Annotated in this window: 35 protein-coding genes and 1 pseudogene (1 of these 36 running past the window's edge); 22 read left to right on the top strand and 14 right to left on the bottom strand. The window is 70.3% G+C overall.

Translation table 11 applies throughout. The features are described 5' to 3' along the window. The 5 genes from AC067N_RS16435 to AC067N_RS16415 form a co-directional block, all read left to right on the top strand. Nucleotides 1–5775, top strand: the final stretch of a protein-coding gene (locus AC067N_RS16435) for an SDR family NAD(P)-dependent oxidoreductase (RefSeq protein WP_478679566.1). Its footprint begins 18519 nt before the window's first position; the window shows 5775 of its 24294 coding nt (coding positions 18520–24294); its start codon lies off the left edge, out of view; its stop codon occupies nucleotides 5773–5775. Further along, nucleotides 5772–11762, top strand: coding sequence for an SDR family NAD(P)-dependent oxidoreductase (locus AC067N_RS16430; protein ID WP_478679565.1), 5991 nt, complete (start codon nucleotides 5772–5774; stop codon nucleotides 11760–11762). The genes AC067N_RS16435 and AC067N_RS16430 overlap by 4 nt, the downstream gene beginning before the upstream one ends. A 1-nt stretch (nucleotide 11763) precedes the next feature. Continuing rightward, the gene (gene fabD, locus AC067N_RS16425) at nucleotides 11764–13977 is read left to right on the top strand and encodes an ACP S-malonyltransferase (protein ID WP_478679564.1); all 2214 of its coding nucleotides are present in this window, start codon (nucleotides 11764–11766) and stop codon (nucleotides 13975–13977) included. A 70-nt stretch (nucleotides 13978–14047) separates the two neighbouring features. Further along, on the top strand, nucleotides 14048–14227 hold the full coding sequence (locus tag AC067N_RS16420; protein WP_478679563.1) for a hypothetical protein: 180 nt from the start codon (nucleotides 14048–14050) through the stop codon (nucleotides 14225–14227). 100 nt (nucleotides 14228–14327) lie between these two features. Next, nucleotides 14328–14825, top strand: a complete 498-nt coding sequence (locus AC067N_RS16415) for a hypothetical protein (RefSeq protein ID WP_478679562.1) — start codon at nucleotides 14328–14330, stop codon at nucleotides 14823–14825. On the opposite strand, the gene AC067N_RS16410 is transcribed toward AC067N_RS16415, so the two are convergent. Next, on the bottom strand, nucleotides 14802–15398 hold the full coding sequence (locus AC067N_RS16410) for a TlpA family protein disulfide reductase (protein WP_478679561.1): 597 nt from the start codon (nucleotides 15396–15398) through the stop codon (nucleotides 14802–14804). The two genes, AC067N_RS16415 and AC067N_RS16410, sit on opposite strands and share 24 nt — an antisense overlap. A gap of 517 nt (nucleotides 15399–15915) precedes the next feature. Here AC067N_RS16410 and AC067N_RS16405 point away from each other — a divergent pair. After that, the gene (locus AC067N_RS16405) at nucleotides 15916–16440 is read left to right on the top strand and encodes a DUF3515 family protein (RefSeq protein ID WP_478679560.1); all 525 of its coding nucleotides are present in this window, start codon (nucleotides 15916–15918) and stop codon (nucleotides 16438–16440) included. 124 nt (nucleotides 16441–16564) lie between these two features. On the opposite strand, the gene AC067N_RS16400 is transcribed toward AC067N_RS16405, so the two are convergent. The 3 genes from AC067N_RS16400 to AC067N_RS16390 form a co-directional block, all read right to left on the bottom strand. Continuing rightward, complete coding sequence (locus tag AC067N_RS16400; RefSeq protein ID WP_478679559.1) at nucleotides 16565–18094, bottom strand: helix-turn-helix domain-containing protein; 1530 nt, start codon at nucleotides 18092–18094, stop codon at nucleotides 16565–16567. A 115-nt stretch (nucleotides 18095–18209) separates the two neighbouring features. Next, nucleotides 18210–18407: a DUF4236 domain-containing protein gene (locus tag AC067N_RS16395; RefSeq protein WP_099968011.1), complete on the bottom strand. Its 198-nt coding sequence runs from the start codon at nucleotides 18405–18407 to the stop codon at nucleotides 18210–18212. A 181-nt stretch (nucleotides 18408–18588) separates the two neighbouring features. Beyond that, complete coding sequence (locus AC067N_RS16390; protein ID WP_478679558.1) at nucleotides 18589–18774, bottom strand: hypothetical protein; 186 nt, start codon at nucleotides 18772–18774, stop codon at nucleotides 18589–18591. A gap of 619 nt (nucleotides 18775–19393) precedes the next feature. Between AC067N_RS16390 and acnA the strand changes: the two genes are divergently transcribed. Continuing rightward, nucleotides 19394–22108 (top strand): aconitate hydratase AcnA, encoded by a 2715-nt coding sequence (gene acnA / locus AC067N_RS16385; protein WP_478679557.1) that lies wholly within the window; start codon nucleotides 19394–19396, stop codon nucleotides 22106–22108. A gap of 267 nt (nucleotides 22109–22375) precedes the next feature. Further along, nucleotides 22376–23449 (top strand): lytic polysaccharide monooxygenase auxiliary activity family 9 protein, encoded by a 1074-nt coding sequence (locus tag AC067N_RS16380; protein ID WP_478679556.1) that lies wholly within the window; start codon nucleotides 22376–22378, stop codon nucleotides 23447–23449. Nucleotides 23450–23655: 206 nt separating this feature from the next. Here AC067N_RS16380 and AC067N_RS16375 read toward each other — a convergent pair. Together AC067N_RS16375 and AC067N_RS16370 are read right to left on the bottom strand one after the other, a co-directional pair. Further along, a pseudogene (locus AC067N_RS16375) lies at nucleotides 23656–23766 on the bottom strand (helix-turn-helix transcriptional regulator); the annotation flags it as partial. A gap of 552 nt (nucleotides 23767–24318) precedes the next feature. Further along, nucleotides 24319–28116, bottom strand: coding sequence for a GH92 family glycosyl hydrolase (locus tag AC067N_RS16370; protein ID WP_478679555.1), 3798 nt, complete (start codon nucleotides 28114–28116; stop codon nucleotides 24319–24321). Between the two features lie 482 nt (nucleotides 28117–28598). On the opposite strand from AC067N_RS16370, the gene ngcE reads away from it, so the two are divergent. The 9 genes from ngcE to AC067N_RS16325 all read left to right on the top strand — a co-directional run bounded on the left by ngcE (nucleotide 28599) and on the right by AC067N_RS16325 (nucleotide 41038). Beyond that, nucleotides 28599–30068, top strand: a complete 1470-nt coding sequence (gene ngcE / locus AC067N_RS16365) for an N-acetylglucosamine/diacetylchitobiose ABC transporter substrate-binding protein (protein ID WP_478679554.1) — start codon at nucleotides 28599–28601, stop codon at nucleotides 30066–30068. 136 nt (nucleotides 30069–30204) lie between these two features. Next, nucleotides 30205–31134, top strand: a complete 930-nt coding sequence (locus AC067N_RS16360) for a carbohydrate ABC transporter permease (protein WP_478679553.1) — start codon at nucleotides 30205–30207, stop codon at nucleotides 31132–31134. A gap of 20 nt (nucleotides 31135–31154) precedes the next feature. Then, nucleotides 31155–32087, top strand: coding sequence for a carbohydrate ABC transporter permease (locus AC067N_RS16355; protein WP_478679805.1), 933 nt, complete (start codon nucleotides 31155–31157; stop codon nucleotides 32085–32087). Nucleotides 32088–32295: 208 nt separating this feature from the next. Beyond that, nucleotides 32296–33495 carry an ROK family transcriptional regulator gene (locus tag AC067N_RS16350; protein WP_478679552.1) on the top strand — a complete coding sequence of 400 codons (1200 nt, stop codon included), beginning with the start codon at nucleotides 32296–32298 and terminating at the stop codon, nucleotides 33493–33495. A gap of 136 nt (nucleotides 33496–33631) precedes the next feature. Further along, a complete protein-coding gene (locus AC067N_RS16345) occupies nucleotides 33632–34717 on the top strand; it encodes a sugar ABC transporter substrate-binding protein (RefSeq protein ID WP_478679551.1) in 1086 nt (361 codons plus the stop codon). Nucleotides 34718–34987: 270 nt separating this feature from the next. Then, complete coding sequence (locus AC067N_RS16340) at nucleotides 34988–35779, top strand: ATP-binding cassette domain-containing protein (protein ID WP_079054987.1); 792 nt, start codon at nucleotides 34988–34990, stop codon at nucleotides 35777–35779. Beyond that, the gene (locus AC067N_RS16335) at nucleotides 35776–37122 is read left to right on the top strand and encodes a sugar ABC transporter permease (RefSeq protein WP_478679550.1); all 1347 of its coding nucleotides are present in this window, start codon (nucleotides 35776–35778) and stop codon (nucleotides 37120–37122) included. The genes AC067N_RS16340 and AC067N_RS16335 overlap by 4 nt, the downstream gene beginning before the upstream one ends. A gap of 285 nt (nucleotides 37123–37407) precedes the next feature. Further along, on the top strand, nucleotides 37408–39327 hold the full coding sequence (dxs, locus tag AC067N_RS16330) for a 1-deoxy-D-xylulose-5-phosphate synthase (RefSeq protein WP_478679549.1): 1920 nt from the start codon (nucleotides 37408–37410) through the stop codon (nucleotides 39325–39327). A 187-nt stretch (nucleotides 39328–39514) separates the two neighbouring features. Beyond that, entirely contained in the window at nucleotides 39515–41038 is a 1524-nt protein-coding gene (locus tag AC067N_RS16325; RefSeq protein WP_478679548.1) for an amino acid permease, read from the top strand. A gap of 176 nt (nucleotides 41039–41214) precedes the next feature. Here AC067N_RS16325 and AC067N_RS16320 read toward each other — a convergent pair whose 3' ends face one another. Next, the gene (locus AC067N_RS16320; protein ID WP_478679547.1) at nucleotides 41215–41583 is read right to left on the bottom strand and encodes a PIN domain-containing protein; all 369 of its coding nucleotides are present in this window, start codon (nucleotides 41581–41583) and stop codon (nucleotides 41215–41217) included. A gap of 65 nt (nucleotides 41584–41648) precedes the next feature. Between AC067N_RS16320 and galE the strand changes: the two genes are divergently transcribed. Next, nucleotides 41649–42641 carry a UDP-glucose 4-epimerase GalE gene (gene galE / locus AC067N_RS16315; protein WP_478679546.1) on the top strand — a complete coding sequence of 331 codons (993 nt, stop codon included), beginning with the start codon at nucleotides 41649–41651 and terminating at the stop codon, nucleotides 42639–42641. 114 nt (nucleotides 42642–42755) lie between these two features. On the opposite strand, the gene AC067N_RS16310 is transcribed toward galE, so the two are convergent. The 4 genes from AC067N_RS16310 to AC067N_RS16295 all read right to left on the bottom strand — a co-directional run bounded on the left by AC067N_RS16310 (nucleotide 42756) and on the right by AC067N_RS16295 (nucleotide 49743). Continuing rightward, a complete protein-coding gene (locus AC067N_RS16310) occupies nucleotides 42756–44885 on the bottom strand; it encodes a 3-hydroxyacyl-CoA dehydrogenase NAD-binding domain-containing protein (RefSeq protein WP_478679545.1) in 2130 nt (709 codons plus the stop codon). After that, nucleotides 44882–46099 (bottom strand): thiolase family protein, encoded by a 1218-nt coding sequence (locus AC067N_RS16305; RefSeq protein WP_478679544.1) that lies wholly within the window; start codon nucleotides 46097–46099, stop codon nucleotides 44882–44884. The genes AC067N_RS16310 and AC067N_RS16305 overlap by 4 nt, the downstream gene beginning before the upstream one ends. A gap of 225 nt (nucleotides 46100–46324) precedes the next feature. Continuing rightward, nucleotides 46325–47350: a LacI family DNA-binding transcriptional regulator gene (locus AC067N_RS16300; RefSeq protein WP_478679543.1), complete on the bottom strand. Its 1026-nt coding sequence runs from the start codon at nucleotides 47348–47350 to the stop codon at nucleotides 46325–46327. After that, entirely contained in the window at nucleotides 47347–49743 is a 2397-nt protein-coding gene (locus tag AC067N_RS16295) for a glycoside hydrolase family 2 protein (protein WP_478679542.1), read from the bottom strand. Before AC067N_RS16295 ends, AC067N_RS16300 begins: the two co-directional genes overlap by 4 nt. Nucleotides 49744–49902: 159 nt before the next feature. Between AC067N_RS16295 and AC067N_RS16290 the strand changes: the two genes are divergently transcribed. Genes AC067N_RS16290 through AC067N_RS16280 form a run of 3 tightly spaced genes read left to right on the top strand, consistent with a single transcriptional unit; the run spans nucleotide 49903 to nucleotide 53023 of the window. Then, nucleotides 49903–51219, top strand: a complete 1317-nt coding sequence (locus AC067N_RS16290) for an ABC transporter substrate-binding protein (protein ID WP_478679541.1) — start codon at nucleotides 49903–49905, stop codon at nucleotides 51217–51219. A 14-nt stretch (nucleotides 51220–51233) separates the two neighbouring features. Continuing rightward, complete coding sequence (locus AC067N_RS16285) at nucleotides 51234–52172, top strand: carbohydrate ABC transporter permease (RefSeq protein ID WP_478679540.1); 939 nt, start codon at nucleotides 51234–51236, stop codon at nucleotides 52170–52172. Next, nucleotides 52169–53023: a carbohydrate ABC transporter permease gene (locus tag AC067N_RS16280; protein ID WP_478679539.1), complete on the top strand. Its 855-nt coding sequence runs from the start codon at nucleotides 52169–52171 to the stop codon at nucleotides 53021–53023. Before AC067N_RS16285 ends, AC067N_RS16280 begins: the two co-directional genes overlap by 4 nt. A gap of 172 nt (nucleotides 53024–53195) precedes the next feature. Here the strand turns inward: AC067N_RS16280 and AC067N_RS16275 are convergent, their stop codons facing one another. From AC067N_RS16275 to AC067N_RS16265, 3 genes are all read right to left on the bottom strand, one after another. Next, nucleotides 53196–54491 (bottom strand): HRDC domain-containing protein, encoded by a 1296-nt coding sequence (locus tag AC067N_RS16275; RefSeq protein WP_478679538.1) that lies wholly within the window; start codon nucleotides 54489–54491, stop codon nucleotides 53196–53198. 176 nt (nucleotides 54492–54667) lie between these two features. Continuing rightward, nucleotides 54668–55327 carry a helix-turn-helix transcriptional regulator gene (locus AC067N_RS16270; RefSeq protein WP_478679537.1) on the bottom strand — a complete coding sequence of 220 codons (660 nt, stop codon included), beginning with the start codon at nucleotides 55325–55327 and terminating at the stop codon, nucleotides 54668–54670. A gap of 320 nt (nucleotides 55328–55647) precedes the next feature. Next, on the bottom strand, nucleotides 55648–56277 hold the full coding sequence (locus AC067N_RS16265) for a DUF3000 domain-containing protein (protein ID WP_478679536.1): 630 nt from the start codon (nucleotides 56275–56277) through the stop codon (nucleotides 55648–55650). A 228-nt stretch (nucleotides 56278–56505) separates the two neighbouring features. Between AC067N_RS16265 and hemE the strand changes: the two genes are divergently transcribed. After that, nucleotides 56506–57573, top strand: a complete 1068-nt coding sequence (hemE, locus tag AC067N_RS16260; protein WP_478679535.1) for a uroporphyrinogen decarboxylase — start codon at nucleotides 56506–56508, stop codon at nucleotides 57571–57573. The last annotated feature ends 98 nt before the right edge of the window (nucleotides 57574–57671 follow it).

Genomic DNA, 57671 nt, shown 5'->3' with positions numbered 1-57671 from the left:
CCCGCCGGAACCGGGCAGTCCCGCTTCGTGGCGGAGGTGACCGGTGACGAGTTCTTCCTCGACGACCACAGGGTGCGGAACGTACCGGTGCTGCCCGGCGTGGCCTACCTGGAACTGGCGTACGCGGCGGCCCGCGCCGAGGGGCACCTGCCCACCTCCGTGCGCCTGCGGGACGTCGTCTGGACACGGCCCGCGCGGATCAGCGGCCCGACCCTGATCGAAACCGTCCTGCGGCCGGGCACCGGCGACGATCTCACCTACCGGATCACCACGAGGGCCGACGACGGCGAACCCCTCCCGCACGGGCAGGGCCGCATCGAGACATACGCGTCGCCCGCACCCGAGCACCTGGACATCGAGGCGCTGCTGGCCCGGTGCTCGGTGCGGTCGCTGGAGCACGAGGACTGCTACCGGATCTTCGACCGCATGGGCATCGGCTACGGGCCCGCGCTGCGCGCCGTGCGGCGGCTCGACATCGGTGAGCGGCTCGCCGTCGCCCGGCTCACGCTGCCCCCGGCGGCGCGGGACGGCGGTGCCTGGACCCTGCACCCGTCGATGCTCGACGCCGCGGTGCAGACCACCGTGGGTCTGTCGCTGACCGACGGCACCGACACGGTGGCCCCGGCGCTCCCGTTCTCCCTCCGGGAGGTGCGGGTGCACGCGCCGGTCCCGGACACCGGATGGGCCGTCGCGCGGCCCGCGGCGGACGACACCGGCGGCACCCTGCGCCGTGTCGACGTGGACATGTGCGACGACAGCGGCGCGGTGTGCGTACGCCTGCTCGGCCTCACCGCCCGTGTCCTCCCGGCCACAGACGCGGACGCGGACGCGTACGCCGCGGCCGCCGACGCGGCCGCCGTGCCGTCCGGGTCGGAGAGCACCGCACCCGACCGTACGTCCGACGGAGCGTCCCTCACCCTCATGCGGGCCGGCTGGCGTCCCGCCGAACCCGCCCGCGCACCGCGCTCCTGGGCCGCCCACGAGGTTCTGCTCGCCGGGCTCGACGGGGTCGACCCGGCCCGGATCGAGGCGGACCTCGGGGTGCCGTGCGCCGCGCTGCCCGCGTCGGACGACGACCTGCCGACACGCTTCGCCCGGCAGGCCGAAGCCCTGCTCGCACGGCTGAGGAAGGCCATCCCGGAGACCGGGAAGGGCCGGGTCCTGGTGCAGGTCGTCGTGCCCGCCGACGGCGCCGGCCACCCGCTCGCCGGGCTGGGCGGCCTGCTGCGCACCGCCCGGATGGAACACCCCGCCCTGGTGACCCAGCTCATCGAGACGGAGACCCCCGCCGACCCCGCGGACCTGTGCCGTCGGCTGCGCGAGGACGCCGAGAGCCCCGACGACGTGGCCGTGCGCCACGCCGACGGCCGACGCCAGGTGCCCCAGTGGACCGCCGTCGAGGACGCCCCGCCGGTCCGGCCCTGGAAGCCCGGCGGTGTCTATCTCGTCACCGGAGGCGCCGGCGGTCTCGGCGCGCTGTTCAGCCGGGAGATCGCCCGGCAGGCGCCCGGTGCGGTACTCGTGCTGTGCGGGCGGTCCCCCGTGGGCCGGACGCAGCGCGAACTGCTGCGCGAGCTGCGCGACCTGGGCGCCCGTGCGACGTACCGCGTGCTGGACGTCACCCGCCGCGACGCCGTCGCCGCGTGCGTGACCGAGACCGTCGCCGAACACGGGCGCCTGGACGGGGTCCTGCACCTGGCGGCGCTGGTCCGGGACAGCTACCTGGCCCGCAAGGACGTGGCGGACCTGAGGGAGGTACTGGCCGCCAAGGCCGCCGGCTTCGTCCACCTCGACGAGGCCACCGCCGGCCTCGACCTGGACTTCTTCATCGGCTTCTCCTCCCTGTCGGCCTTCGGCAACCAGGGCCAGGGGGACTACGCGGCCGCCAACGCCTTCATGGACGCGTACGCCCTGCGCCGCCACGAACTCGTGGCCAGGGGCGAACGGCACGGTCACACCCTGGTGATCGGCTGGCCCCTGTGGGCGGACGGCGGCATGACGGTCGACGCCGCGACCGAACGGCGCCTGCGGGAGAGCGTCGGCATGGTGCCGATGCGCGCCCCCCAGGGCGTCGAGGCCCTTCTGCGCGCCTACGGAAGCGGCCGGCCGCACGTCCTCGCGGTCTACGGGGACCGTGCCCGCGTCGACGCCACACTCCTGGCCGCCCCCCGGTCCCACGACGCCGAGCCCGGTGACCGCGACGCCGCGCCGCGCACCCCCGCCGTCGAGACCGGCACCGGCGCCGGCGGCGAACGGCTCGGCACGCCCGTCCCGCACTCCGCGGTACTGAACGGCCTGATCACGCACATATCGGCCGTGCTGGGCGTGCCCGCGGACGAACTGGACGGTGGCGTGGAGCTGGGCGAGTACGGACTCGACCCGGTCGCGCTCACCGCGATCGCCCGCCGGCTGGCCGCCGAGTACGGACTCTCCCCGACACCGAAGTCGTTCCCCGAACACCTCACCCTGGAAGAGGCAGTGGACCACCTCCTCGACACCCGACCCGACCCCACGGGGACGGCCGCACCGGACACCGGGACCACGCCCGGCGACCGGGAGGCCCGGCGCACAGCGCTCCTGAGGCACCTGATCGCCCGCGTCTCGGTCCTGCTGGACATCCCCGCAGAGCGGATCAACGGCACGGCGGAGCTGAGCCGGTACGGCTTCGACTCCCTGTCCCTGGTCAGCTTCGCCGACGAACTCAACGCGGCCTTCGGACTCTCCCTGGCGCCGACGCTGTTCTTCGAGAACCCCACGCTGGACGGCGTGGTCGACCACCTTCTGGAGCACCACGCCGACCGTGTCGCCGTGCGGCTGCCGCACGACGCCCGGGAAGAAGCGGCCCCCGACACACCGGCCGCACCGGCGGCTTCGGAGCGGCGCGCCGCACCGGCGCCCACCGCTCCCGACGACGAGCCGATCGCCGTGATCGGCATGAGCGGCCGCTTCCCCATGGCCGACGACCTCGACGCGTACTGGAGGAACCTCAGCGAGGGACGCGACTGCGTCCAGGAGATCCCCGCCGACCGGTGGGACTGGCGCGCCTACTACGGCGACCCGGTCAAGGACCCCAACACCTCCAACGTCACCTCGGGCGGATTCATCGACGGTGTCGGGGATTTCGACCCGCTGTTCTTCGACATCTCCCCCAGGGAAGCCGAGCTGATGGACCCCCAGCAGCGGCTCCTGATGCTCTATGTGTGGAAGGCGCTGGAGGACGCCGGCTACTCGGCGAGCGACGTCGCGGGCACCGACACCGCCCTGATCGTCGGCACCACCAGCACCGGCTACAGCACGCTCGTCACCCGCTACTCGCCGGTGATCGAGGGATACGACATCACCGGGGCGTCCCCCTGCATGGGCCCGAACCGGATGAGCTACTTCCTCGGCCTGCACGGACCGAGCGAGCCGGTCGACACGGCCTGCTCCAGCGCGCTGGTCGCCCTGCACCGGGCCATCCAGGTCATCCGCGAGGGCCAGTCCGACATGGCGATCGTCGGCGGGGTCAACACCATCGTCAGCGTCGACGGGCACATCAGCATCTCCAAGGCGGGGATGCTGAGCCCGGAGGGGCGCTGCAAGACGTTCTCCGACCGTGCGGACGGTTACGCGCGGGGTGAGGGCGTGGGCATGCTGGTGCTCAAGCGGCTCTCGGCGGCCGAGCGCGACGGCGACCACATCCACGGTCTGATCCGCGCCACGGCCGTGAACCACGGCGGCCGGGGCAACTCACTGACCGCGCCCAACCCCAAGGCCCAGGCGGCCCTGCTGCGCGAGGCGTACACCAAGGCGGGCGTCGACCCGCGGACGGTGGGGTACGTCGAGGCGCACGGTACGGGGACGAAGCTGGGTGATCCGGTTGAGATCAACGGGTTGAAGGCGGCGTTCGGCGCGTTGTACGCGGAGCGGGGCGCTGAGGTGACGGAGGCTCACTGCGGGATCGGTTCGGTGAAGACGAACATCGGGCATCTGGAGCTCGCCGCGGGTGTGGCCGGTGTGATCAAGGTGTTGTTGCAGATGCGGCACCGGACGCTGGTGGGGAGTCTGCACTGCGAGACGGTGAATCCCTACATCGATCTGGCGGGCAGTCCGTTCCGGCTGGTGCGTGAGCGTGAGGAGTGGGTCGCGCCGCGTGACGCGGAGGGTCGTGAGCTGCCGCGTCGGGCGGGGGTGAGTTCCTTCGGCTTCGGCGGCGTCAACGCCCACGTCGTCCTGGAGGAATACGTACCCGCGCACGCGGCCGAGCCCGACCGGGCCCCCGTACGACCGCTCCCGTTCGTCCTGTCGGCCGGCCACCCGGAGGTCCTGAGCGAGCTCGCCACCCGCTGGGTGGAGGCGCTGGGCCGCGGCGACTACGCCGACACCGACCTCCCGGCCATCGCCCATACCCTGCAGACGGGACGCGTGCACATGTCCGAGCGCCTCGCCTGCCAGGTCCGCACGGTCGACGAGCTGACGCGGGCCCTGGAATCCTGGCTCCACGGTGAGCCCGGCGACGAGGTCTTCAGCGGCCGGGTCCCCCGGGGCGCCGAACTCCCCGAGGTCCCCGCCGGGTTCGGGCCCGACGACCACCCGGCCGGCACGGGCCCGCGGGACTGGGCACCGCTGCTCCGGGCCTGGGTGGACGGCGCCGACGTCGATTGGGGCCGGTGGTACACGGGGCGTCGCCCGCGCCGTATCCCGCTGCCCACCTACCCGTTCCGGCTGCGCCGGCACTGGGTCGACACCAGCCGCCCCGCGCAGCACGCGGCGCCCGCCGTCGCGCACCCGTTGGTGCACACGAACACCTCTAACCTGGACGAACACCGGTACACCTCGCGCTTCACCGGCCGGGAGTTCTTCCTCGACGCCCACCGCGTGCGGGATCTGACGGCGGGCGGAGAGAACACCGCGCGCGCCGTACCCGTACTGCCCGCCGTGGCACAGCTCGAGATGGCGCGGGCCGCCGCGGTCCTGACGGCGGGCGGTGACGAGCGGGCCTGGTCGATCAGACTGGCGGCATGGCCGCGCCCCCTCCCGGTGGAGAAGGCCACCGACGTCCACGTCGGCCTCTCCCGCCGCGACGACGGGGACCTGGCGTACGAGGTGTTCACGGCGGACAGTGACGGTGAGCGGCTCGTCCTCGGCCAGGGCCGACTGCGCCGTGGCGCCCCCGAGCCGGCCGAGCGGCTCGACCTGGAGGAGCTGCGCGACCGGTGCGACGGACCGGTGCTGGACGCCGACACCTGCTACGCGCGCCTCGCCGCCGGCGGCATGGTGTACGGCCCGGCGCTACGCGCGATCGAGCGCCTGCACACCGGCTCCCGCCAGGCCGTGGCACGGCTGAGGCTTCCGGCCCACCTCGCCGGTGCGGCCGGGGAGAGCGGCGCGGAGAGCGGCTTCGTACTGCACCCGAGCCTGCTCGACGCGGCTCTGCAGACCGCGGCCGGGCTGTTCGCCGATGACGGCGGCGCTCCCGGCGGAGCACTGCCCTTCGCCCTGCGGGAGCTCCAGGTATGGGGCGCCACCCCGAGCACGGGCTGGGCGGTCGTCCGATTCGCCCCGGACGACCGGCCCGGCACCGTCCGCCATCTCGACATCGACCTGTGCGACGACCACGGCGACGTGCGGGTACGCCTGCGCGGCTACAGCGTCCGGGGGCCCGCCGACGGGACCCCCGCCGAGCGGACCACGCCGCCCGTGTCCACGGCCGACGAGGCGTACCTGCTGGAGCTGGTCGAAGCCATTGCCAAGCGCGAACTGAGCGCGGACGACTTCAAGAGGAGCCTGCTGTGAGCATCCGTTTCGAATCCCTGGACGAGCTGCACTCGCTGATCAGCGAAGGGCGGCTGGGACGGGACGAAGCGCTCCGTGCCCTGCGCGACTGGCAGCGGACGCGGGCCCAGGACCCGGCAGGCAGTGCCGGGACCGCCGCTCCCGCCAGGGCCGATGACGTCATCGAGGCAGTGGCGGAGCGGATCTGCGCCGTGCTGGTGGAGAAGGTCTGCGGACTGCTGAAGGTGACCGCGGACGACCTGGACGTGGACGTCGACCTGAGCGAGTACGGGCTGGATTCGATCGTCATCACCCAGCTCGTGCACCTGGTCAACGAGTCCCTGGGACTGGAGCTGGCGCCCACGGCGCTCTTCGAGCACCCGACGATCAGGGCGTTCGGCACGCATCTGGCCCAGGAGCACGGCCCGCGGCTGGCCGCCCGGCTGGGAGTGCGCACGCCCGCGGAACCGACCGCGCCCGCCGCTCCCGTGGCGGTCGGTCCCGTCACCGTGCCGCCCCCCGAGCCGCCCGCATCGCCGACGCCCGCGTCCGCTCCGCATCCCGGCCCCGGCCCCTCACCCGACCGGGCGGACCGGCGGGACACCGACCCCATCGCGGTGATCGGTGTCAGCGGCCGCTTCCCGATGGCGCGGGACCTCGACACGTACTGGAAGAACCTGGTGGAAGGGCGCGACTGCGTCACGGAGGTGCCCGCCGACCGGTGGGACTGGCAGGCCCTGTTCGGTGACCCGCTCAGGGAGCCCGGCCGCACCGACGTGAAGTGGGGCGGCTTCATGGACGGTGTCGCCGACTTCGATCCGCAGTTCTTCGGGATCGCGCCGAAGGACGCCCTGCACATGGACCCCCAGCAGCGGTTGCTGATGCTGTACGTGTGGAAGGCGCTGGAGGACGCCGGCTACGCCGCCGACGCGCTGGCCGGCGGAAACCTCGGCCTGTTCGTGGGCACGCACGACACCGGCTACGGACTGCTGGCCGAGCGCGGCGGTGCCCGCGACGGGAACGTCGCCCCCACCGGCGGCGTCCCCTCCATCGGCCCCAACCGGATGAGCTACTTCCTCGACGTCCACGGGCCGAGCGAGCCGGTCGAGACCGCCTGCTCCAGCGCGCTGGTCGCCCTGCACCGGGCCGTCGCGGCACTGGAACGGGGCGAGAGCGACATGGCGGTCGCCGGCGCCGTCAACACCATCATCGTCCCCGACGGGCACATCGCCTTCAGCAAGGCGGGGATGCTGAGCCCGGAGGGGCGCTGCAAGACGTTCTCCGACCGTGCGGACGGTTACGCGCGGGGTGAGGGCGTGGGCATGCTGGTGCTCAAGCGGCTCTCGGCGGCCGAGCGCGACGGCGACCACATCCACGGTCTGATCCGCGCCACGGCCGTGAACCACGGCGGCCGCGCCAAGTCCCTGACCGCGCCCAACCCGACCGCCCAGGCCATGCTCATCGAGCAGGCGTACCGCAGGGCCGGGATCGATCCGCGGACGGTGGGGTACGTCGAGGCGCACGGTACGGGGACGAAGCTGGGTGATCCGGTTGAGATCAACGGGTTGAAGGCGGCGTTCGGCGCGTTGTACGCGGAGCGGGGCGCTGAGGTGACGGAGGCTCACTGCGGGATCGGTTCGGTGAAGACGAACATCGGTCATCTGGAGCTCGCCGCGGGTGTGGCCGGTGTGATCAAGGTGTTGTTGCAGATGCGGCACCGGACGCTGGTGGGGAGTCTGCACTGCGAGACGGTGAATCCCTACATCGATCTGGCGGGCAGTCCGTTCCGGCTGGTGCGTGAGCGTGAGGAGTGGGTCGCGCCGCGTGACGCGGAGGGTCGTGAGCTGCCGCGTCGGGCGGGGGTGAGTTCCTTCGGCTTCGGCGGCGTCAACGCCCACGTCGTCCTGGAGGAGTACGTACCCCCGGCGGGGCGGCCGCGAGGCGGCGCACCGCGCCCCGTGGCCGTCGTGCTGTCGGCGGCGGAGCCCGAGACACTGCGTGCCCGGGCCCGGCAGCTCGCCGACTGGATCGACGAGGGGAGGGCGACCGAGGCCGAACTGCCCGACGTGGCCTACACCCTGCAGACCGGACGGGTCGCGATGGAGGAGCGCCTCGCCTTCCTCGCGGAGTCCGTCGCCGAACTGCGCGAGCGGCTCAGGGCGTTCCTCGACGGGGACGGCACCGCACACGGGGTGCACACAGGCCGGGCGCAGCGCCGGGGACCGTGGAGCGAACTGGTCGGGGACGAGGACATCGCCCAGGCCATCGACGGCTGGATCGCCAAGGGCAAACTGGAACGCCTGCTCAAACTCTGGGTCACCGGCTTCGACTTCGACTGGCGGCGTCTGTACACCGGCCGCCCCATGCGGCGCGTCCCGCTCCCGGCCTACCCCTTCCGGCTGAGCCGCTACTGGATCGCCGACACCCCTTCCCCAACCCCGCACGGCGTCGAACCGGAGGCCGGGCGTGCCGAGCGGCCCCGGACCACGGACGGCGGCGGCCTCGGCGAGGTCGGCACCACCGCACCGGCAGCGGCCCCAGCGCCCGCCCAGCGCGAGCTGACCGGCACCGAGTTCTACCTGCGCGACCACAAGGTGGGCCACGTGCCCACCCTGCCCGGCGCCGCGTACATCGAGTTCGTACGGGACGCGGTCGTCCGGGCCACCCCCGGCGCCGAGCCCACCGGCGTAAGGCTGCACGACGTCGCCTGGCTGCGGCCCCTGGAGGCGACGGCACCACACGCGATGGACATCCAACTCGACGCCGGCGACGGGGTGTTCGAGGTTTCCACACTCCACGAGGGCCGACGCGTGCCGCACGCGCGGGGAACGGCGCGCATCGACAGCTCCCTGCTCGCGGCGGACGACCGGCACGACATCGAGACGCTGCGGGCGACATGCCCGTCCGTCTCCTCCGGCGCGGAGTGCTACGCGCTGTTCGACCGCCTGGGCATGGGGTACGGCCCCGCGTTCCGGGTCATCGAGGAACTGCACCGCGGCCCGGACCTGTCCGTGGCCCGCCTGCGCCTGCCGGAGACGGCGGCATCGTCGATGACGCTCAACCCGGCCATGCTCGACGCCGCCCTGCAGACCGTTCTCGGGCTGGTGCCCGCCGAGCGGGACGGCGCCCCGGCCGACCCCGCGCTGCCGTTCCTCGTCCGCGAGGTCCATATCCTCTCCGCCACTCCGGCCGAGGGCTGGGCCGTGGCACGCCCCGCCGACGAGGGGCGCCCGGACGCGGGCATCCGCCGCGTGGACGTCGACCTCTGCGACGCGCGGGGCAGGGTCTGCGTACGCCTGCTGGGACTCGGACTGCGCGCCAGGCGCGGTGCGCGCACCGGCAAGGCCGAAACCGGTCCGACCGCCCTGCTCGTCCACGCGGACTGGCGCCTGGACGACGCCCCTCAGGACGAGGGGCCGGAGATGAGCCGGCACGTGGTGCTGTGCGAGTTGCCCGGCGTGGACGCGACCGCGCTGAGCGAGGCCCTGGACGGCACGTGCGACAGCTGGCAGGCCGCCGGCCGGATCGAGGACCGCTGCACCGAGTACGCCGAGCACCTTCTGGAACTGCTGCGGAACGAGGTCCGTGAAGAGTCCCGCCCACAGCGGCTCATCCAGGTCGTCACCCCCGCGGACACGCCCTGGCTGGCCGGCCTGAGCGGAATGCTGCGCACCGCGCGCATGGAGCACCCCAAGCTGCTGACGCAGTGGATCGAGGTCGACACGGCACTTCCGGTGTCCGAACTGGCCGCCCGGCTGCGGCAGGACGGTGCCGAGGCCTTCGGACAGGAGGCGGTCCGCCATCGCGGCGCGCGCCGGCAGGTCTCCCACTGGCGTGAAGTGCCGCCGCCGGCACCTCGGTCGCCCTGGCGGGACGGCGGGGTCTATCTGCTGACCGGCGGAGCCGGCGGGCTCGGCGCCCTGTTCGCCGAGGACATCGCCCGGCGGGTGAAGTCACCCGTCCTGGTCCTCGGCGGCCGCAGTCCGGCCGGACCGGCGCAGGAGGAGCTGATCGCCTCGCTGCGCGCCCTCGGAGCCGAGGCCCACTACCGCGTCATGGATGTGGCCGACCGCGCCGAGGTGTTCCGGGCCGTGCACGAGATCACGGCCGAGCACGGCGCCCTGCACGGCGTCGTCCACGCGGCGGGTGTGCTCCGGGACGGGTTCATCGCCCGCAAGAGCGCGGCGGACCTGCGGGACGTGTTCGCGGCCAAGGTCAGCGGGCTGTGCCATCTGGACGAGGCATGCGCGGACGTACCGCTCGACTGCTTCATCGGTTTCTCCTCGATGGCGGCCTTCGGCAATGTCGGCCAGGCCGACTACGCCGCCGGCAACGCCTTCATGGACGCCTACGCCGCCCACCGCGCCGCGCTGGCCGCGAGGGGCCTGCGCTCGGGCCGGACCCTGATGGTCAACTGGCCGCTGTGGGAGAAGGGCGGCATGGGCGCCGGCCCGTCGACAGTGAGCCTCCTGGAGTCCGTGGGCATGCGGCCGATGCGTACCTCCGTGGGCCTGGACGCCCTGTACCGGGCCTGGGCGACCGGGCTCCCGAGCGTCATCGCGCTGGACGGCGACCACTCGCTGATGCGGGAACGGTTCCTGCCCTCCGTTCCCACCCCGCCCGTTCCGGTCCCACCGGCGGAACTCACCCCTGCACGGGCAGCGGAACAAGCGCCCGGACAAGCGCCGGAACAAGCATCGGAGCAAGCACCGGACCCGCAGCCGGGGGAGCCGTCCGAAGCGGGCGGCGCGATCGCCGACCTCATCGCGTCCCTGCTCGGTGTCGACGCCGCGTCCCTGCGGTGGGACAAGCCCCTGCACCTGTACGGCTTCGACTCGATCTTCATGATGCAGTTCCTCTCACAGGCGCAGGCGCGGATCGACGCGGGCCTCACTCTCGACGTCATAGCCGACTGCGAGACGGTGCAGGACGTCGTCGACGCGATCAACGGCCGGGCCGGCGCCCCGCAGCCGCCCCGATCACCGCGGCGCAGGGCGTCACAGGAGACTCCCCGGCCCCGCACGGCCCGGCCCGCGACACCCGACACCTTCCCCGAACTGGTCCGTATGAACGGAGTGACCGACGGCAGGCCCGTCTTCTGGGTGCACCACGGCAACGGCGGAGTGGAGTCCTACGCCCCGCTGGCCGCACGATGCCGGCGCCCCTTCTACGGCATCCAGCCGAAGGGGTGGGTCGACTCCACCGAACTCCTCACCGGCCAGGTCGCCATGGCCGAGCACTACGCGTTTGTCATCCGCGCCGTCCAGCCCGAAGGCCCGTACGACATCGGCGGGTTCTCCCTGGGCGGTCTGTTCGCCTACGAGGTCGTACGGCAGCTCCAGCTGAGCGGGGCGGACGTCGACACCCTCGTCATGCTCGACACACTGGACGCCGAGTCGACCAACAAGGCCAACGCGCTGATGGTCGGCGGCAGGTTCGAGCCGGACACGGTCAGCAAGGTCAGCGCGTTCCGCTCCGTCAACCTGATCCTCGGCAACGACCGCTTCGACGCGCATGACGGCGCCACCCCCATCCTGCGCCGCGACGACGTCGACGCCACCCTGGACACCGACGAGTTCCTCGACTCCCTGATCGAGGCCGCCCTCGCGCGCGGTGTCAGCAAGACCGAGGCACAACTGCGGGCACGGGTCGCGCAACTCGCGCGCTACTTCGAGGCCATGCAGGGCGAGACGTACGCCGTGCGTCCGCTGCCGCGTCCCGACGGGGTGCGCTGCTACTACCTGCGCAACGCCGGCGGCCGGTTCTTCGGCGCCTTCGAGGAGCACATGGTGCTCTTCCCGAACCCCGAACTGCCGACCGTGGACGGCACCGAGTACTGGAAGGAGTGGTCCGAGCACATCGACGACTTCTTCACCATCGACGTGGACACCTCCATGCACGCGGAGGTCATGACCGCCCCGCAGTCGCTCGACAAGCTGATGCGCCTCTGCGACCGGCTCTACGCGCCCGAGGGCACCGCCGCCGACTCCGCGAAGGGAGACAACTGACATGAGGGCCGTGGTGTTTCCGGGACAGGGCGCGCAGCGGCGCGGCATGGGACGGGAACTGTTCGACGCCTACCCCGGTCTCGTCGAGGAGGCATCCGACGTCCTCGGATACTCGATCCGCCAGCTGTGCCTGGACGACCCGCACCAGCGGCTGGGGCGCACCGAGTACACGCAGCCCGCGCTGTTCGTGACGGGCACGCTCGCCTACCGGCGGTGGCGGGAGGAGAACGACGAGCCCGCCTTCCTCGCCGGGCACAGCCTGGGGGAGTACTGCGCGCTGCACGCGGCCGGGGCGTTCGACTTCCCGACCGGCCTGCGTCTCGTCCAGCGGCGGGGCGAGCTCATGGCGCGGGCGCGTGGCGGAGGCATGGCGGCGGTGGTCGGCATGGACGAGGAGCGCCTGCGGGAGATCATGGAGGAGGGCGGCTTCTCCGCACTCACCATCGCCAACGACAACTCGCCCCAGCAGAAGGTCGTCTCCGGCGGAGTCGAGAGCATCGGCGAGCTGGTGACGTACCTCGAATCACGGGGCGCCCGGTGCGTGAGGCTCAATGTGTCCGGAGCCTTCCACTCACCCCTCATGCGCCCGGCGCAGCGGGACTTCGCGGAGTTCGTCGACGGCTGCTCCGTCGGCGACCCGAGAACACCGGTGATCTCCAACGTGACGGCACGCCCGTACGCGGCGGGGGAGATCCCGCGCCTGTTGGTCGAACAGATCGTGCGGCCCGTGCGCTGGACCGAGAGCGTGCGCCATCTGCTGGAGCGGGGCGTCACCGAGTTCGTCGAACTCGGCGGCCCGATGCTCGGCAGGCTGATCGACCAGATCCGCTCGGCTCCGCTCCCGGCGCCCCCGCCCGAGAGCCCGGCCACCGAGATGGGCAGCGCCGTGTTCCGCCGGCGCCTGGGCACGCGGTACGCCTACGTCGTCGGCGGCATGTACCGGGGCATCACCTCCGCCGAGATGATCGTCAAGCTCGGCCGCAGCGGCATGCTCGGTTTCCTGGGCACGGGAGGTCTCTCCCTCGCGCAGATCGAGCGGGCGGTCCGGACCGTGCAACAGGACCTGACCGAGGGACAGCCCTACGGCGTCAACCTGCTCGCCGACCTCGACGACCCGGCGGCCGAGCGCGAGCGGGTCGAGTTGCTCATGCGTCTCGGGGTACAGGTCGTCGAGGCGTCGGCCTTCATGGAGATGACCCCGGCGCTCGTTCTGTACCGGGCACGCGGGCTCCGCCGCGGCTCCGACGGCGCGCCGGTGTGCGGCCACCGCGTCGTGGCCAAGGTGTCGCGCCCCGAGGTCGCCGAACAGTTCCTGGCGCCGCCTCCCGAGGCGGTGCTGGACGCCCTGCACAGGGCGGGGGCGCTGACCGACGAACAGGCGGAGCTCGCCCGGACGGTCCCCATGAGCCACGACATCACGGTCGAGGCCGACTCCGGGGGCCACACGGACGGCGGTGTCGCCACGGCTCTGATGCCGGTGATGCTCGCCCTGCGTGATGCGGCACAGAAACGGTACGGATACGCCGAACCGATCTGCATGGGTCTCGCCGGCGGCCTCGGTACCCCCTCGGCGATGGCGGCGGCCTTCACCCTCGGCGCCGACTACGTCGTCACCGGGTCCGTCAACCAGTGCACGGTGGAGTCCGGAGCGAGCAGCACGGTCAAGGACATGCTTCAGGACATCGGCGTCACCGACACCGCCTACGCTCCCGCCGGCGACCTCTTCGAGCTGGGAGCCAAGGTGCAGGTGCTGCGCAAGGGCGTCTTCTTCCCCGTGCGGGCCAACAAGCTGTTCTCGCTGTACTCGCACTACGACAGCCTCGACGAGATACCGCACAAGACCCGCGCGCTGCTGGAGAGGACCTACTTCAAACGGAGCCTCGACCAGGTGTGGGACGAGGTGTGCTCCTACCTTCGGTCCCGCGGCCGGGACGCGGAGATCGCGCAGGCGGAACGGCACCCCAAGCAGAAGATGGCCCTCGTCTTCCGCTGGTACTTCTACTACGCCACGAGCCTGTCCATGGAGGGAGACGGCGGCGACCGCACGAACTACCAGGTCCACACGGGGCCCGCGCTGGGCGCCTTCAACCAGTGGGTGCAGGGAACCGAACTCGAGTCCTGGCGGCACCGTCACGTGGACCGTATCGGCCTCATGCTGCTGCGCGGCGCGGCCGACCTGAGGCGGGCCGAATTCGCCCTGCCGCACCGGCACTGACAGAGCCCCGGAACGACGCCCCGGAACAACGCCCCGGCAACGCCGTCACATGACTGGAGGAGACCGTCCCATGTCCGCTACGCATCCCGCTCGACCCGCCGTCCGCACTCCCCAGACCACCGGCCCGCTCCGCGACCGGCTCACCGACATCCTGGCCGCCCGGCTCGGCCTTCCCCAGGGCCACCGGGCGTCCCGCATCTGCCTCCCCGCACTGAGCCCCGCGCCGGGGGCCGGACACGACCCGTTCTGATCCAGCGTGAAGGTGACCCCGCCTCCGCCCGCCGGTAGGGGCGGTGGGACGATACAGGGGCGGTCTCCCGCAGCGGGAGACCGCCCCTGGAGGGAAGATCATGAAAGCCGCATTCGGCAACGCCCAGTTCGGCAGAGCCACTCTGGGAAGTGCCCTCTTCTACGCCGTGAACGTCACCGTCAGCTCATCGCTGATCGGCCTGGTCGTCGACCGGGCCTGGGCCTCCTTCGCAGACGGTCCCTGGGACCCGCTGCTCTACGGCGCGAGCAGCTATCTGCTTTTCCCCGCTGCCTGCATCCTCGTGCTGACGGCGGCCCGCCTCATCCTGCCCCCGGCGCCACGCTGGAAGGCGATCCTCGTCGACAGCTCCCTCTACCTGCTGACGTTCCTGATCTGCCACGGCGCGGGCTTCCTGGCGGACGGCGAGGGCGTCGGCACCGCCTTCGACGGGGCTTTCTTCGTCGCGCTCCTGTCCCTGTTCACGCTCCAGCTCCCCGCCGCCTGGGCTCTGATCGCCTGGGCCACCGGCCACCTCACCCCCACCGCGCCCCGCGGCGAGCAGAGCCCGGCCTCGTCACCGGCCGGCAGTCTTCTTTGACGGTTTCACCGCCCAGGAGGTCATCTCCTCCAGCATCTCGCGGTTGATCGCCCCCGACAACGAGGCGGCGATCTTGTGCCGGGAGTCGATGACGAAGGTGAAGGGCACCCCCTGGGACTGGATGACGCCCTCGGGCATGTCCAGGGTGGACTTCCCCGAGGGATCATGCAGGTTCGGGTAGGGGACGTCGAACTCCTCGATGAACGCCTTGGACGCGGCGATGCCGCTCCCGTGGTTGATGCCGACCACGACCACGCCCTTGCGCTTCATCGACTTCTCGTAGTCGACGAGCATGGGCATCTCCAGACGGCACGGCCCGCACCAATACGCCCACGCGTTGACCACGACCGTCTTGCCCCGGTAGTCCGACAGCCGAAACGGCTTCCCGTCGACCGTCGTCCCCTTGAGGTCCGGGGCATCGGGACGGCTCTTCACGTCGATGGTCAGAACCCCGCTGTCGGACACGCGGTATCCGGTGCGCTCGGAGCCGTCCATCGACGTGACGGCAAGGATGCCGCCACCCCCGACGACGACGGCGGCGGCCACGGCAATGGAGACGGTGGAACGCTTCACAGGTCAAATCCTCGCTCGGTCGCGGATATGCCTGCCATCCTCCCAACGCCCAGGGAACATCCTGGCGTTGGGGTACTGCCCTTGGGGGCAGTGCCCAAAGAGCCACTACCGCCCACCTGTTCGAGCCGCGCGGCATGAAGGGACACTTCCCCGCAGTGGGGGAGGGCGGGGAACGGAGTGCTGCTGTGCAGGTAGGAAAAGCCGCCATCTCGGTCGCGATAGCGGCCAGTGTGCCGGGCGCAGGCGCCACCACCGCCACGGCCGCGCCGGCCCCCAGGGGCGGCATCGCCGCGAAGTGCGACTACGAGCGACGGCCCGGCGGCGGCTGGCTGTACTGCTGGAAGACGGAGAAGGGCACGCAGAAAAGCGCGTCCGCAACACCACAGGTCCGCTCCCACAACATGCTCGCGGTCCCTGCGGCCCGAGCCCGCCCGAGCCTGCGCACGACGATCACCGGGCGGTATTGGCCCGGGGGCAGCGCACTTGAGGGCAATACCCCGCCTCCTACAGTTGCCTCATGCCCAAGCCCTCCCGCACCCTGCCCATCCTCGCCGGCGTCCTGAGCCTGGCCGGCGCCGCCCTGCTGGCCGTCCAGTTCCTGCCCGCCGACGCACCATCGGCCGAAGGCGCCCCCCAGGCCAAAAGCGCCATCTGCCGCGACCTGGCCGAGGGCTACCCCGACAAGATCGGCGGACACGAGAAGACCGCCACCTCCCCCGGCGCCGCCGTCTACGGCGACAACGTGATCACCCTGCGCTGCGGACTGCCCCAGATGCTGCCCACCACCGACATGTGCGTCACCGTCAACGGGGTGGACTGGGTACTGAAGAACAGCGGACAGGGCGAGGGCGACAAGACCATCACCACCTTCGGACGCAAGCCGGCCGCCGAAGCCGTCATCGACCCCGAAGTGCCCTCCGACGTAGCCCTGGTCGAGCTCGCCGCAGCGGTGAAGAACCTCCCCCGCAACGGCCACAAGTGCATCGACCAGGACGACGCCGCACACCCCAGCCCGACCGGCAGCACGCACCACACCCCCTGACAGCACGAAGGCCCGCACCCGGTCGGCGCTTTCTAGGGGTCTTCGTCTACGGGGACGCCCTGCGGGCCTCCTCCACGCCCCCCGGTTCCTCGGGCAGGCGGGTGGAGACAAGCGGTACCCGCAATCAGATGTCCCGGAAGATCTCGATCTGCGCCCCCACCGAGTTCAGGCGCTCCGCGAGGTCCTCGTAGCCGCGGTTGATGACATACACGTTGCGCAGCACGGACGTGCCGTCGGCGGCCATCATCGCGAGGAGGACGACGACGGCGGGGCGGAGGGCCGGCGGGCACATCATCTCGGCGGCGCGCCAGCGGGTCGGACCCTCGACGAGCACCCGGTGCGGGTCGAGGAGCTGGAGGCGGCCGCCGAGGCGGTTGAGGTCGGTGAGGTAGATCGCCCGGTTGTCGTAGACCCAGTCGTGGATGAGGGTCTTGCCCTGGGCGACGGCGGCGATGGCCGCGAAGAACGGGACGTTGTCGATGTTCAGGCCGGGGAACGGCATGGGGTGGATCTTGTCGATCGGCGCCTGGAGCTTGGAGGGCCGGACGGTCAGGTCCACCAGGCGCGTACGGCCGTTGTCGGCGAAGTACTCGGGTGAGCGGTCGTGGTCGAGGCCCATCTCCTCCAGGACCGCCAGCTCGATCTCCAGGAACTCGATCGGCACCCGGCGCACCGTCATCTCCGACTCGGTGACCACCGCCGCGGCGAGCAGGCTCATCGCCTCGACCGGGTCCTCGGAGGGCGAGTAGTCGACGTCCACGTCGATGTGCGGCACACCGTGCACCGTGAGCGTGGTCGTGCCGATGCCCTCGACCCGGACGCCGAGCGCCTCCAGGAAGAAGCACAGGTCCTGGACCATGTAGTTGGACGAGGCGTTGCGGATGACGGTCACGCCGTCGTGGCGGGCGGCGGCGAGCAGCGCGTTCTCGGTCACCGTGTCGCCGCGCTCGGTCAGCACGATCGGGCGGCCCGGGGTCACGGTGCGGTCCACCTCCGCGTGGTACAGCCCCTCGGTCGCGGTGATGTCCAGGCCGAACCGGCGCAGCGCGATCATGTGCGGCTCGATGGTCCGCGTACCGAGGTCGCACCCACCCGCGTACGGCAGTTTGAAGTGGTCCACGCGATGCAGCAGCGGGCCGAGGAACATGATGATCGACCGGGTGCGGCGGGCCGCCTGCGCGTCCATCGCCGCCAGGTCCAGCTCGGCCGACGGCACGATCTCCAGGTCGACGCCGTCGTTGATCCACCGGGCGCGGACGCCGATGGAGCCGAGCACCTCCAGCAGGCGGTACACCTCCTCGATCCGGGCCACCCGGCGAAGTACCGTGCGCCCCTTGTTCAACAGGGAGGCGCACAGCAGTGCGACGCACGCGTTCTTGCTGGTCTTCACATCGATCGAACCGGAGAGCCGGCGCCCGCCGACGACCCGCAGATGCATCGGACCCGCGTACCCCAGCGAGACGATCTCGCTGTCCAGGGCTTCACCGATTCGAGCGATCATCTCAAGGCTGATGTTTTGATTACCGCGCTCGATACGGTTCACCGCGCTCTGGCTCGTGCCGAGGGCCTCCGCCAACTGCGACTGTGTCCAGCCACGGTGCTGTCGCGCGTCACGGATGAGCCTGCCGATGCGTACGAGGTAGTCGTCTCCCATGAGGGTGAGGCTATCTCACATATGAGATGGCGCCTCTTGTGGGGGCTGTTGGGGTGAAGTGGCTGGGCCGTTCAGGCGACGGGCCGTCAGCCGCTCGGCGGGTCACCGGCGCTGCTCAGTGACGCCTCGCGCTGCGCGTGCGGCGCCAGCCGAAGGGGCCGGGCAGGTCCATCGACGTCGTACGGCGTCCCGTACTGCTGTGGGTGTGCCGCGGGCCGTTGCTGCCGCCGGTCGTGATGGACCAGGAGCGCTTGTTGATGTTGAGACGCACGCCCGGCAGGATCCGGAAACTCTTGCGGAACGTGAGCGGCATGGTTGCCTCCTTCCGATGTCCAAGTCGGGTACCCCGCTTGCGGATTCGCATGCGGGTGCGAGTGGCCGCGGCCGCGGACGGGTGGCGGCCCGGCCTCCGCCGGGGCTCCGCCCGCCTCGGTGCGCATTCGGCCGGCGGTGTTCTGCGGGGCAGCCGCCGCGGCGGCGTGCTCACCGGGTGCTCACGCCGGTCCGGCGGGACGAGACGGCTGTACTCGGTGGGCGCGATCCGCTCGAAGCGTGGCGGCCATCGCGGTGCGCAGGAGCCGCACCCCGATGTCCCTGGGCTCGGAGTCCGGCGCGTCGGGCTCGGAGTCCGGCGCGTCGTCATCGATGTCGAGGACGTCCAGGGCGAGCGGTGTGTCCATTCCGGGCGTCGGCGGCCGACGGCGAGGTCGTCCGCCGGTTCCCCGTTGAGGGCGTAGGGCGGTCGGGAGAAGAGGTCGGGTTCTCGCGCCCGCTGAGAGGGCGCATGGGCAGGCCCTTCTCCTTCATGGTTCAGGCACGCTCCGGTGGGGGCGGGCGTCACGCCTGTCCAACCGCCGTACCGGGGTAAACGGTTTTCGATCACCCTGCGTGCGGCCACGCCGGCAAACGGAGCAGCTCGAAACCCGCCGACGCCGCCAGGTGCCTCGGCAGCACCACTGCGGCCTGCTGGGCGTCGTCGGCCGGCCGCACGCGCGATCCGGCCAGGGCCGGGGCGTGAGGCGCCGAACCGCTTGTCCGAGAGAGACTGGGAAACAGCCCCTGATGCTCCGGAAAGGCCGGGACTGCCCCGGTTGTGCCCAGGCAGGACGACACCCGCCCGGGCATGACCCGCCCGCGCCCATGTACTAGAGTTATCTCGACATCGAGATATCTGCCGAGGCGCACTGCGGCCGCCACCCCGGTAAGGGGTGCCTAACTTAGCCTTACCTTAGCGGATCGGCCAAGGGGGCGTGGCGGCAGGATGCGGTGGTACGCGCACATGGAATGAAGGAGACTGTCGTGTCGGCGAACAGCTTCGACGCCCGCAGCACGCTGCAGGTGGGCGACGAGTCGTACGAGATCTTCCGGCTGGACAAGGTGGAGGGCTCGGCTCGCCTGCCCTACAGCCTCAAGGTCCTGCTGGAGAACCTGCTCCGCACGGAGGACGGCGCGAACATCACCGCCGATCACATCCGTGCCCTCGGCAACTGGGACTCCCAGGCTCAGCCCAGCCAGGAGATCCAGTTCACGCCGGCCCGCGTGATCATGCAGGACTTCACCGGTGTTCCCTGTGTCGTGGACCTCGCCACCATGCGTGAGGCCGTCGCGGCGCTCGGCGGCGACCCGGCGAAGATCAACCCGCTCTCCCCGGCCGAGATGGTCATCGACCACTCCGTCATCGCCGACAAGTTCGGCACCAACGACGCCTTCAAGCAGAACGTCGACCTGGAGTACGGCCGCAACAAGGAGCGCTACCAGTTCCTGCGCTGGGGCCAGACCGCGTTCGACGACTTCAAGGTCGTCCCCCCGGGCACCGGCATCGTCCACCAGGTGAACATCGAGCACCTGGCCCGCACCGTCATGGTCCGCAACGGCCAGGCGTACCCGGACACCCTCGTCGGTACCGACTCGCACACCACCATGGTCAACGGCCTCGGCGTCCTCGGCTGGGGCGTCGGCGGCATCGAGGCCGAGGCCGCGATGCTCGGCCAGCCGGTCTCCATGCTCATCCCGCGCGTCGTCGGCTTCAAGCTCACCGGTGAGCTGCCGGCCGGCACCACCGCCACCGACCTGGTGCTCACCATCACCGAGATGCTGCGCAAGCACGGTGTCGTCGGCAAGTTCGTCGAGTTCTACGGCGAGGGCGTGGCCGCCACCTCGCTGGCGAACCGCGCCACCATCGGCAACATGTCGCCCGAGTTCGGCTCCACCGCCGCGATCTTCCCGATCGACGGTGAGACCCTGAACTACCTCAAGCTCACCGGCCGCTCCGAGCAGCAGGTCGCGCTCGTCGAGGCGTACGCCAAGGAGCAGGGCCTCTGGCTGGACCCGGCCGCCGAGCCGGACTTCTCCGAGAAGCTGGAGCTGGACCTCTCCACGGTCGTCCCCTCCATCGCCGGCCCGAAGCGTCCGCAGGACCGCATCGTCCTCGCGAACGCCGCCGAGCAGTTCAAGCAGGACGTGCGCAACTACGTCGACATGGTCGACGAGGCGGGCCAGGAGTCCTTCCCGGCCTCCGACGCCCCCGCCGTCACCAACGGCGTGCCGTCCAACCCGGTCCCCGTCACCGCCCCCGACGGCACCACCTACGAGCTGGACCACGGCGCCGTCACCGTCGCCGCGATCACCTCCTGCACCAACACCTCGAACCCGTACGTCATGGTCGCCGCCGCGCTCGTCGCGAAGAAGGCCGTGGAGAAGGGCCTGACCCGCAAGCCGTGGGTCAAGACCACCCTCGCCCCGGGCTCCAAGGTCGTCACCGACTACTTCGACAAGGCGGGCCTGACCCCGTACCTCGACAAGGTCGGCTTCAACCTCGTCGGCTACGGCTGCACCACCTGCATCGGCAACTCCGGCCCGCTGCCGGAGGAGGTCTCCAAGGCCGTCAACGACCACGACCTCGCGGTCACCTCGGTCCTCTCCGGCAACCGGAACTTCGAGGGCCGGATCAACCCCGACGTCAAGATGAACTACCTGGCGTCCCCGCCGCTGGTCGTCGCGTACGCCATCGCGGGCTCCATGAAGGTGGACATCACCAAGGACGCCCTCGGCACCGACCAGGACGGCAAGCCGGTCTACCTGTCCGACATCTGGCCGACCGAGGCCGAGGTCAACGACGTCGTGGCGAACGCCATCGGCGAGGACATGTTCTCCAAGTCCTACCAGGACGTCTTCGCGGGCGACGCCCAGTGGCAGGCCCTGTCGATCCCGACCGGCAACACCTTCGAGTGGGACCCGGAGTCGACCTACGTCCGCAAGCCCCCGTACTTCGAGGGCATGACGATGGAGACCACCCCGGTCTCCGACATCGCCGGCGCCCGGGTCCTCGCCAAGCTCGGCGACTCGGTCACCACCGACCACATCTCCCCGGCCGGCGCCATCAAGGCCGACACCCCGGCGGGCAAGTACCTCACCGAGCACGGTGTCGAGCGCCGCGACTTCAACTCGTACGGCTCCCGCCGAGGCAACCACGAGGTCATGATCCGCGGCACGTTCGCCAACATCCGCCTGCGCAACCAGATCGCGCCGGGCACCGAGGGCGGCTACACCCGTGACTTCACGCAGGACGGCGGCCCGGTCTCCTTCATCTACGACGCCTCGCGCAACTACATCGAGCAGGGCATCCCGCTGGTCATCCTGGCCGGCAAGGAGTACGGCTCCGGCTCGTCCCGCGACTGGGCGGCCAAGGGCACCGCGCTCCTCGGCGTCAAGGCCGTCATCGCCGAGTCGTACGAGCGCATCCACCGCTCGAACCTCATCGGCATGGGCGTGCTGCCGCTCCAGTTCCCGGAGGGCCAGTCCGCCGGGTCCCTCGGTCTGACCGGTGAGGAGACGTTCTCCGTCACGGGCGTCGAGGAGCTCAACAACGGCACCACGCCGCGCACCGTCAAGGTCACCACCGACACCGGTGTCGAGTTCGACGCGGTCGTCCGCATCGACACCCCCGGTGAGGCCGACTACTACCGCAACGGCGGCATCATGCAGTACGTGCTGCGCAACCTGATCCGCAACTGAGTGATCCGGTAGGGCAGTTGAGGGCCGCATCCCCGGCGACGGGGGTGCGGCCCTCCGCCGTGTCCGCCCCGCCCGCCCTGCGCCAACCGTTTACAACCGAACCACTCCGCGCTAGCTTCCGAAGCAGGTGGGGGTGGGAGCGCTCCCATTCCGCGCGGCGGACCGGAACCCGCCCCGGGGGCTCGCTCCCACCCCGCACCACTCATCCGTACGCACACAGGTACACGCGCACGTTCCTCAAGGCCGTACACCCAAGGAGCGTTTGTCATGCACGTGACAACCTTACGACTGGGGTTGCCCAGGCGCCACCGCGCGCTGCTGCTCGTCCTCCTGGCCCTCGTCACGACGATCCCGGCACTCGGTCTGGTCGTCACCGCCGGCAGCGGCAAGGCGGAGGCGCACGGCACGCCGATGAAGCCCGGCAGCCGCACCTTCCTGTGCTGGCAGGACGGGCTGACCGACGCCGGTGAGATCAAACCGGTCAACCCGGCCTGCCGCGCCGCGCAGCAGACGAGCGGGACGACCCCGTTCTACAACTGGTTCTCGGTGCTCCGCTCGGACGGCGCCGGCCGCACCCGGGGCTTCGTCCCGGACGGCCAGCTCTGCAGCGGCGGCAACCCCAACTTCACCGGGTTCGACACGCCCAGCCGGGACTGGCCGCTGACCCACCTCACCGCGGGGGCGAACGTCGACTTCTCGTACAACGCGTGGGCGGCGCACCCGGGCTGGTTCTACGTGTACATCACCAAGGACGGCTTCGACCCGACGAAGACGCTCACCTGGAACGACATCGAGGACCGGCCGTTCCTGAGCGTCGACCACCCGCCGCTGAACGGCAGCCCGGGCACCGTCGAGGCCAACTACTCCTGGCGGGGCCAGCTCCCCGCGAACAAGTCGGGCCGCCACATCATCTACATGGTCTGGCAGCGCTCCGACAGCCAGGAGACCTTCTACTCCTGCTCCGACGTCGTCTTCGACGGCGGCAACGGCGAGGTGACCGGCATCAAGGAGCCGGGCAACCCCACCGAGCCCGTACCGGGCCAGTGCTCCGCGACCCGCCGTACGACGGGCACCTGGAACGGCGGCTACCAGTCCGAGGTCGTCGTCAAGAACACCGGGGACGTGCCGATGCTCGGCTGGATGGTCAACTGGACCCTGCCGAGCGGCCAGCGGGTCGACAGCCTCTGGAGCGGCAGCGCCACCTACACCGGACAGGACGTGATGGTCCACAACAGCAACTGGAACGGTTCGTTGGCTCCAGGCGCGACGGCGACCTTCGGGTACGTCGTCCAGGGGCCGGGAGGTGATTCCAGTACGACGCTGCCCTGCCGGGTGGGCTAGGGCCTTTCCTCCGGATCGCCGAGCGGACCGGATGGGGATGTCCGCGTTGCGAGGTGCGGCCAGGTAGACGGTGGCGGTCTTGCCGTGTCGTGCGGCAGGGCCGCGCCCGCCGCAACACCCTGCGTTCCCCCGGGGGGCGTGTCGCCACCACCCCGGTACGGAGCACTCTCTCGGGGGGCTTGTGAAGCCACCGGAGCCGGCCGGTCCTACGGCCGCCCGCGCTTGATGGCGTTCACCCCGGCCTGGAACCTGCTGGCCGCGTCCAGTCGCTCCATCAGGCTCGACATCATCCGGCTGACCGTGCGCGCCGAGATCCCGAGGTTGCGGGCGGCGGCCTCGTCGGCTTCGCGCCCCGGCCCACCTGCTCGGCACCTGGCACGGGCTCCTCGACGCCGTCATCCGCGTCGTCAGCGCGGGGGCGATCCTCGCCGCCGGCTTCCTCTTCGACCGCTTCGGAGGCAGGCCGGTCCACCTCGTCGTCGGCGCGCTCCTCCTGCTCACCGCAGCCCTGTGGTCCACCTTCGGCACCGAGGACCGGCAGAACCTCGGCTCGACCTCCCTGCACCCCGCCCCCGCTCCCACCAGCAGTTGACGTGGCGTCGAGTGCCGGCGCGTGGGCGCTCGACCCTGCCCCGAGGTGCTCGGGCGGACCGGGTGAGCGGGCGGTGCGTGCCCACCCGGTCCGTGAGCCGGGCCGGTCCGGGGGAAACCGGCTCGGAGGGGGAGTGGTTCGGGGGACCTCGGACAGGACAACGTTGTCGAGTGGTCTATACAAGACTCTATCCCGGCAACGGCCCGCATAGTCAAGTCAGTTGGGGCCCGGCGAGCTGCCGGGCCCCCTTGTGTTCACGGTGTTCTCCGCCCCGGCGTCACGAGAGCAGCTCCACCTCCGCGAGGGTCGCCGGAGCGTCGAGGACCAGGCGGTAGTGGCGGTAGGGCCTCGGGGCGGGCACGGAGAAGACCCGTGTCTGGCGGTCCCAGGCGAACGACTCGTCCGACCGCCGGTGGAGGGTCTTCCAGGTGCTGCCGTCGGCCGAGCCCTGGAGGGTCCAGCCGGTGGGCGCCTCGCGGCGGTCGGACGACGTCAGCGTGTACTGCACGGCCCTGGTGCGGGCCGGCACCGGCAGCTCGGCCGTCGTCACCGTGGTCTTCGTCGACGACGTGTCGTCGAACAGCTCCCCGTCGCCCTCGACGGCGTCCGAGCGCGGCGACGGCACCTCGTCGTCCTTGGTGATCGACACCGGCGCGGCGCTCTCGCCCGTGCCCCACCGCGACGGCCTCGGGCCCATGTCGAACTCCAGTACCCCGCCCTTCGCGATCAGCGTGTGCGGCAGCGAGGTGGACCGCCAGGTCTTCCCGTTGACCTTCAGCCCTTGAACGTAGACGTTCTCCGCGCTGTTGTCGGGGGCGCGGACCACCAGGTCCCTGCCGTTCTCCAGATGGACCGTCGCCTCGGTGAACAGGGGCGAGCCGATCGCGTACTCGCCGCTGCCCATCACCAGCGGATAGAAGCCGAGCGCGGAGAAGAGGTACCAGGCCGACTGCTCGCCGTTGTCCTCGTCGCCGTGGTAGCCCTGGCCGATGGCGCTGCCGGCATACAGCCGGGAGAGCACCTCGCGGACCTTCTCCTGTGCCTTCCACGGCTGCCCGGCCGCGTCGTACATGTAGATCGCGTGATGGGCGACCTGGTTGGAGTGGCCGTACATGCCCATCCGGACGTCACGCGCCTCGGTCATCTCGTGGATGACGCCGCCGTAGGAGCCGGTGAGGTCGGGCGAGGCCGTCTCCGGGGTGGAGAAGTAGGCGTCCAGCTTCCTCGCCAGCCCCGCCCGGCCGCCGTACAGGTTCGCCAGGCCCCTGCTGTCCTGCGGCGCGGTGAACGCGTAGCCCCAGCCGTTGGTCTCCGTGTAGTCGTGGCCCCAGACCCGCGGGTCGTACGCCGACGAGTCCACCCGCCACTTCCCGTCGCCGTCCCGGCCCTGGAAGAACCCGGCCTCCTTATCGAACAGTTGCACGTAGTTCCGTGCCCGGTCGAGGAAGTACGCCGACTCCTCCCGGTACCGCTTCTCACCGGTCCTTTCGTACAGGGCCCGGCCCATCCGGGCGATGCCGTAGTCGTTGAGGTAGCCCTCCAGCGCCCACGACAGGCCCTCGTGGGTGTCGGTGCTCGTGTAGCCGAGGAAGGGGGAGGAGGCCATTCCCTTGCGGCCGACGCCCGGGTTCGGCGGGACGACCGTGGCGTTCTTGACGGCCGCCTCGTACGCCGCCCGCGCGTCGAAGTCGACGCCCTTGACGTATGCGTCCGCGAACGCCACGTCCGACGAGGTGCCCGTCATCAGGTCCGCGTACCCGGGGGAGGACCAGCGGGAGGTCCAGCCGCCGTCCTTGTACTGCTGTACGAAACCGTCCACCAGCTCGCCCGCCCGGGACGGCGTCAGCAGGGAGTACGCGGGCCAGGTCGTCCGATAGGTGTCCCAGAAGCCGTTGTTGACGTACACCTTGCCCTCGACGATCTTCGCGCCGGTGTGCGTCGGGGTGTCCGGACCCGGCATGGGGGAGAACGGCGAGGCGTACCGATAGGCCGAACCGACCTTCTCGAAGCCGGAGTTGGGGTACAGGTACAGCCGGTAGAGGTTGGAGTACAGCGTGGTCAGCTGATCGGGGGTCGCGCCCTCGACCTCCACCCGGCCGAGGAGCCGGTCCCACTGCGCCCGCGCCCGGTCCCGAACCGTCTCGAAGCCGGTGCCCTCCGGGATCTCCTGGCGCAGATTGTCCTTCGCCTGCTCGATGCCGATGAGGGAGGTGGCCAGGCGGAGGGTCACCGTCCGGTCCGCGCCCGCGTCGAAGCGGAGGTGACCCCTCACCCCGGAGGAGTCGCCGCCGGTCACCGGCGCGTCGAACACCCCGTACACGAAGAGGCGGGTCGCGCCCGTCGACAGCCCGGACTTCACATCCGAGAATCCCGTGACGACTCCGGCGTCCTTGTCCAGGGTCAGGCTCGCCTGGTCCGTGACGTTGTCGAAGAGGACGCTCGCGTCGTCACCCGGGTAGGTGAAGCGGAGCACCGCCGCGTGGTCCGTCGGGGCCATCTCCGCCTTGATCCCGTTCTCGAAGCGGACCCCGTAGTAGTACGGCCGGGCCGTCTCGTTCTCGTGCCGGAACGCCAGTGCCCGAGCCGTCCGCCCCAGGTCAGGGGTGCCGGAGGCGGCCGAGGGCATCACCTGGAAGGTCTGCCGGTCGCCCATCCAGGGGCTCGGCTCGTGACTCGCGCTGAACGCCTGGAGGGTGGGGAGGTTGTCCGCGTTGTTGGCCCGCGCGTAGTCGTACAGCCAGCTCAGCGAGCCCGCGTTGGTGACCGGCGTCCAGAAGTTGAAGCCGTGCGGGACCGCCGTCGCCGGGAAGTTGTTGCCGCGGGAGAAACCGCCGCTGGAGTTGGTGCCCCGGGTGGTGACCGCGTAGTCGGACGGATGGGCCTTCGGCCGCTCGGGCGCCCGGACCCTCAGGGCCACGTCGTCGATCCAGCCCCGGAACCTCGCCGGCCCCTTCGGGGAGTCGTACGCCACCAGGACACGGTCGACCGTCTTCCCGGCGGCGACCGACCCGATCCGCGAGACCACGTCGTTCCACTGGTTGACGTACAGCGCCTTCGCCGCGCCCTGCCCGCGCGGCGTGAGGGGGAATCCGTGCTGGTCGACGGCGCGCAGCTCGCTGAGCGAGGTGCCGTCCGTGAAGACCAGGTCGACGGCGACATGCGTGGCGTCGTAGTCCAGATCGCCGTCCGCCATGGACGGGAAGATCCGGTACGCCAGCTCGGTGTCGCGCCCGACGGCCACGTCCACGTCGAAGACCCTGTTGTACGAGTGAGCGCGGCCGTCCGCCGTGTGCCGGCCCGCGTACCGCAGCGCACGCTTGTCGGTGAAGCCCATGCCGGCCTTGGCGGTCGCCGAGCCGCTCGGGCCCCGGTCGGTGTGGGTGCGCATCTCCCTCGGCGCGGGTGTCGGGCCGCCGCCGGTGGAGAACTGCACGTCGGCCAGCTGGGTGATGGTGGAGGCCCCGTTGTTCCTGGTGATCTCCAGCCGGAAGTGCCGGTATCCGGCGACCGCGTCGGCGGCGATGTCGTACGACTTGGTCAGATACCGCTCGGGGAAGGACTCGCCGGTGCGGGTGTCGAGGGTCCGCCACTCCTTGCCGTCGGCGGAGCCCTTCAGGTTCCAGTCCCTGGGGTCACGCCCTTCGGCGTCGTTCGCCGAGGTCAGCGCGTACGTCACCACCTCGGCGGGTCTGTCGAGGTCGAACTCCACCCAGCCGGTGGGCTGGAAGGAGAGCCACTTGGTGCCGGGCTCCCCGTCGACCAGGTTCTCCTTCACCTCGCCGCCGGAGGTGTTCTCGCCGCTCGCCCGGACGTCGGTCACCCGGTCGGTGATGTTGCCGGGGACGCCCGTGGTGTAGCCGCCGTCGACGCCGGAGGCCCGGGGGGAGCTGTCCGGCGCGGTGTCCACGGTGTCGGTCCAGTCCGGTGCCGGTTGCCCCGGCTCGAACGAGGAACCGAACTCCCGGTCGGCCGCCGCCGGTCGGGCCGGTAACGCGGCGGCGGCCCCCTGCGAGGCCACCACCAGAGCGAGCGCGGCGGCGCCGAGCGCCGCCGTGGATCTCCGTCCGTGCCGCATGCGCGAGCACCCTCCCTGCGCCCGATCACCCGCTCGACCGCGTCGGCGGCCAAGGAACGATCAGAAGTGGACAACGTTGTCTGCCGTGGTGCGCAGGGACCAGTAGTGGTTCAAGTGATGAGTGGTGTCAAGGGTGTTGGGTGAGCCATCCGGGCCGGATGGCGGGGAATTTGTGGTGGAGCGGCGCTGGGACGCCCGTATTTCCGCGAGGTCTCAACTCGGAAAAGACCGACGGCCAACCTTGCATTCGATCTTGCTCCCTTGGCGGGAAGTGGACTATACCTGTCGGCGTCCGCATCGTGGCCGCACGACTGTGGACGGGCGCTACCTGGGGGGAATTACCGGCGGGCGCGGACGTGTCCGCGCGCGGACCGCCGTCTTGCCCCTGTTGAATCCTCACGCACGACCCCAGCTTGAACCGATCGCGGTGCCGGGAGGATCCGGTTCACCGCCTGAGTCCTGGAGAAGGCGAGGACTTGAGCATGGGATCCACGACCGCTGAGAACAACGACCCCGAGGCTTGTGGCACCACCACCGCGGAGGGTGTGGGCCGCCGCGATCTGATCAAGCGATCCGCCGCGCTGGGCCTGATCACCGTCCCCACGATGAGCTTCCTGTCCGCCTGTGCGAGCGGCGGAGGGGACGACGACTCCTCCGAGGACGCCCAGGGCGAGACGTCCGAGTCGAACCCCTTCGGCGTCAAGAAGGGCAGCAAGCTCGACGTCGTCATCTTCAAGGGCGGCTACGGCGACGCCTACGCCAAGGCGTGGGAGGCCGCCTTCCAGAAGAAGTGGGGCGTCACCTCCACCCACACCGGCACCCAGGAGATCACCGGCAAGCTCCAGCCCCGGTTCAACGCGGGCAACCCGCCGGACATCGTCGACGACTCCGGCGCCCAGCAGATCCCGATCGACGTCCTCTACAAGAACGACCAGCTCCTCGACCTCGCCGCGGTCCTGGACGCCCCCTCGATCGACGACCCCGCCAAGAAGGTCCGCGACACCCTCATCCCCGGCACGCTCGACGCGGGCATGCAGGAGGACAAGATCGTCGCCCTCAACTACATCTACACGGTGTGGGGCCTGTGGTACTCCGGCAAGCTCTTCAAGGAGAACGGCTGGGAGGAGCCCAGGACCTGGGCGGACTTCCTGGCCATCTGCAAGGAGGCCAAGGCCAAGGGCATCGGCGGCCTCGCCCACCAGGGCAAGTACCCGTACTACATCAACGTGGCCATCATGGACCTGATCGCCAAGACCGGCGGCCTGGAGGCCATGAAGGCCATCGACAACCTCGACCCGAAGGCGTTCGTCGGCTCCGACGCCGCGAAGGCCGGTGTCGAGGCGATCTACGAGGTGGTCGAGAAGGGCTATCTGATGCCCGGCACCAACGGCCTCACCCACACCGAGTCGCAGACCCGCTGGAACCAGTACAAGGCCGTGTTCATCACCTCCGGTTCTTGGCTGGAGAACGAGCAGCTCAAGCAGACCCCGGCCGACTTCGACATGAAGTTCATGCCGATGCCGCTGCTGCCGGACAGCGTGATGCCGTTCGAGGCGATCCGGGCCGGCTCCGGCGAGCCGTTCATCATCCCCGCCAAGGCGAAGAACCTGCCCGCGGCCAAGGAGTTCATGCGGATGATGCTGTCCAAGGAATGGTCGACGCTGTTCGCCAAGGAGGCGAACTCCCTCACCATCCTCAAGGACGGCGTCGACCCCGGCGTACGGCTGCGACCCGGTACGCAGTCCACGGTCGAGGCGTCCAAGGCCGCCGGTGACAACACCTTCCGTTACCTGTACACCGAGTGGTACAGCGAGATGGACACGGCGATCCAGAACGCGTCGAACGAGCTGATGGCGAAGCGGATCCAGCCGGCCGAGTGGCTGAAGCGGGCGCAGGCGGCCGTGGACAAGCAGGCGAAGGACCCGGACTCCAAGAACAACCGCCGGGAGTGAGGGAGCCTTCGGGCGACGTGGGGGGCTGAGTGCTGCGGTGGGCAGGCGGTTCACCGCGGGTGGCTTGTCGCGCAGCTCCCCGCGCCCCCGAAGCGTGCGGGCCTTTCGTCACGGAACCCAAGGCAGGATCACGCCAATGCGCAAAGGGCAGTACCGCTTCGTCGCGGGGTTTCTCATCGTCCCCGTGGCGCTCTATCTGATCTTCGTCATCTGGCCGTACCTCCAGACCTTCGGCTATTCGCTGACGGACTGGAGAGGGCAGTCGCAGACGTTCGACTTCGTCGGGCTGGACAACTACACCGCGCTGTTCCAGGACGACATCTTCCTCCAGGCCATCTGGCACAACATCCTTTTCCTGGTGTTCATCCCGGTGATCACCATCCTGCTGGCGCTGTTCTTCGCGTTCATGCTCAACGCGGGCGGGCGAGGCCGGGCCGGCGGGGTCTCCGGGATCGCCGGGTCGGGGTTCTACAAGATCGTCTACTTCTTCCCTCAGGTCCTGTCGCTGGCGATCCTCGCCGTCCTCTTCGGCGCCGTGTACCGCAGCGACAGCGGCGGGATGCTCAACGGCTTCCTCATGAAGGTGGGGCTCGTCGACGAGACCAGCCCCGTCGAATGGCTGAACGAACCGAACTTCGTGCTCTGGGCACTGATCGCGGTCGTCGTCTGGCACGGCGTCGGCTTCTACCTGGTGCTGTTCTCCGCCGCCATGCAGGCCATCCCGAGGGACATCTACGAGGCCGCGCTGATCGACGGCGCCGGCCGCGCCCACACCTTCTTCCGGATCACCCTGCCCCTGCTCTGGGACTCCGTGCAGACCGCCTGGGTCTACCTCGGCATCGCGGCGATGGACATGTTCATCCTGGTCTCCACGATGACGGCGGGGGAGTACGGCGGCGGCCCCGATCACCACAGCGAGGTCATGGCGACCGTGATGATGCGGAACTTCCTGCTGTACGGCAAGAGCGGCTACGCCTGCGCCATGGGCGTGGTGATGCTGCTCCTCACCCTGATCGTCTCGGTGGTCATGCTGCGCGCCACCCGCCGTGAACGCATCGAGTTCTGAAGCCGGAGATGACGGACAAGATGAGCGCACCCCTCAAGACCGCCTCCCCCGGCGACTCGGTCCCCACCGGTCCGGCCGCGAGCAGGGGCCGGTCCGGCCCCGGCGACGAACGCGGCGAAGGCGTCGTCCTTAACGTCTTCTCGCACGGCTTCCTCGCCCTGTGGGCCCTGATGATCGTGCTGCCGCTGCTGTGGCTGATCCTCAGTTCCTTCAAGACCGACGCCCAGATCGGCGGCTCGGCCTTCGGCTGGCCGGAGAACTGGTCCCCGGACGTGTTCTCCCGCGCCTGGGACAAGGGCATCGGCGACTACTTCCTCAACACGGTCATCGTCCTGGTCTTCTCCGTGCCGCTGACCATGCTGTTCGGCTCGATGGCCGCGTACGTCCTGGCCCGCTACCAGTTCTGGGGCAACCGGCTGCTGTACTTCTTCTTCGTCGCCGGGGCCATGTTCCCGGTGTTCCTGGCGCTGGTCCCGCTGTTCTTCATGGTCAAGCGTCTCGACATGCTGAACAGCTACCAGGGGCTGATCCTCGTCTACGTCGCCTACTCGCTGCCGTTCACCGTGTTCTTCATGCACGCCTTCTTCCGGACCCTGCCCACGGCGGTCTTCGAGGCGGCCATCCTGGACGGGGCCTCCCACACCAGGACCTTCTTCCAGGTGATGCTGCCCATGGCGAAGCCGGGCCTGATCAGCGTGGGCATCTTCAACACCCTCGGCCAGTGGAACCAGTACATCCTGCCCACCGTCCTCATGCAGCCGCAGAGCGGCGACGACCCCGAGCGATACGTTCTGACCCAGGGTCTGGTCCAGCTCCAGCAGCAGCAGGGCTACGCCTCCGACCTGCCCGTTCTCTTCGCCGGCGTCACCATCGCGATGATTCCCATGCTCGTCGTCTACCTCTCCTTCCAGCGCCAGGTGCAGGCCGGCCTCACGTCGGCGACCCTTAAGTAGTACGAAGGGTCTCCGGACGACGCCGCCGTAGCGCTTCGGTGACATTTAGTGGTCATTTGGCGACGCAGTTTCCGTCAAGGACTTGACTGCGGTAACCCGTTCAGCGGAGCTTGGAGTTCACAACTTGTAAGTGACCCGGGATCCGCGGCTTTGACCTGGGTCACGGGCGGCGGGGGCCGTCCGGCCTGGGACAGGAGTGGATGAGTCGATGGAGACTCCGGGGTCGCAGTCGTCGCTGCACCGAGCAAATCTCGAACGCGTCGTCCGGGCGGTGCGTCTCGCCGGCTCGCTCACTCAGGCGGAGATCGCCAGGACGACGGGCCTGTCCGCGGCCACGGTCTCCAACATCGTGCGCGAGCTCAAGGAGGGTGGAACGGTCGAGGTCACGCCCACTTCGGCGGGCGGTCGCCGGGCTCGCGCGGTCTCCCTCAGCGGGGACGCGGGGATCGTCATCGGCGTGGACTTCGGACACACCCATTTGCGCGTCGCGATCGGGAACCTCGCTCATCAGGTGCTGGCCGAGGAGTCCGAGCCGCTCGATGTGGACGCCTCCTCCACCCAGGGGTTCGACCGTGCGGAGCAGCTGGTCACCCGGTTGATCGAAGCCACCGGAGTGGATCGGACGAAGATCGCGGGCGTCGGCCTCGGTGTGCCGGGGCCCATCGACGTCGAGTCCGGCACGCTGGGCTCCACCGCCATCCTGCCGGGCTGGACGGGGACCAACCCGGCCGCCGAGATGGGCCACCGCCTGGGCGTACCGGTGCACGTGGACAACGACGCCAACCTCGGCGCCCTCGGCGAGCTGGTCTGGGGCAGCGGCCGCGGGGTGCGGGACCTGGCCTACATCAAGGTCGCCAGCGGCGTCGGCGCGGGGCTGGTGATCGACGGCAAGATCTACCGGGGCCCCGGTGGCACAGCGGGAGAAATCGGGCATATTACTCTTGATGAATCCGGCCCGGTCTGCCGCTGCGGCAACCGCGGGTGCCTGGAGACCTTCGCGGCCGCACGGCATGTGCTGCCGCTCCTCCAGTCCAGCCACGGGACCGATCTGACGATGGAAGGCGTCGTACGGTTGGCGAGGGACGGGGATCCGGGCTGTCGCCGGGTGATCGCCGACGTCGGCCGCCACATCGGAAGTGGAGTCGCCAATCTCTGCAATCTGTTGAACCCGAGCCGCGTGGTCCTCGGTGGCGATCTCGCCGAGGCCGGGGAGCTGGTGCTCGGGCCCATAAGGGAGTCGGTCGGCCGGTACGCGATCCCGAGTGCCGCACGTCAACTCTCGGTGCTGCCAGGGGCACTTGGTGGTCGTGCGGAGGTCCTCGGGGCCCTCGCGCTGGCCCTCAGTGAGATGGGTGATTCAACCCTTTTGGACGGAACCCTGTCCGGGGCCACCCCTGCCTTCACTTAGAGAACGAAACGCGCCGTTGCCAAGCCGTTAAGGATTTACTTCTTGACGTCGTACGTGTGGCCGAGTTGACTTCCAGCCACCTCGGCCGCAGTGCTGCGGCCCGTGTCAGGGAGGCACAACCCAAATGAACGCAACGATGCGTAGAGTCGTGATCGGCGCCACCGCGGTTTCGCTGGCGCTCTCGGTGGCCGCCTGCGGCAAGGCCGGCGACGACAACGACTCCGACAGCGGCAGTGGCTCGGACAACAAGTCCATCGGTCTGCTCCTGCCCGACAACGTCACCGCGCGCTACGAGAAGTTCGACAAGCCGTACTTCGAGACGAAGGTCAAGGAGCTCTGCTCCGACTGCGACGTCCAGTACGCGAACGCTGCCGCCGACCCGGCCAAGCAGGCCCAGCAGATGAGCAGCATGGTCACCAAGGGCGTGAAGGTCATCGTGATCTCCGCCCAGGACTCCGCCGCGATCAAGTCCTCCATCCAGTCCGCGGTGGACAAGGGCGTCAAGGTCATCGCCTACGACCGCCTCGCCCAGGGCCCCGTCTCGGCCTACGTCTCCTTCGACAACGTCAAGGTCGGCGAGCTCCAGGGCCAGGCCCTCCTCGACGCCCTCGGCGACAAGGCGACCAAGAAGTCCAAGGTCGTCATGATCAACGGTGACGACGCCGACCCGAACGCCGGCCAGTTCAAGGAAGGCGCCCACAAGGTCCTCGACGGCAAGGTCGACATCGCCTACGAGCAGTCCGGCCTGTGGAAGGACACCGTCGCCGCCCAGAAGATGTCCGCGGCGATCACCCAGCTGGGTGCCAAGAACATCGCCGGCGTCTACGCCGCCAACGACGGCATGGCCGGTGGCATCGCCAACACCCTCAAGGGTGCGAAGATCAGCAACATCCCGCTGACGGGTCAGGACGCCGAGCTCGCCGCCATCCAGCGGATCGTCGCCGGCACCCAGGCCGCCACGGTCTACAAGGCCTACAAGCCGGAGGCCGACACCGCCGCCGAGCTCGCGGTCGCCCTGCTCGAGGGCAAGGACGTCAAGACCCTCGCCGACACCGAGGTGACCAGCGGCTCCGGCGACAAGGTGCCCGCCAAGCTGCTGACGCCGGTCTCGGTCACCAAGGAGAACATCAAGGACACGGTGGTCAAGGACAAGCTGTACACGGTCGCGGACATCTGCACCGCCGAGTACGCCAAGGCCTGCAAGTCCGCCGGCCTGGAGTAGTCACGCCACCGCGCGTCATCCGGCCCGGGACCCGCTGAGGGGCCCGGGCCCGGACGGCCGAGCGGCCCCGTGAAGCCCCGCCGGCGCCCGCCCCGCCCAAAGACCCCGCTGCGGGGCGGGCGCCGGACGGAACCCGCTGCCGAGCGCAGCGGACCCCCGCATGTTCATCCTGTAAACCACCGTGCGAGGCGCGGCCCTCCCGCCGCGACCCGCACGTCACTCCGCGCACACCCCAAGCGCGGCATCCCCGCCGGTCAGGCGGCGAAGGAGATGGTTCACGTGTCCGCTACGCCCGTGTTGGCGTTGCGCGGAGTCTCCAAGCGATTCGGTGCGGTGCAGGCACTCACCGACGTCGATCTGGAGGTCCACGCCGGAGAAGTGGTCGCCCTGGTGGGCGACAACGGCGCAGGTAAGTCGACCCTGGTCAAGACGATCGCGGGTGTCCACCCCATCGATGAGGGCGTCATCGAGTGGCAGGGCGACCCGGTCAGGATCAACAAGCCGCACGACGCCCAGGGACTCGGCGTCGCGACGGTCTACCAGGACCTCGCTCTCTGCGACAACCTCGACGTCGTGGGCAACCTCTACCTCGGTCGGGAACTGCTGCACCGAGGCGTCATCGACGAGGTGACGATGGAGAAGAACGCCCGCGAGCTGCTGTCCACGCTCTCCATCCGCATTCCGAGCGTGCGCATCCCGATCGCGAGCCTCTCGGGTGGTCAGCGTCAGGTCGTCGCGATCGCCCGCGCCCTGATCGGCGACCCCAAGCTGGTCATCCTCGACGAGCCCACCGCCGCCCTCGGTGTCGAGCAGACCGCTCAGGTCCTCGACCTGGTCGAGCGGCTGCGGGAACGCGACCTCGCGGTCATCCTCATCAGCCACAACATGGCCGACGTCAAGGCGGTCGCGGACACCGTCGCCGTGCTGCGGCTGGGCAAGAACAACGGTTCCTTCCCCGTGAAGGACACCAGCCACGAAGAGATCATCGCCGCGATCACGGGTGCCACGGACAACGCCGTGACCCGTCGCGCGGGGCGGCGCACCGCGGAGGCGGCAAAGTGAGTGACACGTCCAAGACCGTGAAGAGCGACTCCGCCACCACCGGCAAGGACGGCGGCGTGGTGGAGCAGCAGACCACCGTGGCGCCCGCCGACGACCCCACGGCCGCCCCGGTCGCCGTCACGGACCCGCGGCTGCTGGTCCGCGAGGAGGGCCTCAAGGGCTACCTCACGGAGTTCAAGCGCAAGGTCAAGGGCGGCGAGCTGGGCTCGCTGCCGGTGGTCATCGGCCTGATCGTCATCTGGACCATCTTCCAGTTCCAGAATGATCGTTTCCTCAGCGCCGACAACCTCTCCAACATCAGCTACTTCCTCTCGGCCACCGGCATGCTCGCCATCGGCCTGGTGTTCGTGCTGCTGCTCGGCGAGATCGACCTGTCGGTCGGCTCCGTCAGCGGTCTGGCCTCGACGCTGTTCGCCGTGTTCGTGGTGAACAACGGCATGAACGCCTGGTTGTCGCTGGTCCTCGCCGTCATCACCGGTATCGCCATCGGCGCCCTGCACGGCTGGTTCTTCGCCAGGATCGGTGTGCCGGCGTTCGTCGTGACCCTGGCCGGCTTCCTCGGCTGGAACGGTCTGATGCTGTGGCTGCTGGGCGACAGCGGCACGATCAACATCCCGTCCGACACGGGACCGGTCCACCTGCTCGGCCAGAGCTCCTTCTTCATGGACCAGGCCATCATCGGTGCCTACCTGCTGGCGGGCCTCGGTGTCGTGCTCACCGCCGTCGGCAACTTCAGCGAGCAGCGTCGCCGCAAGTCGGCCGGGGTGCCGTTCCGGCCGACCAGCGAGATCCTGCTCCGGGTCGGCGCGCTGGCCCTCGCGTCCTTCCTCGCCGCGGCCGTGCTCAACGACGCGGCCGGTGTCTCCAACGCGCTGGTGATCTTCCTCGCGGCGCTGGTGATCGTGGACTTCGTGCTGCGTCGTACGACCTACGGCCGTCAGGTCTTCGCGGTCGGCGGCGGTATCGAGGCCGCACGCCGTGCCGGTATCAACGTGCCGATGATCCGCATCACCGTGTTCGCCATCTCCGGTGGCTTCGCCGCGGTCGGCGGTATGTTCTTCGCCGGCCAGACCGCGAGCGCGACGCTCTCCGCCGGTGGCGGCAACACGCTGATGCTGGCCATCGCCGCGGCCGTCATCGGTGGTACCAGCCTCTTCGGCGGACGCGGGTCCGTGTGGTCGGCGCTGCTCGGTATGTTGGTGATCCAGTCGATCCAGACGGGTCTCGACCTGCTGAACATGAACACGTCCATCCAGTACATGATCACCGGTGCGGTGCTCCTGGGCGCCGTGGTCATCGACTCCGTCTCCCGCAGGAGCCAGAAGGCGGCGGGCCGCGCGTAGGCGGGGGGCCCGTCGGGGTGCGGTGGTCCTCGCCCGTACCGGCCGTCCGCGGCTGGTCGCGCGGTTCCCCGCGCCCCTTGGCTGAGGAGCAGGTGCCCGGTGCCGAAAGGTGCCGGGCACTTCTCTTTCGCGCCGGACGTTTCGTTCGCGGGGACCTGCGCAGGATGGTCTACGGCCGTTCGTGTGACGCGGGGTTCCCCCGCCCGGCGGTCGGCGGTGAACGCGGAAGATTAGACTTCGACGAGCCCGGCAACGCTCGAACAGCACTATCGCAAGGAGGCACGGGTGCCGCTGCTGACCCGCATCAGGGGACCGCGCGATCTGGACCGGCTCAGCCTGGAGGAGTTGGACCGGCTGGCGGAGGAGATCCGGACCTTCCTCGTCGAGGCGGTGTCCAAGACCGGCGGTCACCTCGGCCCGAACCTCGGCGTGGTCGAGCTCACCATCGCGCTGCACCGGGTCTTCGACTCGCCGAAGGACAAGGTGCTGTGGGACACGGGCCACCAGTCCTACGTCCACAAGCTCCTCACCGGCCGTCAGGACTTCTCCCGGCTGAAGATGAAGGGCGGCCTGTCCGGCTACCCCTCGCAGGCCGAGTCCGAGCACGACGTCATCGAGAACAGCCACGCCTCGACGGTCCTCGGCTGGGCCGACGGGCTCGCCAAGGCCAACCAGGTGCTGAAACGCGACGACCACGTGGTCGCCGTGATCGGTGACGGCGCCCTCACCGGCGGCATGGCCTGGGAGGCGCTCAACAACATCGCCGACGCCAAGGACCGGCCCCTGGTCATCGTCGTCAACGACAACGAGCGCTCGTACGCGCCGACCATCGGCGGACTCGCCAACCACCTCGCCACCCTGCGCACCACCGACGGGTACGAGCGGTTCCTGGCCCGCGGCAAGGACCTGCTGGAGCGGACCCCCGTCGTCGGCCGGCCGCTCTACGAGACGCTGCACGGCGCCAAGAAGGGCCTGAAGGACTTCATCGCCCCGCAGGGCATGTTCGAGGACCTCGGCCTCAAGTACGTCGGCCCGATCGACGGCCACGACATCGAGGCCCTGGAGTCCGCCCTGTCGCGCGCCAAGCGCTTCGGCGGTCCGGTCATCGTGCACTGCCTCACCGAGAAGGGCCGCGGCTACCAGCCCGCCCTCCAGGACGAGGCGGACCGCTTCCACGCCGTCGGCAAGATCCACCCGGACACCGGTCTGCCGATCGCCTCCTCCGGCGCCGACTGGACCTCCGTCTTCGGCGAGGAGATGGTGAAGCTCGGCAAGGAGCGCGAGGACATCGTCGCCATCACGGCGGCCATGCTCCAGCCGGTCGGCCTCGACAAGTTCGCCAAGGCCTTCCCCGAGCGCGTCTACGACGTCGGCATCGCCGAGCAGCACGGCGCGGTCTCCGCGGCCGGGCTCGCCACCGGCGGTCTGCACCCCGTCTTCGCGGTCTACGCGACCTTCCTCAACCGCGCCTTCGACCAGGTCCTGATGGACGTCGCCCTCCACAAGTGCGGTGTGACGTTCGTCCTGGACCGGGCCGGAGTCACCGGCACCGACGGCGCCTCGCACAACGGCATGTGGGACATGTCGATCCTCCAGGTCGTCCCCGGCCTGCGGCTCGCCGCGCCGCGCGACGCCGACCAGGTGCGGGCACAGCTGCGCGAGGCCGTCGAGGTCACCGACGCGCCGACCGTGGTGCGCTTCTCCAAGGGCGCCGTCGGCCCCGCCGTCCCGGCCGTGGGCCGGGTGGGCGGCATGGACGTGCTGCGGGAGCCGGGTACCGACACCCCGGACGTACTGCTCGTCTCCGTCGGCGCCCTCGCGCCGATGTGCCTGGAGATCGCCGCTCTCCTCGACAAGCAGGGCATCACCACCACCGTCGTCGACCCGCGCTGGGTCAAGCCGGTCGACGAGCACATGGCGCCGCTCGCCGACAAGCACCGCGTGGTCGTCACCGTGGAGGACAACTCCCGTGTCGGCGGCGTCGGCTCGGCGATCGCGCAGGCCCTGCGCGACGCGGGCGTCGACATCCCGCTGCGCGACTTCGGCATCCCGCCGCGCTTCCTCGACCATGCCTCACGCGCCGAGGTGATGGCCGAGATCGGGCTCACCGCGCCCGACATCGCCCGCCAGGTCACGGGCCTCGTCTCCAAGCTCGACGGCCGACTGGACGGCACCCCGTCCGAGGTCGAGCCCGCGCGCGACTGACCCGTTCCCGATTGGGCTGTCCGGGCCGGTCCCACCATCCTTTACGGTGGTGGGACCGGCCCATCCGCGTGAAACCCGCCCGTGCCGGGGCATACGCTCCCCCAGTTCTCGGCTTCGCTCGACCCGGGGGGACCCCCATCGCCCCCTCTCGATCATGTCGAGGACGACAAGCGTGGGAGGTACCCCTGTGAGTAGCACCCTCTTCCGGACGAAGAAGGTCGAGCAGTCCATCCTCGATACCGAGGAGCCCGAGCACGCGCTCAAGAAATCCTTGTCCGCGCTGGATCTGACGGTGTTCGGCGTCGGCGTCATCATCGGCACCGGCATCTTCGTCCTCACCGGTACGGTCGCGAAGAACAACGCCGGGCCCGCGGTGGCCCTGGCCTTCGTAGCCGCCGGTGTCGCCTGCGCGCTGGCCGCGCTGTGCTACGCGGAGTTCGCCTCCACGGTCCCCGTCGCCGGGTCCGCGTACACGTTCTCGTACGCCTCCCTCGGTGAACTGCCCGCCTGGATCATCGGCTGGGACCTGGTCCTGGAGTTCGCGCTGGGGACGGCGGTGGTGGCCGTCGGCTGGTCCGGCTACATCCAGTCGCTCATGGACAACGCGGGCTGGGAGATGCCCGCGGCCCTGGGCAGCAGAGAGGGCGCCGGCGAGTTCGGCTTCGACATCCTCGCCGCCGCGCTCGTCCTGATCCTCACCGCCATCCTCGTGGTCGGCATGAAGCTGTCCGCGCGGATCACCTCGGTCGTCGTCGCCATCAAGGTGACCGTCGTCCTGACGGTGATCATCGCGGGCGCGTTCTTCATCGAGGGCAAGAACTACGACCCGTTCATCCCGAAGGCGCAGACCGTCGACGCCGGTGACAGTCTCCAGGCACCGCTGATCCAGCTCATGTTCGGCTGGGCGCCCTCCAACTTCGGTGTGATGGGCATCTTCACGGCCGCCTCGGTGGTGTTCTTCGCCTTCATCGGCTTCGACGTCGTCGCCACCGCCGCCGAGGAGACCAGGAACCCGCAGCGCGACATGCCGCGCGGCATCCTCGGCTCGCTCCTCATCTGCACCACCCTGTACGTCGCCGTGTCGATCGTGGTCACCGGCATGCAGAACTACACCCGGCTCTCCGTCGACGCCCCGCTCGCCGACGCCTTCAAGGAGACCGGACACCCCTGGTACGCGGGCTTCATCAGCTTCGGCGCCGCCGTCGGCCTGACGACGGTCTGCATGATCCTGCTCCTCGGCCAGACCCGCGTCTTCTTCGCGATGAGCCGCGACGGGCTGCTGCCCCGCTTCTTCTCCCGCGTCCACCCGCGGTTCAAGACCCCGCACCGGCCGACGATCCTGCTCGGCGTGATCATCGCGATCCTCGCCGGCTTCACCCCGCTGACCGAACTCGCCGCCCTGGTGAACATCGGCACCCTGTTCGCCTTCGTGGTCGTCGCGATCGGTGTGATCATCCTCCGCAAGACCCGTCCCGACCTGCACCGGTCCTTCCGTACCCCCTGGGTGCCGGTCATCCCGATCCTGTCGGTGTGCGCCTCCCTGTGGCTGATGATCAACCTGCCCGCCGAGACATGGGTGCGGTTCGGGTTGTGGATGGCCGCCGGGTTCGTCGTGTACTTCCTCTACGGCCGTTCGCACAGTCGCCTGGCCCGGCACGAGGAGACCGCTCCGGGCGACGTCATCGAGCCGCCGGGACGGGAGGGGCGGTAGCCGACCGCCCGCCACCACGACCGACGACGCTCCCTCCGGCCCCGTACAGCCCGCTTCCCGGGCAGGTACGGGGCCGGACGGCGTGCACCCTCAAGCCGTCAGCCGTCAGCCGTCAGCCGTCAGCCGTCAGCCGTCAGCCGTCAGCCGTCAGCCGTCAGCCGTCAGCCGTCAGCCGGTCAGGCGTCCCCGCGTACCGTGCGCGGGCCCGTCACCTCGGCGCCCAGCTCCCCGACCCGGCGCCGCAGTTCGCGGTCGGCGGTGACGACGAGGGTGGGGCGGTCCCGGCCCTCCTCGCCCACGAGCTGGACGATACGGTCGTCGCCGCTGCCGGGGGCCGCGTCGACCCGTACCCCGGGGACGGACTCCACACCGCGGGCCGCGCCCTCCACGACCATGACGAGCTCCACCGGCTCGCCCCGGCCCGGGACCCCGTCACGGGCGAGCCGGTCCCGCAGACGTTCCGCCGCGCCGCGCCGGTCGCGCCACCAGCCGTCGGGGACGGAGCCGATGACGTTCGCGGCGTCGATGATCACGAGGGTCGTCATGCCTCCCATTGTGGGCTGCCCGCGGCTCGGCGGTCGCGGAGCGGTGAGGGAATAGCATGCGGCCCATGACTTGGTTGATCACGGGTGGTGCGGGATTCATCGGGGCGCACGTCGTCCGCGCGATGCTGCGCGCGGGCGAGCGGGTCGCGGTGTACGACGACCTGTCCACCGGCGACCCCCGCCGCATCCCCGACGGCGTGCCTTTCGTGAAGGGCTCGGTACGGGACGGCGACCTGGTCCGCCGCACCCTCGCCGACCTGGGGGTCGACGGTGTGGTCCACCTGGCGGCCAAGAAGCAGGTCGCCGAGTCCGTCGCACGGCCGCTCCACTACTACCGCGAGAACGTCCAGGGCCTCGCCACCCTCCTGGAGGCCGCCGCCGACACCGGCGTACGGAACTTCCTGTTCTCCTCCTCGGCCGCCGTCTACGGCATGCCCGACGTCGACCTGGTGACCGAGGACACGCCCTGCGTCCCCATCAACCCCTACGGCGAGACCAAGCTCGCGGGCGAGTGGCTGGTACGCGCCGCCGGACGGGCGCACGGGCTGCGGACTGCTTCCTTGCGGTACTTCAACGTGGCCGGCGCCGCTGACGAACACCTCGCGGACAGCGGGGCCCTCAATCTGATCCCGATGGTGTTCGAGAAGCTCACCGAGGGCGCCGCGCCCGTGATCTTCGGCGACGACTACGCCACCCCGGACGGTACGTGCGTGAGGGACTTCATCCACGTCGAGGACGTCGCCTCCGCCCATCTGGCCGCCGCCCGCGCCCTGATGGGCCGGGAGCCCGGCAGCGATCTGACGGTCAACATCGGTCGCGGCGAGGGCGTCTCCGTACGGGAGATGATCGAACTGATCGGCGAGGTCACCGGATACGGTCGTGACGCGTCCCCGGTCGCCGCCGCCCGGAGGCCGGGCGACCCGGCCCGCGTGGTGGCCGCCGCCGATCGCATCAGCGCCGAACTCGGCTGGTCCGCACGGCACGACGTCCGCGCGATGGTGACCTCGGCATGGACCGGCTGGTGCGCCCGGCACCCGGAGGCGCGTCGTACGGCGTGACGGGCCGGGGCGGGAAGAGGGCCACCGGCTTCACCGGGCAGGGCGGCCCCGGTCGCCGGGCAAGGCAAGAGGGCCTCCGCCCGGAGACGGAGGCCCTCGGTCATACGGCTACGGTCACGCGGGGACCGAGGCCACGCCCGGCTCCAGGAACTTCTTGCCGTTCACCCGCTCGCTGACGCCCTCGCGGTCCAGGTACGGAGTGATGCCGCCCAGGTGGAAGGGCCAGCCCGCGCCCGTGATCAGGCAGAGGTCGATGTCCTGCGCCTCGGCGACGACACCCTCGTCGAGCATGAGCCCGATCTCCTGGGCGACGGCGTCGAGCACCCGGGCCCGCACCTGCTCCTCGGTCAGGACGACGTCGCCCTGCTTCAGGAGCGCGGCGACCTCGGGGTCCAGCTCCGGCTTGCCGGAGTCGTAGACGTAGAAGCCGCGCTTGCCCGCCTTGACGACGGCCGCGAGGTTCGGGGAGACCGTGAAGCGGTCCGGAAAGGCCCGGTTGAGGGTCTCCGAGACGTGCAGACCGATCGCGGGGCCGACCAGCTCCAGCAGGACGAGGGGAGACATCGGCAGGCCCAGGGGCTCCACCGCCTTCTCCGCGACCTCGACCGGCGTGCCCTCGTCGATGACGTTCTGGATCTCGCCCATGAAGCGGGTGAGGATGCGGTTCACGACGAACGCCGGGGCGTCCTTCACCAGCACCGCGGTCTTCTTCAGCTTCTTGGCGACGGCGAAGGCCGTGGCCAGCGAGGCGTCGTCGGTCTGCTCGCCGCGGACGATCTCCAGCAGCGGCAGGATCGCGACCGGGTTGAAGAAGTGGAAGCCGACGACCCGCTCGGGGTTCTTCAGCTTCGACGCCATCTCGGTGACCGACAGCGAGGAGGTGTTGGTGGCGAGGATCGCGTGCGCCGGGGCGACCGCCTCGACCTCCGCGAAGACCTGCTGCTTGACCCCGATCTCCTCGAACACGGCCTCGATGATGAAGTCCGCGTCGGAGAAGCCCTCGGCCTTGTCCAGCACACCGGTGACCAGCGCCTTGAGGCGGTTGGCCTTGTCCTGGTTGATGCGGCCCTTGAGCAGCAGCTTGTCGATCTCGGCGTGGACGTAGCCCACACCCTTGTCGACGCGCTCCTGGTCGATGTCGGTCAGTACGACCGGCACTTCCAGGCGGCGCAGGAACAGCAGCGCGAGCTGGGAGGCCATCAGACCGGCGCCGACGACACCGACCTTGGTGACCGGACGGGCGAGCGACTTGTCCGGCGCGCCGGCCGGGCGCTTTGCGCGCTTCTGCACCAGGTTGAAGGCGTAGATGCCGGCGCGCAGTTCGCCGCCCATGATCAGGTCGGCGAGCGCCGTGTCCTCGGCGTCGTAGCCCTGCTGAAGGTCGCCGTTCTTGGCGGCGGCGATGATGTCGAGGGCGCGGTAGGCGGCCGGGGCCGCCCCGTGCACCTTGGAGTCCGCGATGAAGCGGCCCTTGGCGACGGCCTGGTCCCAGCCCTCACCGCGGTCGATGACCGGGCGGTCGACGACGATCTCGCCCTTGAGGACGGACGCCGTCCACAGCAGCGACTGCTCCAGGAAGTCGGCGCCCTCGAAGAGCGCGTCGGCGATCCCGAGCTCGTAGACCTGCGCGCCCTTGAGCTGCTTGTTCTGGTTGAGGCTGTTCTCGATGATCACCGAGACGGCCTTGTCGGCGCCGATCAGGTTCGGCAGCAGCGTGCAGCCGCCCCAGCCGGGGACCAGGCCGAGGAAGACCTCGGGGAGCGAGAACGCCGGCAGGGCCGCGGAGACGGTCCGGTAGGAGCAGTGCAGACCGACCTCGACGCCGCCTCCCATCGCGGCACCGTTGTAGTACGCGAAGGTCGGGACGGCGAGCGTGGACAGCCGCTTGAATACCTCGTGGCCGCCCTTGCCGATGGCGAGCGCGTGCTCGTACTCCTTGAGGAGCTCGACGCCCTTGAGGTCGGCGCCGACCGCGAAGATGAACGGCTTGCCGGTGATGCCGACACCGACGATCTCGCCGGCGGCGGCCTCCTTCTCGACCTGGTCGATGGCGGTGTTCAGGTTCGCCAGCGACGCCGGGCCGAAGGTGGTCGGCTTGGTGTGGTCGAAGCCGTTGTCCAGCGTGATCAGCGCGAAGCGCCCGGCGCCGAACGGCAGGTCGAGGTGGCGTACGTGCGCGCTCGTCACGACCTCGTCCGGGAACAGCTCCGAGGCCTGCTTGAGAAGCTCGGCGGTGGTGGTCACTTGTCCCCCTCGAAGTGCGGGTTCTCCCAGATGACGGTGGCGCCCATGCCGAAGCCGACGCACATGGTCGTCAGGCCGTAGCGGACGTTCGGCTGCTCCTCGAACTGGCGGGCCAGCTGCGTCATCAGACGGACGCCGGAGGAGGCCAGCGGGTGACCGAAGGCGATGGCACCGCCGTACTGGTTCACCCGCGCGTCGTCGTCGGCGATGCCGTAGTGCTCCAGGAAGGCCAGGACCTGGACGGCGAAGGCCTCGTTGATCTCGAACAGGCCGATGTCGTCGATGGTGAGGCCCGCCTGGGCGAGCGCCTTCTCCGTCGCCGGGATCGGGCCGTAGCCCATGACCTCCGGCTCGACACCCGCGAAGGAGTACGCCACCAGGCGCATCTTCACCGGGAGGTCGTGCTCGCGGGCGAACTCCTCGGAGGCGATGATCGAGGCGGTGGCGCCGTCGTTCAGACCGGCCGCGTTACCGGCGGTGACCCGGCCGTGGACGCGGAACGGCGTCTTCAGACCCGCGAGGTTCTCCAGGGTCGTGCCCGGACGCATCGGCTCGTCGGCGGTGACCAGGCCCCAGCCGGTCTCGCCGCCCTCGGGGTTGGTGCGGCGCACCGAGATCGGCACCAGGTCCTGCTGGATCTTGCCGTTGGCGTACGCCTTTGCGGCCTTCTCCTGCGAGCGCACGGCGTACTCGTCGGCGCGCTGCTTGGTGATGGTCGGGTAGCGGTCGTGCAGGTTCTCGGCGGTCATGCCCATGAACAGGGCGGACTCGTCGACCAGCTTCTCGCTGACGAACCGCGGGTTCGGGTCCACGCCCTCGCCCATCGGGTGGCGGCCCATGTGCTCGACACCGCCGGCGATGGCGACGTCGTACGCGCCGAAGGCGACCGAACCGGCGACCGTGGTGACGGCGGTCAGGGCGCCGGCGCACATGCGGTCGATGGAGTAGCCGGGCACGGACTGCGGCAGACCGGCGAGGATGCCCGCCGTGCGGCCGATGGTCAGGCCCTGGTCACCGATCTGGGTGGTCGCGGCGATGGCGACCTCGTCGATCTTCGCCGGCTCCAGGCCGGGGTTGCGGCGCAGCAGCTCCCGGATCGCCTTCACGACGAGGTCGTCGGCGCGGGTCTCGTGGTAGATGCCCTTCGGGCCCGCCTTGCCGAACGGGGTGCGGACGCCGTCGACGAAGACGACGTCCCTGACGGTACGAGGCACGATGGCTCTCCTCCAGAGGTGCGGGACGGCACTGCTGCGATGGCAACCGCTGAGCGGCCGCTCAGTCCCCATGCTACTTACGAGTAACAGTGCTGCCCACCCCTGGGCGGGGGAGCGGCGAAGGTCACACGGGGTCCTCATGTTACCGCCGGTTACAGTGGCCCGCTCCAGGCGCGCGGAGAACTGCGCCACCAGCGCGAATGCACCCGCGACACCCTCAGGCGATCAAGGGGCGGGCGCGGTGGACCCCCGCGGCACCAGCACGGGAGTGGCCACCGGACGGGAGGAACCCTCCCCGGCGATCACCTCGAACAACGTCCGCGCGACCTCCGCACCGAACCCGTGCACGTCATGACTCATCGCCGACAGGGTCGGCCGGGTCAGCCGGCACAGCTGCGAGTCGTCCCAGGCCAGCAGCGACACATCCGCCGGCACCCGCACCCCCATCTCCGCGGCCACCGACAGTCCCGCCACCGCCATGATGTCGTTGTCGTACAGGATCGCGGTCGGCCGGTCGCCGTCGGGCGCGCTGAGCAGCGACCGCGTCGCCCGGGCCCCCTCCTCCCCCGAGAAGCCGGTCGTCACCTGACGGACCCCGGCCAGCCCCAGCCGCCGCGCCGCCTCCTCCACCGCGGCCGTACGGATGGCCGTGTGCCCCAGCAGTGCCGCGCCCCCCACCCGTGCGATCCGCCGGTGTCCCAGCGCCGCGAGATAACGCACCGCCTCCGTCACGGCGGTCGCGTCGTCCGTCCAGACGGAGGTGAGCCCCCCGGTCAGCGACGGATGCCCGACCGCGACGACCGGCATCCCGAGCCGCCGCGCCGCGGCCACTCTGGGGTCGTCCGCGCGGAAGTCCACCAGGATCGACCCGCTGACCTGCCGCCCCCGCCACCAGGCGTCCTGAACCCCCACCTCCTCCTCCGGGTTCCGCACCAGGCGCAGCAGCAGTGAGCAGGACCGCTCGGTCAGCACGCTCTCCACGCCGGAGACGAACTCCATGTAGAACGGTTCGAGCCCCAGCAGCCGCGCCGGCCGGCAGACCGCGAGCCCCACGACGTCCACCCGCCGGCTCGACAGCGACCGCGCCGTCAGGTTCGGCGTCCACCCGAGCTCCCGAGCGGCGGCGAAGATCCGGTCGCGCGTGGCGTCGGACAGTCCCGGCTTCCGGTTGAAGGCGAGCGAGACCGCCCCCTTGGACACCCCGGCACGCGCGGCGACATCCTTGATCGTCACCCGAGGGGGTGTGCTCATCGGGCGGGCTCCACACAGAACAGGGCGCGCCGGGCGGCCGCCTCGTCCGGCGCGGCCTCCAGGCCCGCCACGTTGATCGTGACCCGCTCCCCGGGCAGCAGTGTGACCCGCCCGGTGCCGGCCCGGGCCCCCGCGCCGAGCCGGTCGGCCTGGAGCAGCAGGTCGCGCAGCAGCGTCCGCGCCGTCACGGTCACCGTCCCCGGCGCCACCTCCACATCGAACTCCGGCCGCGGATACGGCACTTCGCGGTCGGGCGCCGCAAAGCGCACCGCCCGCAGTCCGTCCACGTCCACCACCAGGAACTCCTTCACCCCCATCGGCTCCACCTCACGCGGCACCGGCACCTCGACGACCATGCGAGGCCTGGCGGCCGGCCCGGGGACCGCTGCCTCGGCGATCACCTCGCCATCCACCGACATCCGCCGCAACCGCACCCCGGCAGGCTTCCACACCTCACCCGCCTGGTTCACGAGGGCCACCACAAGCTCCCCGCCCCGCCCCCGCAGGGTCACCAGCCGGTCCGCGTACAGCCGCCGCAGCTCGTGGTACAGCGGCTTCTCCCTGCCGTCGCCGTCGATCGCCGCCCAGGACGTCACCGGCCAGCAGTCGTTCAGCTGCCACACGACCGTGCCCGCGCACACCGGCCAGTGCGACCGCCAGTGCTCGATCCCGGCGGCCACGGCCCGCGCCTGGTTGAGCTGCGTCAGATAGTGCCACCGGTCGAAGTCCCCCTCGGGTACCGCGAAGTGACGGGCGAGGCCCCGCTCCAGCTTCCCGTTGCCGTCCTCCGCCTTCTGGTGGTGCAGCATCCCCGGCGAGTCGGCGGCCAACTCCTCCCCGGCGTCGGCCAGCGCCCGCCGCAGCGTCGCGTACGCGGGCGGCGCCTGCCAGCCGAACTCCGCGACGAACCGGGGCACGTTCGCCCGGTACGCCGCGTAGTCCTCCCGGTTCCACACCTCCCAGGAGTGGTGGGTGCCGTGTGCCGGGTCGTTCGGGTGGTGGTCCCAGGACCCCGACCAGGGGCTGCCCGCCGTGTACGGCCGCGTCGGGTCCAGCTCCGCGACGATCCGCGGCAGCACGCCCAGGTAGTACCCCTCGCCCCATGACTCCCCGGCGAGCCGCTCCTCCCAGCCCCAGTCCCGGAACCCCCACAGGTTCTCGTTGTTGCCGTTCCACAGCACCAGCGAGGGGTGCGGCATCAGCCGTACGACGTTCTCCCGGGCCTCTGCATCCACCTCGCCCCGCAGCGGCTGCTCCTCCGGGTAGGCCGCGCACGCGAAGGGGAAGTCCTGCCAGACCAGCAGCCCGAGCTCGTCGCAGACGTCGTAGAAGTCATGGCTCTCGTAGATCCCGCCGCCCCAGATCCGCACGAGGTCGACACCGGCGTCGGCCGCCTGGGTGAGCCGGGCGCGGTAGCGGTCGCGGGTGACACGGGAGGGGAAGACGTCGTCCGGGATCCAGTTCACCCCGCGCGCGAACAGCCGCTCGCCGTTGACGACGAAGGTGAACCCGGTGCCGTGCTCGTCGGCCCCCCGGTCGAGCTCCACCGTCCGGAACCCGACCCTCCGCCGCCATGTGTCGAGCACCTGGTCCCGGTCCCCGAGAAGCGTCAACTCCAACTCGTACATGGGCTGTTCGCCGTACCCGCGGGGCCACCACCGCTCGACCCCCGGCACCTCAAGCCGTACGACGCCGCTCGTGCCCCCGACCTCCGCGACCGCGCCGACGCCCCCCACCCGCGCCTGAAGCCGCAGCCCCGCCTCCAGGGCCGTCCGCTCCACGTCGACGCGCAGCTCCACCCGCCCGGTCGTCCCCTCGACCGTCACCAGCGGCCGTACCCGCGCGATCCGGGCCGTCGACCAGTGCTCCAGACGGACCGGCCGCCAGATCCCCGCCGTCACCAGGGTCGGACCCCAGTCCCAGCCGAACGAGCAGGCCATCTTGCGGATGAACTGGAAGGGCTCGGGATACGCGTTCGGCCGGTCGCCGAGCCGCTCGCGGACCGCCTCCGCCTCGGCGTACGCGGAGGCGAACCGTACCGAGAGCCGGCCGCTCATCCCGGTGACGTCGAAACGGTACGACCGGTGCATGTTCCGCACCGACCCCAGCAGCCGCCCGTCGAGCCGGACCTCGGCGGCGGTGTCGAGCCCGTCGAAGACCAGGTCGGTCCGGTCCCGCCCGCCGGCCGCCCCCGCCCCCGGCAGATCCACCTCGTACGTCCACTCCCGGCGCCCCACCCACGCGACCTCGGACTCGTTGCGCCCGAGGAAGGGGTCCGGGATCAGCCCCGCCGCCAGCAGATCGGTGTGCACGCACCCGGGCACGGCGGCGGGCAGCTCCCGCCCCTCGTACCGCAGGATCCAGCCCTCGGTGAGCGGGGTGGCGTGGAGCATGCGCCCTCCTAAACCGGTCCAGTCGATGACGCGGCAGCGTCACGAAAAGTTTCGGCACCCTTGGCGAGATTGGGACTTTACCGGTTCAGTGAACGGCTGCCAGAGTGCCGAACCAGCCAACCCACCCGTGCTCGTCCGTCCCGAACGGAGCTGGTGCACATGAACCACCGAAGGACGCTCACCGGAACACTGCTCGCCGCGGCTCTCCTCGTGTCGGGCTGCACAGGCGGCGGAGGAGGCTCGAAGGCCGCCGACGCGAAGGCCCCCGACGACCCGTCGAAGGTGTCCGGAACCATCAAGGTCCTCACCCATCGCACCGACATCGTGCAGGACGGCACGATGAAGAAGTACGCGGCGGAGTTCAACAGGATCTACCCGAAGGTGAAGGTCGAGTTCGACGCGATCACGGACTACGAGGCCGAAGTCAAGATCCGTATGAACACCAGGAACTACGGCGACGTCCTCATGATCCCCGGCGTCATCAAGAAGAACGACTACCCCAGGTTCTTCGCCTCGCTGGGCACTCAGAAGGAGCTGAGCGAGAAGTACCGCTTCACCGACTTCACCACGGTCGACGGCAAGGTCTACGGCCAGAGCCCCATGGGCGCGACCCCCGGCTTCCTCTACAACAAGCGCGTCTGGGCGCAGGCGGGCGTCACCGACTGGCCCACCACGCCGGACGAGTTCCTCACCGCGCTCAAGGCCATCAAGTCCAGGACCGACGCCGTCCCCTACTACACCAACTTCGCCGCCCAGTGGCCGCTCACCCAGTGGACGTACGTCAACGGCTCGGTCAGCTGCGACACCGGCGCCACCACCGCCCTCGCCGAGGGCAACCCCTGGGGCGAGAAAGGCGAACTGCGCGTCGGGGACACCCTGTTGTACGACATCGTCAAGCAGGGCCTGATGGAGAAGGACCCGACCACCACCAACTGGGAGGAGTCCAAGCCCAAGCTGGCCAAGGGCGAGATCGCCACGGCGTGGCTCGGCAGCTGGGCGGTCATCCAGTTCCGGCAGGCGGCCGAGAAGGCCGGGGCCGACCCCGACGACATCGGTTTCATGCCGTTCCCCGTCCGGGTCGACGGCAAGGCCTGCGCGACCGCCAACCCCGACTACAACCAGGCCGTCAGCATCCACTCGAAGCACAAGGCGGCCGCCCGCGCCTGGGTCGACTGGTTCACCGACAAGTCGGGCTACGCCCAGGACAACCTGTCGATCGCGACGCTCAAGGACGCCCCGCTGCCCGAGGTGCTCAAGCCCTACGAGGAGCAGGGCGTCGACATCATCGAACTCGACGACGCCAAGGGCGGCCAGGTCAAGGAGATCGACAACGCCTCGGAGGTCGGGATCTACGCCCCCGAGTACCGCCAGGACCTCGTCGACCTCGCCCGCGGCGCCAAGGACGGCGGTCTCGACGACTTCCTGGACGACCTGGGGGAGCGCTGGACCGAGGCGCAGAAGACCGTGGGTTCCTGATGCCCGCCACGCCCATGACAGAGAAGGTGGCGCGGCCCCCGTCGGCCGCGCCACGGCCCCCGGTGCCGAGGCCGGCCCCCCGCACGGTTCGGCTGTGGCGGAAGCTCACCCCCTGGCTCTTCCTCGCCGCCCCGCTGGCCCTCCTCATCACCTTCACCTACGCCCCGGTCGTGAACATGCTGGTTTACAGCTTCACCGACTGGGACGGCGTCAGCCCCGAGCTGAGCTACACCGGCGCCGACAACTACGTGGAGATCTTCACCCGCCCCGAGCTGTTCCAGGTCTTCTTCGTCAGCGGCTACTACCTGGCCGCCTCGGTGGTGCAGATCGCACTCGCCCTCTACTTCGCGACGATCCTCAGCTTCAACGTCCGCTTCCGGAACTTCTTCAAGGGCGTCCTGTTCTTCCCGTATCTGATCAACGGCGTGGCGATCGGCTTCGTCTTCCTCTACTTCTTCCAGGACGGCGGCACCCTGGACTCCGTCCTCGCCCTCTTCGGGCACGAGTCGGACCGCGCCTGGCTCGGCACGCCGACGTCCGCGAACATCTCCCTCGCCGGCGTCTCCGTCTGGCGTTACACGGGCCTGAACTTCGTGCTCTTCCTCGGCGCGATCCAGTCGATCCCGGGCGAGCTGTACGAGGCCGCCGAACTCGACGGGGCGAGCCGCCGGCACCAGTTCCGGTACATCATCGCGCCCGGCATCAAACCGGTGCTGAGCCTGAGTGTGATCCTCTCGGTCTCCGGTTCCCTCTCGGTCTTCGAGATCCCGTACATCATGACCGGCGGCGCCACCGGCACCGAGACCTTCGTGATCCAGACCATCGACCTGGCGTTCCGCTTCAACAAGACCGGCCTCGCCTCGGCCGCCGCCGTGGTCCTGCTGCTGATCATCCTCGCGGTGACCTGGGTGCAGCGCCGTCTCGTCCCGGACGACAAGGTGGACCTCACATGACGCTCGCGCACCCGACCCCGGTCCTGCGCCGCCGGGTCGCCCGGACGCTCACCCATCTCTCCCTGGTCGTGGCGTCCGTGGTCGTCCTGCTGCCGCTCGCCGTCGTGTTCCTGACCTCGCTCAAGTCCGAGCGGGAGATGGCGAAGGGCAGCCGGGCACTCGGCCTGCCCGACGATCTCCTGAACTTCCGGAACTACGCGACGGCGTTCCGGGACGGCGAGATGCTCGCCGCCTTCGGCAACACGGCCTTCATCCTGCTCTTCGCCGTCACCGGCACGGTGGTCATCGGCTCGATGGCGGCCTACGCCATCGACCGCTTCACCTTCCGTTTCCGCAGGCTGGTCGTCGCGCTCTTCCTCGTCGCCACGCTGGTGCCCGGGGTGACCACCCAGGTGGCGACCTTCCAGATCGTCGACAGCTTCGGCATGTTCGACACCCTCTGGGCCCCGATCGCCCTCTACATGGGCACGGACATCGTCTCGATCTACATCTTCCTGCAGTTCGTCCGGTCGATCCCGATCTCCCTGGACGAGGCGGCCCGCCTCGACGGCGCCAACGCCTTCACCATCTACCGGAAGATCATCTTCCCGCTGCTGAGGCCGGCGATCGCCACCGTCGTCATCGTGAAGGGCATCACCGTCTACAACGACTTCTACATCCCCTTCCTCTACATGCCCTCGGACGACCTTGGCGTGATCTCGACATCCCTGTTCCGCTTCAAGGGCCCCTACGCCGCCCACTGGGAAACGATCTCGGCAGGAGCGGTCCTCGTCATCCTGCCGACCCTGATCGCGTTCCTGGCCCTGCAGAGGTTCATCTACAACGGCTTCATGAGGGGTGCGACGAAGTAGAGGGGAGACGAAAGGCGAGGGCGGACCAAGCAGAGGCGGGCGCCTCGTGGCTCCCGGGAGCCCATCAGGGGCGCGGGGAACTGCGCGAACAGCCCCCACGCACCCGCATCCGAGACCCCGACCGCACGCGCCCCCAGCCCCGAAGCGCCCCGAAGCGCCCTCCGCGGAGCGGCTACGCGCTCTTGCCCACCGCCGACAGCGCCCCCACCAGCACCGGCGTCACCAGCTCCACCTGCCACGCCCGAGCCCCGTACCCCGCCAGCGCGGCGGAGATCGACTCGGCGTCAGCCTGGACCGGCGGCTCCCAGCACAACCGCCGCACCGTGTCCGGGGTGATCAGGTTCTCCTGCGGCAGGTTCAGCTGCTCCGCCAGGGCGCTCACCCCGGCCCGCGCCGCGGACAGCCGCGCGGCCGCCGCCGGGTCCTTGTCCGCCCAGGCCTTCGGCGGCGGCGGCCCCGTCACCGGCTGCCCATGGGCCGGCAGCGCGGTCTCGGGCAGTGCCTTCGCCCGGTCCACCGCCGCCTGCCACTGCTCCAGCTGCCGGCGCCCCATGCGGTGCCCGAACCCGTTCAGCGCGGCGAGAGCCTGCGTACCCGCCGGTAGCGCCAGGGCCGCCTCGACGATCGCCGCGTCACTGAGCACCTTGCCCGGAGAGACGTCCCGCCGCCGCGCGATCCGGTCGCGGGCCTCCCACAGCTCCCGTACGACCGCCATCTGCCGCCGGCGCCGTACCTTGTGCATCCCGGACGTACGCCGCCACGGGTCCTTGCGCGGCTCGGGGGGCGGCGCCGTCGCGATCGCGTCGAACTCCTGCCGGGCCCATTCGAGCTTGCCCTGCCGGTCGAGCTCCTTCTCCAGGGCGTCCCGCAGATCGACGAGCAGCTCCACGTCGAGGGCGGCGTAGCGCAGCCACGGCTCGGGCAGCGGGCGGGTCGACCAGTCGACCGCGGAGTGGCCCTTCTCCAGGACGTAGCCGAGGACGTTCTCCACCATCGCGCCGAGGCCGACCCGGGGGAACCCGGCGAGCCGGCCGGCCAGCTCGGTGTCGAAGAGCCTGCTCGGGACCATGTCTATCTCGCGCAGACACGGCAGGTCCTGGGTGGCCGCGTGGAGCACCCACTCCACGTCGGTCAGCGCCTCGCCGAGGCCGGAGAGGTCCGGACAGGCGACGGGGTCGATGAGCGCGGTGCCCGCGCCCGCGCGGCGCAGCTGCACCAGATAGGCGCGCTGGCCGTAGCGGTATCCGGACGCGCGCTCGGCGTCGACGGCGACGGGGCCGGAGCCGGCGGCGAACGCGGCGACCACCTCGGCCAGCGCCGCCTCGTCGGCGATCACGGGCGGAATGCCGTCCCGGGGCTCCAGCAAAGGGATCGGCGCCTCCACATCAGAAGATCCGCCGTCGTCCGGAGGGGCGCCTCCGGTGGTTCGCAGGGTGCTGTCTGCTGCGGTCTCTTGGGCGTCGGTCACCTGTCAAGGGTATCTGTGTATGGACATGGCCCGCCGACGGAACGTTCCGTCGGCGGGCCACGCAGGGGCGTAAACAAGTCATGTGTCACACGTGTCAGTGAAACTCTCCGGCGAATCAGGAGAAGCCGGGCGTCATCAAACGATCTCGGCCCCTTTCCGGCCGCTCCGGTGCGACCTCAGTGGATGATCCCGGTGCGCAGGGCCACCGCGACCATGCCTGCGCGGTCGCCGGTGCCGAGCTTGCGGGCGATACGGGCGAGGTGGCTCTTGACGGTGAGCGCGGACAGGCCCATCGACACGCCGATCGCCTTGTTCGACTGGCCCTCCGCGACCAGGCGCAGCACCTCGACCTCGCGACCCGACAGCTCCCGGTAGCCGCCCGGGTGGCTCGGGGCACCCGGGGGGCGGCGGTGCATACGGGCGGCGGAGCCGAGGGGAGCGGCGCCGGGGCGGGTGGGCAGTCCGATGTTGGTACGGGTGCCGGTGACGACATATCCCTTCACGCCGCCCGCGAGGGCGTTGCGGACGGCGCCGATGTCGTCGGCGGCGGAGAGCGCGAGGCCGTTGGGCCAGCCCGCGGCTCGGGTCTCGGAGAGGAGGGTCAGGCCGGAGCCGTCCGGCAGATGGACTTCTGCCACGCAGATGTCACGGGGGTTGCCGATGCGGGGACGGGCCTCGGCGATGGACGAGGCCTCGATGACATCGCGGACACCGAGGGCCCACAGGTGGCGGGTGACGGTCGACCGGACGCGCGGATCGGCCACGACCACCATCGCGGTCGGCTTGTTCGGACGGTAGGCGACCAGGCTTGCGGGCTGCTCGAGGAGAACGGACACCAGGCCTCCTGGGTGCGGGACGAGGGGCCGGTTCGCGGGGCTCGTGGGGTCGAAGCCGGGACGAACCGTGCTTTCAAGGTCACAGAGGTCTTCGGCACCAAACCTCTGCTCCTTTAGAGAATGATCACGATTTGGTGAGTAACAATCCGAGCAATTCGGACACGCCTTCGATCACTCGAAGATCGAACGGTGTCGCTTCGGGTCGATACGAGGCCGAAAGTGGCCGTATCGACAAAGTGATGGTTTCGATCGGCGTGGCGGACGCGACATGACAGAGGACCGTGCCCCTACGGAGCACGGTCCTCTGGCGATGGCGGTTCTCAGCGTGACTGCGGCCCCCGCCGCTGCGGCAGTGTCACCACCGCCGCGTCCCCCGGATCGGCCGCGGGCGGCAGTCCGGCGATCTGGGCGAGCAGGTCGCACCAGGACGCGAGGTGCGCGGCCGTGTCCGGTACTCCGCCCAGCACCTCCCGCGGCGTCCAGGACGCCCGGATCTCGATCTGGGAGGCCGCCGGCCGCGCGGCGAGCCCGCCGAAGTAGTGCGAACTCGCCCGGGTCACGGTCCCGCTCGGCTCGCCGTACGACAGTCCGCGGGACTGCAGCGCGCCGGTCAGCCAGGACCAGCACACCTCGGGCAGCAGCGGGTCCGCGGCCATCTCCGGCTCCAGCTCCGCGCGCACCAGCGTCACCAGCCGGAAGGAGCCCTGCCAGGCGTCGTGCCCCGCCGGGTCGTACAGCAGGACGAGACGGCCGTCGGCCAGGTCCTCGTCACCCTCGACGACCGCGGCCTCCAGGGCGTACGCATGGGGAGCGAGCCGCTGCGGCGGCCGGGTCGGCTCGATCTCGATCTCGGGCCGCAGGCGGGTGGCCCTCAGCGCGTCGACGGCGGAGCGGAACGGCAACGGGGCCGTCCTGCTCGCATCGTGCTCCCCCTCCTTCGCGTCGTCCATTCCGCCAGCGTCGTCCGACAGTCGTCCCTGAGCCGCAGCCATGCCGGAACATTAAGGGGAACGGGGCCCCGGCGCAGGGCAAGACACCCGTGCGCTCGGTCACGGTCGGATCGCGCTCAGCGAACGCGGCCGGGACCCGACCCGGCCCTGGTGGCCGGAAACATTCGGACTCCGAGTTGTCCACGGCCCCGGCCGTGACTGTCAAGCGGGCGTGCGAGACTTTGCCTCGTGAGTGCCAACGCAAGCCCCTCGGGCCACCAGCCGACCGCCACGTATGACTCCGCCTTCCTCAAGGCGTGCAGGCGCGAGCCCGTGCCGCACACACCGGTGTGGTTCATGCGGCAGGCCGGGCGCTCACTGCCGGAGTACCTGAAGGTGCGCGAGGGCATCCCGATGCTGGAGTCGTGCATGCGGCCCGAGCTGGTCACGGAGATCACCCTCCAGCCGGTCCGCCGGCACAACGTGGACGCGGCGATCTACTTCAGCGACATCGTCGTCCCGCTCAAGGCCATCGGTATCGACCTCGACATCAAGCCCGGCGTCGGCCCGGTCGTCGAGCACCCGATCCGCAGCCGCGCCGACCTCGCCCAGCTGCGCGACCTGACCCCCGAGGACGTCTCGTACGTCACCGAGGCGATCAAGCTGCTCACCGCCGAACTGGGGGAGACCCCGCTCATCGGCTTCGCCGGCGCCCCCTTCACGCTGGCCAGCTATCTCGTCGAGGGCGGCCCCTCCCGCACGTACGAGAACGCCAAGGCGATGATGTACGGCGACCCGGAGCTCTGGGCCGACCTGCTGGACCGCCTGGCCGGCATCACGGCCGCGTTCCTCCAGGTCCAGATCGAGGCCGGTGCCTCCGCCGTCCAGCTCTTCGACTCCTGGGCCGGCGCGCTGGCCCCCGCGGACTACCGCCGCTCGGTGCTGCCCGCCTCCGCGAAGGTCTTCCGGGCCGTCGAGCGGTACGGCGTCCCGCGCATCCACTTCGGGGTCGGCACGGGCGAGCTGCTCGGCCTCATGGGCGAGGCGGGCGCGGACGTCGTCGGTGTCGACTGGCGCGTCCCGCTCGACGAGGCCGCCCGCCGGGTCGGCCCGGGCAAGGCGCTCCAGGGCAACCTCGACCCGACGGTCCTGTTCGCCGGCCCCGAGGCCGTCCGGGCCAAGACCCGCGAGGTGCTCGACTCGGCCGCCGGCCTGGAGGGCCATGTCTTCAACCTGGGCCACGGCGTCCTGCCCTCCACCGACCCCGACGCGCTGACCCGCCTCGTCGAGTACGTCCACGAGCAGACCGCGCGCTAGCCCCAAGGCCGTGAAGTTAACGGGTCTCGCGGTGTTGTCCAGGGGCCTGTAGGTGAGGGTTTGGCCGGACATGAAGAGCGGAGCCCCGGTAGAACTGG

It is taken from the genome of Streptomyces sp. NPDC042364, assembly GCF_056437585.1.
Note: the sequence above shows the minus strand (reverse complement) of the source record. Positions and strands in the feature narration are given on the sequence as shown.

Excerpts from the sequence above, each read along its gene's own strand:
- AC067N_RS16340 (WP_079054987.1), top strand. The coding sequence starts at position 34,988 with ATGGTTCACGTGTCCGCTACGCCCGTGTTGGCGTTGCGCGGAGTCTCC.
- AC067N_RS16415 (WP_478679562.1), top strand. The coding sequence starts at position 14,328 with ATGAAAGCCGCATTCGGCAACGCCCAGTTCGGCAGAGCCACTCTGGGA.
- galE (WP_478679546.1), top strand. The coding sequence starts at position 41,649 with ATGACTTGGTTGATCACGGGTGGTGCGGGATTCATCGGGGCGCACGTC.
- AC067N_RS16420 (WP_478679563.1), top strand. The coding sequence starts at position 14,048 with ATGTCCGCTACGCATCCCGCTCGACCCGCCGTCCGCACTCCCCAGACC.
- AC067N_RS16370 (WP_478679555.1), bottom strand. The coding sequence starts at position 28,116 with ATGCGGCACGGACGGAGATCCACGGCGGCGCTCGGCGCCGCCGCGCTC.
- AC067N_RS16300 (WP_478679543.1), bottom strand. The coding sequence starts at position 47,350 with ATGAGCACACCCCCTCGGGTGACGATCAAGGATGTCGCCGCGCGTGCC.
- AC067N_RS16295 (WP_478679542.1), bottom strand. The coding sequence starts at position 49,743 with ATGCTCCACGCCACCCCGCTCACCGAGGGCTGGATCCTGCGGTACGAG.
- ngcE (WP_478679554.1), top strand. The coding sequence starts at position 28,599 with ATGGGATCCACGACCGCTGAGAACAACGACCCCGAGGCTTGTGGCACC.
- AC067N_RS16265 (WP_478679536.1), bottom strand. The coding sequence starts at position 56,277 with ATGGACGACGCGAAGGAGGGGGAGCACGATGCGAGCAGGACGGCCCCG.
- AC067N_RS16405 (WP_478679560.1), top strand. The coding sequence starts at position 15,916 with ATGCCCAAGCCCTCCCGCACCCTGCCCATCCTCGCCGGCGTCCTGAGC.
- AC067N_RS16400 (WP_478679559.1), bottom strand. The coding sequence starts at position 18,094 with ATGGGAGACGACTACCTCGTACGCATCGGCAGGCTCATCCGTGACGCG.
- AC067N_RS16355 (WP_478679805.1), top strand. The coding sequence starts at position 31,155 with ATGAGCGCACCCCTCAAGACCGCCTCCCCCGGCGACTCGGTCCCCACC.
- AC067N_RS16360 (WP_478679553.1), top strand. The coding sequence starts at position 30,205 with ATGCGCAAAGGGCAGTACCGCTTCGTCGCGGGGTTTCTCATCGTCCCC.
- fabD (WP_478679564.1), top strand. The coding sequence starts at position 11,764 with ATGAGGGCCGTGGTGTTTCCGGGACAGGGCGCGCAGCGGCGCGGCATG.
- AC067N_RS16280 (WP_478679539.1), top strand. The coding sequence starts at position 52,169 with ATGACGCTCGCGCACCCGACCCCGGTCCTGCGCCGCCGGGTCGCCCGG.
- AC067N_RS16320 (WP_478679547.1), bottom strand. The coding sequence starts at position 41,583 with ATGACGACCCTCGTGATCATCGACGCCGCGAACGTCATCGGCTCCGTC.
- AC067N_RS16290 (WP_478679541.1), top strand. The coding sequence starts at position 49,903 with ATGAACCACCGAAGGACGCTCACCGGAACACTGCTCGCCGCGGCTCTC.
- AC067N_RS16380 (WP_478679556.1), top strand. The coding sequence starts at position 22,376 with ATGCACGTGACAACCTTACGACTGGGGTTGCCCAGGCGCCACCGCGCG.
- AC067N_RS16285 (WP_478679540.1), top strand. The coding sequence starts at position 51,234 with ATGACAGAGAAGGTGGCGCGGCCCCCGTCGGCCGCGCCACGGCCCCCG.
- AC067N_RS16395 (WP_099968011.1), bottom strand. The coding sequence starts at position 18,407 with ATGCCGCTCACGTTCCGCAAGAGTTTCCGGATCCTGCCGGGCGTGCGT.
- AC067N_RS16390 (WP_478679558.1), bottom strand. The coding sequence starts at position 18,774 with ATGGACACACCGCTCGCCCTGGACGTCCTCGACATCGATGACGACGCG.
- AC067N_RS16350 (WP_478679552.1), top strand. The coding sequence starts at position 32,296 with ATGGAGACTCCGGGGTCGCAGTCGTCGCTGCACCGAGCAAATCTCGAA.
- AC067N_RS16345 (WP_478679551.1), top strand. The coding sequence starts at position 33,632 with ATGCGTAGAGTCGTGATCGGCGCCACCGCGGTTTCGCTGGCGCTCTCG.